Source organism: Amycolatopsis sp. CA-161197, from assembly GCF_050942255.1.
Taxonomy (GTDB): domain Bacteria; phylum Actinomycetota; class Actinomycetes; order Mycobacteriales; family Pseudonocardiaceae; genus Amycolatopsis.
In genome coordinates this window covers 1,181,611-1,236,591 of record NZ_CP192059.1, presented here as the reverse complement: position 1 = coordinate 1,236,591, position 54,981 = coordinate 1,181,611, and the positions used below count along the sequence as shown (strand labels likewise).

The 54,981-nt window shown below is 70.3% G+C and carries 59 protein-coding genes (2 of these 59 cut by a window edge); 23 read left to right on the top strand and 36 right to left on the bottom strand.

Going from position 1 to position 54,981, the window contains the following annotated elements:
• The 8 genes from nirB to ACQPXB_RS06160 all read right to left on the bottom strand — a co-directional run.
• Positions 1–1,703: the 5' portion of a nitrite reductase large subunit NirB gene (gene nirB, locus ACQPXB_RS06195; protein WP_432850023.1), read on the bottom strand. It extends 817 nt beyond the left edge of the window; the window shows 1,703 of its 2,520 coding nt (coding positions 1–1,703); it begins with the start codon at positions 1,701–1,703; its stop codon lies beyond the left edge, outside the window.
• Complete coding sequence (locus ACQPXB_RS06190) at positions 1,703–3,040, bottom strand: nitrate/nitrite transporter (RefSeq protein WP_366575154.1); 1,338 nt, start codon at positions 3,038–3,040, stop codon at positions 1,703–1,705. The genes nirB and ACQPXB_RS06190 overlap by 1 nt, the downstream gene beginning before the upstream one ends.
• Before the next feature lie 32 nt (positions 3,041–3,072).
• Positions 3,073–4,488 carry an FAD-dependent oxidoreductase gene (locus ACQPXB_RS06185; protein ID WP_432850020.1) on the bottom strand — a complete coding sequence of 472 codons (1,416 nt, stop codon included), beginning with the start codon at positions 4,486–4,488 and terminating at the stop codon, positions 3,073–3,075.
• Positions 4,485–6,539 carry a molybdopterin oxidoreductase family protein gene (locus ACQPXB_RS06180; RefSeq protein WP_432850019.1) on the bottom strand — a complete coding sequence of 685 codons (2,055 nt, stop codon included), beginning with the start codon at positions 6,537–6,539 and terminating at the stop codon, positions 4,485–4,487. The genes ACQPXB_RS06185 and ACQPXB_RS06180 overlap by 4 nt, the downstream gene beginning before the upstream one ends.
• Before the next feature lie 118 nt (positions 6,540–6,657).
• Positions 6,658–7,455 carry a TIGR02569 family protein gene (locus tag ACQPXB_RS06175; protein ID WP_432850018.1) on the bottom strand — a complete coding sequence of 266 codons (798 nt, stop codon included), beginning with the start codon at positions 7,453–7,455 and terminating at the stop codon, positions 6,658–6,660.
• Between the two features lie 153 nt (positions 7,456–7,608).
• Positions 7,609–8,790: an adenylyltransferase/sulfurtransferase MoeZ gene (gene moeZ / locus ACQPXB_RS06170; protein ID WP_386946758.1), complete on the bottom strand. Its 1,182-nt coding sequence runs from the start codon at positions 8,788–8,790 to the stop codon at positions 7,609–7,611.
• A 123-nt stretch (positions 8,791–8,913) separates the two neighbouring features.
• The gene (locus tag ACQPXB_RS06165; protein ID WP_432850017.1) at positions 8,914–10,131 is read right to left on the bottom strand and encodes a DUF3152 domain-containing protein; all 1,218 of its coding nucleotides are present in this window, start codon (positions 10,129–10,131) and stop codon (positions 8,914–8,916) included.
• Between the two features lie 80 nt (positions 10,132–10,211).
• Positions 10,212–11,216 carry an alpha/beta fold hydrolase gene (locus ACQPXB_RS06160; RefSeq protein ID WP_432850016.1) on the bottom strand — a complete coding sequence of 335 codons (1,005 nt, stop codon included), beginning with the start codon at positions 11,214–11,216 and terminating at the stop codon, positions 10,212–10,214.
• A gap of 105 nt (positions 11,217–11,321) precedes the next feature.
• Here ACQPXB_RS06160 and ACQPXB_RS06155 point away from each other — a divergent pair, with 105 nt between their 5' ends.
• Both ACQPXB_RS06155 and ACQPXB_RS06150 read left to right on the top strand, forming a co-directional pair.
• Positions 11,322–11,948 carry a TetR/AcrR family transcriptional regulator gene (locus ACQPXB_RS06155; protein ID WP_364059285.1) on the top strand — a complete coding sequence of 209 codons (627 nt, stop codon included), beginning with the start codon at positions 11,322–11,324 and terminating at the stop codon, positions 11,946–11,948.
• 5 nt (positions 11,949–11,953) lie between these two features.
• Positions 11,954–12,637 (top strand): alpha/beta fold hydrolase, encoded by a 684-nt coding sequence (locus ACQPXB_RS06150; protein ID WP_432850014.1) that lies wholly within the window; start codon positions 11,954–11,956, stop codon positions 12,635–12,637.
• Here ACQPXB_RS06150 and ACQPXB_RS06145 read toward each other — a convergent pair.
• On the bottom strand, positions 12,618–13,535 hold the full coding sequence (locus tag ACQPXB_RS06145) for an alpha/beta fold hydrolase (RefSeq protein WP_432850012.1): 918 nt from the start codon (positions 13,533–13,535) through the stop codon (positions 12,618–12,620). The genes ACQPXB_RS06150 and ACQPXB_RS06145 overlap by 20 nt on opposite strands.
• Complete coding sequence (locus ACQPXB_RS06140) at positions 13,532–14,440, bottom strand: AurF N-oxygenase family protein (RefSeq protein WP_386946754.1); 909 nt, start codon at positions 14,438–14,440, stop codon at positions 13,532–13,534. The genes ACQPXB_RS06145 and ACQPXB_RS06140 overlap by 4 nt, the downstream gene beginning before the upstream one ends.
• Positions 14,441–14,494: 54 nt before the next feature.
• On the opposite strand from ACQPXB_RS06140, the gene ACQPXB_RS06135 reads away from it, so the two are divergent.
• Together ACQPXB_RS06135 and ACQPXB_RS06130 are read left to right on the top strand one after the other, a co-directional pair.
• Positions 14,495–15,280, top strand: coding sequence for a TetR/AcrR family transcriptional regulator (locus tag ACQPXB_RS06135; protein ID WP_366575171.1), 786 nt, complete (start codon positions 14,495–14,497; stop codon positions 15,278–15,280).
• A gap of 37 nt (positions 15,281–15,317) precedes the next feature.
• Complete coding sequence (locus ACQPXB_RS06130; protein WP_366575173.1) at positions 15,318–15,638, top strand: DUF4873 domain-containing protein; 321 nt, start codon at positions 15,318–15,320, stop codon at positions 15,636–15,638.
• A 134-nt stretch (positions 15,639–15,772) separates the two neighbouring features.
• On the opposite strand, the gene ACQPXB_RS06125 is transcribed toward ACQPXB_RS06130, so the two are convergent.
• Complete coding sequence (locus ACQPXB_RS06125; protein ID WP_220246448.1) at positions 15,773–16,003, bottom strand: DUF3107 domain-containing protein; 231 nt, start codon at positions 16,001–16,003, stop codon at positions 15,773–15,775.
• Between the two features lie 97 nt (positions 16,004–16,100).
• On the bottom strand, positions 16,101–16,754 hold the full coding sequence (locus ACQPXB_RS06120; protein WP_366575175.1) for a ferritin-like fold-containing protein: 654 nt from the start codon (positions 16,752–16,754) through the stop codon (positions 16,101–16,103).
• A 292-nt stretch (positions 16,755–17,046) separates the two neighbouring features.
• Here ACQPXB_RS06120 and ACQPXB_RS06115 point away from each other — a divergent pair, with 292 nt between their 5' ends.
• Together ACQPXB_RS06115 and ACQPXB_RS06110 are read left to right on the top strand one after the other, a co-directional pair.
• The gene (locus ACQPXB_RS06115; protein WP_366575177.1) at positions 17,047–18,834 is read left to right on the top strand and encodes a DEAD/DEAH box helicase; all 1,788 of its coding nucleotides are present in this window, start codon (positions 17,047–17,049) and stop codon (positions 18,832–18,834) included.
• A gap of 35 nt (positions 18,835–18,869) precedes the next feature.
• Positions 18,870–20,249 carry an Rv3212 family protein gene (locus ACQPXB_RS06110; protein ID WP_432850008.1) on the top strand — a complete coding sequence of 460 codons (1,380 nt, stop codon included), beginning with the start codon at positions 18,870–18,872 and terminating at the stop codon, positions 20,247–20,249.
• On the opposite strand, the gene ACQPXB_RS06105 is transcribed toward ACQPXB_RS06110, so the two are convergent.
• The 4 genes from ACQPXB_RS06105 to ACQPXB_RS06090 all read right to left on the bottom strand — a co-directional run bounded on the left by ACQPXB_RS06105 (position 20,188) and on the right by ACQPXB_RS06090 (position 23,478).
• A complete protein-coding gene (locus ACQPXB_RS06105; RefSeq protein ID WP_432850006.1) occupies positions 20,188–20,973 on the bottom strand; it encodes a class I SAM-dependent methyltransferase in 786 nt (261 codons plus the stop codon). The genes ACQPXB_RS06110 and ACQPXB_RS06105 overlap by 62 nt on opposite strands.
• A complete protein-coding gene (locus ACQPXB_RS06100) occupies positions 20,964–21,665 on the bottom strand; it encodes a hypothetical protein (RefSeq protein ID WP_432850004.1) in 702 nt (233 codons plus the stop codon). The genes ACQPXB_RS06105 and ACQPXB_RS06100 overlap by 10 nt, the downstream gene beginning before the upstream one ends.
• 41 nt (positions 21,666–21,706) lie before the next feature.
• A complete protein-coding gene (locus tag ACQPXB_RS06095; protein WP_386946742.1) occupies positions 21,707–22,567 on the bottom strand; it encodes a RecB family exonuclease in 861 nt (286 codons plus the stop codon).
• A gap of 71 nt (positions 22,568–22,638) precedes the next feature.
• Positions 22,639–23,478, bottom strand: coding sequence for an NAD(P)H-binding protein (locus ACQPXB_RS06090; RefSeq protein WP_432850002.1), 840 nt, complete (start codon positions 23,476–23,478; stop codon positions 22,639–22,641).
• Between the two features lie 86 nt (positions 23,479–23,564).
• Between ACQPXB_RS06090 and ACQPXB_RS06085 the strand changes: the two genes are divergently transcribed.
• Positions 23,565–24,005, top strand: coding sequence for a MarR family winged helix-turn-helix transcriptional regulator (locus ACQPXB_RS06085; RefSeq protein WP_366575189.1), 441 nt, complete (start codon positions 23,565–23,567; stop codon positions 24,003–24,005).
• On the opposite strand, the gene ACQPXB_RS06080 is transcribed toward ACQPXB_RS06085, so the two are convergent.
• Genes ACQPXB_RS06080 through ACQPXB_RS06065 form a run of 4 tightly spaced genes read right to left on the bottom strand, consistent with a single transcriptional unit; the run spans position 24,006 to position 26,309 of the window.
• Entirely contained in the window at positions 24,006–24,635 is a 630-nt protein-coding gene (locus ACQPXB_RS06080) for a MarC family protein (protein ID WP_364059240.1), read from the bottom strand. It lies immediately after the preceding gene.
• A gap of 1 nt (position 24,636) precedes the next feature.
• Positions 24,637–25,509 (bottom strand): PHP domain-containing protein, encoded by an 873-nt coding sequence (locus tag ACQPXB_RS06075; RefSeq protein WP_432850000.1) that lies wholly within the window; start codon positions 25,507–25,509, stop codon positions 24,637–24,639.
• A gap of 55 nt (positions 25,510–25,564) precedes the next feature.
• Complete coding sequence (locus ACQPXB_RS06070) at positions 25,565–26,125, bottom strand: PH domain-containing protein (RefSeq protein ID WP_220246440.1); 561 nt, start codon at positions 26,123–26,125, stop codon at positions 25,565–25,567.
• A 19-nt stretch (positions 26,126–26,144) separates the two neighbouring features.
• Positions 26,145–26,309 carry a hypothetical protein gene (locus ACQPXB_RS06065; protein ID WP_285970301.1) on the bottom strand — a complete coding sequence of 55 codons (165 nt, stop codon included), beginning with the start codon at positions 26,307–26,309 and terminating at the stop codon, positions 26,145–26,147.
• 169 nt (positions 26,310–26,478) lie between these two features.
• Between ACQPXB_RS06065 and ACQPXB_RS06060 the strand changes: the two genes are divergently transcribed.
• Positions 26,479–26,880, top strand: a complete 402-nt coding sequence (locus ACQPXB_RS06060; protein WP_366575193.1) for an NUDIX hydrolase — start codon at positions 26,479–26,481, stop codon at positions 26,878–26,880.
• A 243-nt stretch (positions 26,881–27,123) separates the two neighbouring features.
• Here ACQPXB_RS06060 and ACQPXB_RS06055 read toward each other — a convergent pair whose 3' ends face one another.
• A complete protein-coding gene (locus ACQPXB_RS06055; RefSeq protein ID WP_366575195.1) occupies positions 27,124–28,239 on the bottom strand; it encodes a DUF2332 domain-containing protein in 1,116 nt (371 codons plus the stop codon).
• Positions 28,240–28,585: 346 nt separating this feature from the next.
• On the opposite strand from ACQPXB_RS06055, the gene corA reads away from it, so the two are divergent.
• From corA to ACQPXB_RS06020, 7 genes are all read left to right on the top strand, one after another.
• Positions 28,586–29,674 carry a magnesium/cobalt transporter CorA gene (corA, locus tag ACQPXB_RS06050; RefSeq protein ID WP_366575197.1) on the top strand — a complete coding sequence of 363 codons (1,089 nt, stop codon included), beginning with the start codon at positions 28,586–28,588 and terminating at the stop codon, positions 29,672–29,674.
• A 194-nt stretch (positions 29,675–29,868) separates the two neighbouring features.
• Entirely contained in the window at positions 29,869–30,522 is a 654-nt protein-coding gene (locus ACQPXB_RS06045) for a metallophosphoesterase family protein (protein WP_366575199.1), read from the top strand.
• Positions 30,519–31,361 carry a chromosome partitioning protein ParB gene (locus tag ACQPXB_RS06040; RefSeq protein WP_366575201.1) on the top strand — a complete coding sequence of 281 codons (843 nt, stop codon included), beginning with the start codon at positions 30,519–30,521 and terminating at the stop codon, positions 31,359–31,361. Before ACQPXB_RS06045 ends, ACQPXB_RS06040 begins: the two co-directional genes overlap by 4 nt.
• Positions 31,362–31,432: 71 nt before the next feature.
• On the top strand, positions 31,433–31,783 hold the full coding sequence (locus ACQPXB_RS06035; protein ID WP_386946730.1) for a ClpX C4-type zinc finger protein: 351 nt from the start codon (positions 31,433–31,435) through the stop codon (positions 31,781–31,783).
• A 110-nt stretch (positions 31,784–31,893) separates the two neighbouring features.
• Positions 31,894–32,295 (top strand): ArsR/SmtB family transcription factor, encoded by a 402-nt coding sequence (locus ACQPXB_RS06030; RefSeq protein WP_366575203.1) that lies wholly within the window; start codon positions 31,894–31,896, stop codon positions 32,293–32,295.
• Positions 32,295–32,786 carry an SRPBCC family protein gene (locus tag ACQPXB_RS06025; RefSeq protein ID WP_366575205.1) on the top strand — a complete coding sequence of 164 codons (492 nt, stop codon included), beginning with the start codon at positions 32,295–32,297 and terminating at the stop codon, positions 32,784–32,786. Before ACQPXB_RS06030 ends, ACQPXB_RS06025 begins: the two co-directional genes overlap by 1 nt.
• 1 nt (position 32,787) lies before the next feature.
• Positions 32,788–33,348, top strand: a complete 561-nt coding sequence (locus tag ACQPXB_RS06020) for a dihydrofolate reductase family protein (RefSeq protein WP_432849994.1) — start codon at positions 32,788–32,790, stop codon at positions 33,346–33,348.
• Between the two features lie 37 nt (positions 33,349–33,385).
• On the opposite strand, the gene ACQPXB_RS06015 is transcribed toward ACQPXB_RS06020, so the two are convergent.
• Entirely contained in the window at positions 33,386–34,555 is a 1,170-nt protein-coding gene (locus tag ACQPXB_RS06015) for an alpha/beta hydrolase family protein (RefSeq protein ID WP_366575209.1), read from the bottom strand.
• 103 nt (positions 34,556–34,658) lie between these two features.
• Positions 34,659–36,164 carry an MFS transporter gene (locus ACQPXB_RS06010; RefSeq protein WP_366575211.1) on the bottom strand — a complete coding sequence of 502 codons (1,506 nt, stop codon included), beginning with the start codon at positions 36,162–36,164 and terminating at the stop codon, positions 34,659–34,661.
• Positions 36,165–36,285: 121 nt separating this feature from the next.
• On the opposite strand from ACQPXB_RS06010, the gene ACQPXB_RS06005 reads away from it, so the two are divergent.
• Positions 36,286–36,999 (top strand): TetR/AcrR family transcriptional regulator, encoded by a 714-nt coding sequence (locus ACQPXB_RS06005; RefSeq protein ID WP_366575213.1) that lies wholly within the window; start codon positions 36,286–36,288, stop codon positions 36,997–36,999.
• An 86-nt stretch (positions 37,000–37,085) separates the two neighbouring features.
• On the opposite strand, the gene ACQPXB_RS06000 is transcribed toward ACQPXB_RS06005, so the two are convergent.
• A complete protein-coding gene (locus ACQPXB_RS06000) occupies positions 37,086–37,280 on the bottom strand; it encodes a PspC domain-containing protein (protein WP_360583287.1) in 195 nt (64 codons plus the stop codon).
• A 225-nt stretch (positions 37,281–37,505) separates the two neighbouring features.
• Between ACQPXB_RS06000 and ACQPXB_RS05995 the strand changes: the two genes are divergently transcribed.
• Positions 37,506–38,420, top strand: coding sequence for a hypothetical protein (locus ACQPXB_RS05995; RefSeq protein WP_432849990.1), 915 nt, complete (start codon positions 37,506–37,508; stop codon positions 38,418–38,420).
• Between the two features lie 55 nt (positions 38,421–38,475).
• Here the strand turns inward: ACQPXB_RS05995 and ACQPXB_RS05990 are convergent, their stop codons facing one another.
• From ACQPXB_RS05990 to ACQPXB_RS05955, 8 genes are all read right to left on the bottom strand, one after another.
• Entirely contained in the window at positions 38,476–39,657 is a 1,182-nt protein-coding gene (locus tag ACQPXB_RS05990; RefSeq protein ID WP_366575217.1) for an ABC transporter ATP-binding protein, read from the bottom strand.
• Between the two features lie 3 nt (positions 39,658–39,660).
• The gene (locus ACQPXB_RS05985) at positions 39,661–40,503 is read right to left on the bottom strand and encodes a carbohydrate ABC transporter permease (RefSeq protein ID WP_366575219.1); all 843 of its coding nucleotides are present in this window, start codon (positions 40,501–40,503) and stop codon (positions 39,661–39,663) included.
• Positions 40,503–41,414 (bottom strand): carbohydrate ABC transporter permease, encoded by a 912-nt coding sequence (locus ACQPXB_RS05980; RefSeq protein ID WP_386946894.1) that lies wholly within the window; start codon positions 41,412–41,414, stop codon positions 40,503–40,505. Before ACQPXB_RS05980 ends, ACQPXB_RS05985 begins: the two co-directional genes overlap by 1 nt.
• A 74-nt stretch (positions 41,415–41,488) precedes the next feature.
• Positions 41,489–42,805, bottom strand: a complete 1,317-nt coding sequence (locus tag ACQPXB_RS05975; protein ID WP_366575222.1) for an ABC transporter substrate-binding protein — start codon at positions 42,803–42,805, stop codon at positions 41,489–41,491.
• A gap of 386 nt (positions 42,806–43,191) precedes the next feature.
• The gene (locus tag ACQPXB_RS05970; protein WP_366575924.1) at positions 43,192–43,713 is read right to left on the bottom strand and encodes a general stress protein; all 522 of its coding nucleotides are present in this window, start codon (positions 43,711–43,713) and stop codon (positions 43,192–43,194) included.
• A 96-nt stretch (positions 43,714–43,809) separates the two neighbouring features.
• On the bottom strand, positions 43,810–44,709 hold the full coding sequence (locus ACQPXB_RS05965) for an alpha/beta fold hydrolase (RefSeq protein WP_432849987.1): 900 nt from the start codon (positions 44,707–44,709) through the stop codon (positions 43,810–43,812).
• A gap of 58 nt (positions 44,710–44,767) precedes the next feature.
• Positions 44,768–45,712, bottom strand: coding sequence for an RNA polymerase sigma factor (locus tag ACQPXB_RS05960; protein ID WP_432849985.1), 945 nt, complete (start codon positions 45,710–45,712; stop codon positions 44,768–44,770).
• 84 nt (positions 45,713–45,796) lie between these two features.
• The gene (locus tag ACQPXB_RS05955; protein WP_386946717.1) at positions 45,797–46,993 is read right to left on the bottom strand and encodes an acyl-CoA dehydrogenase family protein; all 1,197 of its coding nucleotides are present in this window, start codon (positions 46,991–46,993) and stop codon (positions 45,797–45,799) included.
• A 239-nt stretch (positions 46,994–47,232) separates the two neighbouring features.
• Between ACQPXB_RS05955 and ACQPXB_RS05950 the strand changes: the two genes are divergently transcribed.
• Complete coding sequence (locus tag ACQPXB_RS05950) at positions 47,233–47,541, top strand: DUF4190 domain-containing protein (protein ID WP_285970319.1); 309 nt, start codon at positions 47,233–47,235, stop codon at positions 47,539–47,541.
• Positions 47,542–47,584: 43 nt separating this feature from the next.
• The gene (locus ACQPXB_RS05945; RefSeq protein WP_432849982.1) at positions 47,585–48,391 is read left to right on the top strand and encodes a DUF4190 domain-containing protein; all 807 of its coding nucleotides are present in this window, start codon (positions 47,585–47,587) and stop codon (positions 48,389–48,391) included.
• 6 nt (positions 48,392–48,397) lie between these two features.
• Here the strand turns inward: ACQPXB_RS05945 and ACQPXB_RS05940 are convergent, their stop codons facing one another.
• A complete protein-coding gene (locus tag ACQPXB_RS05940) occupies positions 48,398–49,309 on the bottom strand; it encodes a slipin family protein (RefSeq protein WP_432849979.1) in 912 nt (303 codons plus the stop codon).
• Between the two features lie 64 nt (positions 49,310–49,373).
• Between ACQPXB_RS05940 and ACQPXB_RS05935 the strand changes: the two genes are divergently transcribed.
• From ACQPXB_RS05935 to ACQPXB_RS05920, 4 genes are all read left to right on the top strand, one after another.
• Positions 49,374–50,303 carry an aminoglycoside phosphotransferase family protein gene (locus tag ACQPXB_RS05935; RefSeq protein WP_432849977.1) on the top strand — a complete coding sequence of 310 codons (930 nt, stop codon included), beginning with the start codon at positions 49,374–49,376 and terminating at the stop codon, positions 50,301–50,303.
• A 72-nt stretch (positions 50,304–50,375) separates the two neighbouring features.
• Entirely contained in the window at positions 50,376–51,707 is a 1,332-nt protein-coding gene (locus tag ACQPXB_RS05930) for a magnesium transporter MgtE N-terminal domain-containing protein (RefSeq protein WP_366575234.1), read from the top strand.
• Positions 51,700–52,224, top strand: coding sequence for a DUF1003 domain-containing protein (locus ACQPXB_RS05925; RefSeq protein ID WP_432849975.1), 525 nt, complete (start codon positions 51,700–51,702; stop codon positions 52,222–52,224). The genes ACQPXB_RS05930 and ACQPXB_RS05925 overlap by 8 nt, the downstream gene beginning before the upstream one ends.
• A 10-nt stretch (positions 52,225–52,234) precedes the next feature.
• Complete coding sequence (locus ACQPXB_RS05920; protein ID WP_386946711.1) at positions 52,235–53,380, top strand: Mrp/NBP35 family ATP-binding protein; 1,146 nt, start codon at positions 52,235–52,237, stop codon at positions 53,378–53,380.
• A gap of 45 nt (positions 53,381–53,425) precedes the next feature.
• Here the strand turns inward: ACQPXB_RS05920 and ACQPXB_RS05915 are convergent, their stop codons facing one another.
• The 3 genes from ACQPXB_RS05915 to ACQPXB_RS05905 all read right to left on the bottom strand — a co-directional run.
• Complete coding sequence (locus tag ACQPXB_RS05915) at positions 53,426–53,926, bottom strand: hypothetical protein (RefSeq protein ID WP_366575240.1); 501 nt, start codon at positions 53,924–53,926, stop codon at positions 53,426–53,428.
• Between the two features lie 220 nt (positions 53,927–54,146).
• A complete protein-coding gene (tatB, locus tag ACQPXB_RS05910) occupies positions 54,147–54,572 on the bottom strand; it encodes a Sec-independent protein translocase protein TatB (protein WP_366575242.1) in 426 nt (141 codons plus the stop codon).
• A gap of 103 nt (positions 54,573–54,675) precedes the next feature.
• Positions 54,676–54,981, bottom strand: partial view of a S1C family serine protease gene (locus ACQPXB_RS05905; protein WP_386946706.1) — the 3' portion only. 1,218 nt of this gene lie beyond the right edge of the window; only the last 306 of its 1,524 coding nucleotides appear in the window; its start codon lies off the right edge, out of view; it ends in the stop codon at positions 54,676–54,678.

Sequence of the window (54,981 nt, the reverse complement as noted above, 5' to 3'; positions counted from 1 at the left end):
ATCTCACCGCCGGGGATGCGCGGGACCACGGAGTAGCTGCCGTTGCGCTGCAGGTTGGCGAGGAACTTGTCGTTCGTGTCCTGAAGCGTCGCTTGTTCACCGCCGAGGATGTGGCCGTTGCCGAGCGTCGCCAGGATCGACGCGACGGCCGGCTTGCACACCGCGCAGCCCGAGCCCGTGCCGTAGCGGCTGACCAGCTCGCTGAACGTGGTGATGCGCGTGGCCCGCACGATCTCGAACAGCTCCGCCCGCGACTGGCTGAAGTGTTCGCAAAGCGCCGTCGACTGTTCGACTCCGCACGCGTTGAGCAACTTTCCCAACATCGGCACACACGAGCCGCACGACGTGCCCGCTCGCGTGCACGCCTTGAGCTTGCCGACCGAGTCACAGCCGTCCTCGTGGATCGCCCGCGTCAGCGCACCCTTGGAAACGCCGTTGCACGAGCAGATCTGCGCCTCGTCCGGCAACGCCTCGACCCCGACCGCCGCGCCGCCGCCGGCCGGGGCGAGCAGCGCACCCGGCTCCGCGGGCAGCGGACGGCCGACCAGCGCCCGCAGCGTGTGGTACTCGGCCGCGTCGCCCACGAGCACGCCGCCCAGCAGCGTCCGGCCGTCGTCGGTGACCACGAGCTTCTTGTACGTGCCGGTCACGGCGTCGTTCACCGCGACTTCGAGCGCACCCTCGGTCGCCGCGTGTGCGTCGCCGAAGCTGGCGACGTCCACTCCCATCAGCTTCAGCTTGGTGGCCGTGTCCGGCTCCGGGAACGACGCCGCTCCCCCGGTGAGCCGCGCCGCGACGACCTCCGCCATCGCGTACCCCGGCGCGACGATCCCGTACACCCGCCCCTCGACGGCCGCGCACTCGCCGATCGCGAACACCGCCGGATCGCTGGTGCGGCACTCGGCGTCCACGAGCACCCCACCACGTTCGCCTACGGCCAGGCCACACTCCCGCGCCAGATCGTCCCGCGGCCGGACTCCCGCGGAGAACACCACGAGGTCGACGTCCAGCTCGGTGCCGTTGCCGAGCTTGGCCAGCAGCCGGGACCCGTCGGCTTCGAGAGAGTCCGTCGAGGTTCCCGTGTGGACGGTCACGTCGAGCTGCTGGATGAGCCGCCGCAGCAGCGCGCCACCGCCCTCGTCGACCTGCAACGGCATCAGCCGCGGCGCCATCTCCACCACGTGCGGGGACAAGCCCAGATCCCGCAACGCCTTCGCGGCCTCCAGCCCGAGCAGCCCGCCCCCGATCACCACCGCGGACCGGCGCCCACGGCCCGGCTTCGAGGCGGCCACCCGGATGGCATCGAGGTCTTCGATCGTCCGGTACACGAACACACCCGGCAGGTCGCGACCCGGCACCGGCGGCACGAACGGCCGCGACCCCGTGGCCAGCACCAGAGCGTCGTACTCTTGCACGCGGCCGGACGCGGTGGTCACCGTGCGAGCTCCGCGGTCCACCGCTGCCACAGCGTCACCCAGCCGGAGCTCCACGAGGGGATCTTCCGCATAGTCCGAGCCGGGCAGGGCCAAGGCCGCCGGGTCCCAGGTGTCCACATAAGACGTCAGCGCCACCCGGTCGTACGCCGGCCGGTTCTCCTCGGCCAGCACCACGACGCGCCACTCGCCCGCCGGATCCGCCGCGCGCAGCGCCTCCACGAGCCGGTGCGCGACCATGCCGTGCCCGGCCACCACGAGTGTCCTCATCAGACCTCCGCTCCGGCCAGCGCCACCTGCGCCCGCACCGCGGGTTTGCGCAGGTACACCAGCCACGTCACGCCCACGCACACCGCGTAGAAGACCAGAAACCCGATGAACGCGGGGATCCCGCTGTGCGCGTCGGCGAACGACTGCCGGAAGGCGAGGTTGATGAACAACCCGCCCAACGCGCCGATCGCCCCCGCCAGCCCGATCAACGCGCCGGACAGGCGGCGGGCCTTGAGCAGTTCCGCGGCCTCGTCACCGCCGAGGTCGATGGCGGCGCGCGCCTTCACCTGGAAGATCGCCGGGATCATCTTGTACGTCGAGCCGTTGCCGACGCCCGTCAGGACGAAGAGGACGATGAATGCGATCGTGAACAACACCAGCGAGTTCGCCGACGACGCCAGCACCAGCACCACCGTGGCCAGTGCCATCAGGCCGAACGTGGCGAACGTGACCCGGCCGCCGCCGAGCCGGTCGGACAGCCGGCCACCCAGCGGCCGCGCCAGTGAGCCGAGCAGCGGCCCCAGGAACGTCACCGCGGCGGCCTGCAACGGCGTGCGGCCGAACTGGTTCTGCAGCACCAGCCCGAACGCGAAGCTGTAGCCGATGAACGAGCCGAACGTGCCGACGTACAGCAGCGACATCACCCACGTGTGTCCATATCGGACGACCTCGCGCATGGCCCTGGTGTCACCGCGGACGGTGGCGAGGTTGTCCATGAACAGCGCGGCGCACAGGGCCGCGATCACGATCAGCGGCAGGTAGATGAACAGCACCAGCCGCGGCGCGGTCGCCCCGGCCGTGCCGATCACCAGCAGCCCGACCAGCTGGATCACGGCGACACCCAGGTTGCCGCCGCCCGCGTTGAGACCGAGCGCCCAGCCCTTGTACCGCTCGGGATAGAACGTGTTGATGTTCGTCATCGACGACGCGAAGTTCCCGCCGCCGACGCCGCCCAGCGCGGCCATGAGCACGAAGGTGCCCAACGACGTTCCCGGGTGCAGCACGATCGCCGTCAGTACCGTTGGCACCAGCAGCAGCGCCGCGCTGAAGATCGTCCAATTGCGACCGCCGAACTTCGCCACCGCGAACGTGTAGGGCAGCCGCATGATCGCGCCCACAAGCGTCGGTGTGGACACCAGCAGGAACTTGTCCGCCGCCGAGAACCCGTAGGCGGGCCCCATGAACAGCACGATGACCGACCACAGTGTCCAGATCGAGAAGCCGATGTGCTCGGCGAACACGGAGAACCACAGGTTGCGGCGGGCGATCCGCTTTCCGGTCGTCTCCCAGAAGGTCTCGTCCTCGGGTGCCCAGTGCTCGATCCAGCGGTTCTTCACGGCGTCCTCCTTGGCAAGAGAGAGTCGGATGGTCACTGCGCGGCCAGCCAGCCCGCCACGGCCGACACGGTGTCGTGGCAGCCGCCGCAGCCGGTGGTGGCGCGGGTGGTACGGGCGAGCGCGGCGACGTCGGTCGCGCCACCGCGCCACGCGTCGACGAGCCGGCCCTTGGTCACGGCGTTGCACCGGCAGATCAACGCCGACGCCGGCAGGTCGGCCGGACTCGCGGCGGCCGGCGTGCCCGCGGGCAGCGCGCGGCCGAGCAGCACGGCGAGCCGGTCTTCGGGCAGCGGGATGCCGCGGTCGTGGAACTGCGTGACGGTCGCGGCGGCGTCGGGCAAGCCGAGCAGGATCGCGCCGGTCACTCGGTTGTCGCGGACCACGAGCTTGCCGTAGCGGCCGCCGGACGGGTCGTCGATCGTGAGCACGTCGGCGTCGTCGCTCGCGTGCGTCTCGCCGAGCGCGGTCAGGTCGACACCGCGAGCCTTCAGCCGCGTGACGACGGTCGTGCCGCGGTAGCGCGCTGCGGTGTCGGTGCCCGTGAGGAGATCCGCGAGGACCGCCGCCTGCTCCCACGCGGGTTGCACGAGCCCGGCCGGCGCGTGCGCGTGGCGCGCGCAGTCGCCGAGGGCGTGGACGCGGCCGTCGCTCGTGCGGAGCAGGTCGTCGACGAGCACGCCGCGGTCCACTTCGAGCCCCGCTGCCTCGGCGAGCGCGGTCTCCGGCCGGACGCCTGCGGCGACCACGACCAGATCAGCCGGGATGAAGCTGCCGTCGTCGAGCTTCACGCCGTCGCCGGGCAGGTGGCGCGCGGCCGTCGCGTCGAAGCGGAAGGTCACGCCCAGCTCGGCGAGCCGCCGAGCGAGCACGCGGCCGGCACCGGCGTCGAGCTGGCGTTCCATCGGGTGGCCGTGCGGGTGCACCACGGTCACGTTCGCGCCGCGCCCGGCCAGGCCGCGCGCGGCTTCGAGGCCGAGCAGCCCACCACCGAGCACCACGACGGGTGCGCCGGGCCGGGCGGCGTCGAGGATGCGGGTGCAGTCGTCGAGGGTCCGGAACGTCGCGACGCCCGGCCCCGGCTCGAGCCCTTCCACCGGCGGCAGCCACGGCGTGGCGCCGGTCGCGAGCACGAGCGCGTCGTAGTCCAGCGGTCCGTCGGTGGTCTCCACGCGGCGGTTCACGCGGTCGAGACCCGTGACGGACGTCCCCAGCCGCAGGTCGACGTGCGCGCGAGCCGCCCAGTCCTCGTCGTGCAGCCGCACCGTCGCCGCACTCAGCCCGCCGGAGAGCACGGACGACAGCAGCACCCGGTTGTACGCGGGATGCGGCTCGGCTCCGACGATCGTCAGCCGCGCCCGCCCCGCCGACGGGTCCCGGCGGCGGATCTCGTCGGCCAGCCGCGCCCCGGCCATGCCGTAGCCTGCCACGACCACATGCCGGGCGCTCATGCGTCCACTCCAGCATCCACTCTGGACAGTGCGACCGCGCACACCTTGAACTCCGGCATACGGCTCACCGGGTCCAGCGCCGGGTTCGTCAGCAGGTTCGCGCGCCCCTCACCGGGAAAGTGGAACGGCAGGAACACCAGGTCGGGCCGCAGCGAGGCGACGCACCGCACCCGCGCGACCGTCTCGCCGCGCCGCGAACGGACCAGCGCCCGTTCCCCCTCGGCGAGACCGGCGCGGTCGGCGGTGTCGGGATGGACCTCCACGAACATCTCGGGCACGACGTCCACCAGCTCCGGGATCCGGCGTGTCTGGGCACCGGACTGGTAATGCTGCAAGACGCGACCCGTGGTGGCCTGCAAGGGAAACTCTGCGTCGGGCAGCTCAGCGGGCCCGGTGTGGTCGACGGCGACGAACCTCGCCCGGCCGTCCGGGTGGGCGAAACGGTCGAGGAACATCCGCGGGGTTCCGGGATGCTCCGCGGAAGGCACCGGCCAGTGCAGCGCGTCACCGGTGCGCAGCCGGTCGTAGGTGACGCCCGAGTAGTCGGCCGTGCCACCCTTCGACGCCGCGCGCAGCTCCTCGAAGACGGTTTCCGCGTGGACCGGGAACCGCTCGGCCGGCTGGCCGAGCCGGATCGCGAGCTCCCGCAGCACGTCGAGGTCGGACCGGACGCCCGCCGGCGCGTCGACGGCCTTGCGGCGCAGCAGGATCCGGCCTTCGAGATTGGTGAGCGTGCCGTCTTCCTCGGCCCACTGCGTCACGGGCAGCACGACGTCGGCGCGCTCGGCCGTCTCCGACAGCACGAAGTCGGCGACCACGAGGAAGTCCAAAGCGGACAGTCGATCTTGGACCCGCCGCGAGCGCGGCGCCGACACCACGACGTTGCTGCCGAACACCAGCAAGGCCTTCGGCCCGCCCTCCTGCCCCAGCGCGTCGAGCAGCTCCGTCGCCGAACGCCCCGGCCCCGGCAGGCTCTCCGGCGCGACGCCCCAGACTCCGGCGACGTGCTCGCGCGCGGCCGGGTCGTCGATCTTCCGGTATCCCGGTAGCTGGTCGGCCTTCTGCCCGTGCTCGCGCCCGCCCTGGCCGTTGCCCTGACCGGTGAGACAGCCGAACCCGGAGCCGACACGACCGGGCAGCCCCAATGCGAGCGCCAGGTTGATCCACCCGCTGACGTTCGCCGTCCCCGTCGCGTGCTGCTCGGTGCCCCGCGCAGTGAGGACATACGCGTTGTGCGCCTCACCCAACATCGCGGCGGCCCGTCGTTGGTCCGCCGCGGCAACACCCGTCACGCGCTCGGCCCGCTCCGGCCACCACGCAGCGGCCAGGCGCCACGCTTCGTCGAACCCGGCCGTCCGGAGATCCACATAGGACTTGTCGAGGTGTCCCTCGGCGACCACCGCGTGCAGGATTCCCAACGCCAGAGCCAGGTCCGTCCCCGGCGCCGGCGCGAGGTGCAGGCTCGCGAGCTCGGCGGTCGGCGTGCGCCGCGGGTCGATGACGATCAGCTCGGCACCTCGCAGGTGCTGCACGAACGGCGGCATCGTCTCCGCCGGGTTCGCCCCGGCGAGCAGCACGACGTCCGCGTCCGCGAGATCCGTGACGGGGAACGGCAGTCCGCGATCCGCGCCGAACGCCTTCAGCCCCGCCGCCGCGGCCGACGACATGCAGAACCGGCCGTTGTAGTCGATCTGCGAGGTCCCGAGCGCGACCCGCGCGAACTTCCCCAGCAGGTAAGCCTTTTCGTTGGTCAGCCCGCCGCCGCCGAACACCGCGACGGAGTCGGGCCCGTGCGACGAACGCAGCTCACGCAGCTTCGCCGCCACGAGATCCAGCGCCTCGGCCCAGCTCGCCGGCTGCAGCTCACCGTCGCGCCGGATCAGCGGCGTGGTCAGCCGATCGCCGGACCGCAGGAGCTCCCCGGACGTCCAGCCCTTCTGGCACAGACCGCCAGCGTTGACCGGGAAGTCGCGCGGCGTGACGCGCGTGCCGGCCAAGCGCATCCCGCATTGCAACGCGCAGTAGGGGCAATGCGTGTCGACGTGCGGCACGGGCGCTCCTCGGGGTCGGCGATGGCCCCGACGCTAAGCACGCCGTGTTACCTGAAGATGCCTGATTGTTTCAGGCAGTTGACATCACTCGCCACTTCCCGCGCGCCCGCGGTGAGAACTACAGGATCGCGCTGACCTCGCGCGCCGCGGCGCGCAGACCGTCGAGCGCCGCGCCCGTCGAGCGCGGGTTCAACGCGTTGGCCGCCAAGCGGAACAGCACTGCGCGCAGCAGCAGCTGCGGCCATTCCGGCAGGTGCGCCCAGCGGTCGAGCAGCTCGCCGGTGGCACCGCCCCACGCCAGGGCGTCGACGGCCACGATCGCCGCGCCCCACTCGCCCGGCCGGTAGTACGGCACGAAGTCGACGATGCCGGGCGCCGCGTCACCGTCGAAGAGCACGCCCGCGAGCAGCTCACCGTGCGCGACCTGCAACGGCAGCTTGATCGGCCGGCGCGAAGGCGCGAGCACCTCGAACCAGCGGCCGCCCTTGGCCTCGTCGAGCGGGCGGTCGAGCTCTTCCCACGCGATGCGGTCGGCCACCGCGTCGAGGTCGTCGCGTGCGGACAGGAAATCGGGCCGCGGCAGGTCGGCCGTGGCGCGGTGCAGCTTCACCGCGGCGAGCATGGCGCCGTCGACGTGGTTCTCGGCCGTGCCCGAGACGTAGCGCCAGGCCGACCAGTCACCGACGATCCAGCGGCCGTCGCTCGCGCGCACCGGTTTCGCGATCCGCAGGCCCGGATCCTCGGCGTGCTCCAGCGCGCGGGCGGTCCACAGCGTGCGCGACCGGTCCGAAACCGGCTTCAGCACGAGGTCGCCGCAGCGCCAGGCCGTCGAGTCCGGCAACGCCGAAACGAGGCCGATGTCGCCGCCGAAGGCCGCGCACACCCGCTCGGATGGCCGTTCGAGAGTGGACCGCACGAGAACCGAAGGTACCCGCCCGCACGCGCCACGAACGAGAAGACGCGCTGGTCACGGACCGCTTTCATATTTCAGACACAGCCGCCGCCACCGGCCCAAAACGCCAGGAAGGCCTCCCCGGCGAACCGGGAAGGCCTTCCTGGGCGGAAACCGTCAGTAGGTGGGCAGGCTCGGGTCGATCTGCTTGGCCCAGGACAGGATGCCGCCACCGAGGTGCGTGGCGTCCTTGAACCCGGCCGCGTGCAGCGCGGCCAGCGCCTCCGCCGAACGCGCACCCGACTTGCAGTGCAGCACGATCGGCTTGTCCTGCGGCAGCTCGGCCAACGCCTCGCCCGAGAGGATGCGGTCCTTCGGGATCAGCGTGGCGCCCTTGATGTTCACGATCTCGTACTCGCCGGGCTCGCGGACGTCGATGAGGGCGAAGTCGTCGCCGTTGTCGAACTTGGCCTTGAGCTCCGCCGGCGTGATCGTGCTGCCCGAAGCGGCCTGCGCGGCCTCGTCGGACACGACACCGCAGAAGGCTTCGTAGTCGATCAGCTCGGTGATCTTCGGGGTCTCCGGGTCCTTGCGGATCTTGACCTCGCGGTACTTCATCTCCAGCGCGTCGTAGCTGATGAGCCGCCCGAGCAGGGGCTCACCGATGCCGGTGATGAGCTTGATCGCCTCGGTCACCATGATCGAGCCGATGGACGCGCACAGCACGCCCAGCACGCCACCCTCGGCGCACGAGGGGACCATGCCGGGAGGCGGCGGCTCCGGGTAGAGGTCGCGGTAGTTCAGGCCCTTGCCGTTGGGCGCGTCTTCCCAGAAGACGCTGACCTGGCCTTCGAAGCGGAAGATCGAGCCCCACACGTACGGCTTGCCCAGCAGCACGGCGGCGTCGTTCACCAGGTAACGCGTGGCGAAGTTGTCGGTGCCGTCGAGGATCAGGTCGTACTGGCTGAAGATCTCCAGCGCGTTCGACGACTCCAGCCGCTCCACGTGCAGATGCACCTTGACGAGCGGGTTGATCTCGGCGATCGACTCCTGCGCCGACGCGGCCTTGAGCTTGCCGACGTCGGACACGCCGTGGATGACCTGGCGCTGCAGGTTGGACTCGTCGACCACGTCGAAGTCGATGATGCCGAGCGTGCCGACCCCCGCCGCGGCGAGGTACAGCAGCGCGGGGCTGCCGAGGCCGCCGGCACCGATGACCAGGACCTTCGCGTTCTTCAGCCGCTTCTGCCCGGTCACCCCGACGTCCGGGATGATGAGGTGGCGGCTGTACCGGGCCACCTCTTCCTTCGTGAGCTCCGCAGCCGGCTCAACGAGCGGCGGCAGTGCCGTGTCTGACATCGGGTCCTCCATACTCGCGTGGATCGCGTAGTCAATCCCAGTATCCACAACGCTCGCAGGCAAGGTGGGCTTCCCGGCGTCCGGATCGTGGGACGAGGGTTGCTTTGTACCGCGAGACCGTGATTACGCCTGCGGCGTCGGGTTCGGCCAGGCGTTGGGCACGCAGACGTGGTGGTCGGCCGCGACCTTCCCCTTGTCGCCGCCGGGGATGTTGTTGAGCATCGCCACGTAGTCGTCGGCCACACCGAACGACTGCTGCATCATCACGGGCGCCGGGTCGCCGTTGGCGGGGCAGCCCACGTGGTTGTTGCCGAGCGCGTGGCCCACCTCGTGGTTGATGGCGTACTGCCGGTAGCCCGTCATGTCGGCGCCGTAGGCCTTCGCGCCGCGCACCCAGCGGGCGAGGTTGATGAGCACGCGGCCCATGCTGCGGCGGTAGCACGAGGCTTCGAACTTGATCTGGAACCCGCACGCGTCGGCGCGGTGCGTCGTGTTCGGCGTGGTGAGACTCACGCGGAAGCTCGGGTCGGGGTAGCTCGCGTCGACGCGCTGCAGCCGGATCTTGCCGTTCCACGTCCAGCTGCGCGGGTCGGACAGGATGCCCTGCACGGCCGTGGCGAAGCTGTCGTCGCCGGCGTAGCTCGACGGGTCGATGCCGTCTTCGACCTCGACGGTGTAGGTGTACAGCTTGCCGCTCTTGCCGACCGTGGGGCCCGAGCCCGGCACGACGTGCCAGGTGCCCTTGCCGCTCTCGGTGTAGTTGCCGCCCGTGGGCAGCTCGGCCGTCGGCACGTTCACGTCCGCCGGTTTGGCGGGGTTCTCGGGGATGGCCTGGCCGCCGTCGATCGCGCCGGCCGCCGCGTCGCCCACCGCCGACTCGCCGGTGCCCGCGGTGGTGGTCGACCCGGGCTCGGCCGGGCTCGTGGCCGTGTTCACCACGACGAGCGCGGTGATGACGACCAGGATCGGCAGCGCGTACACGCGCCAGCCGTAGGTCTTCACGAACCCGCCGACACCGCGCTTCTTCGCAGCCGGCCTGCGGGCGGTGGGCTTCTCCTCGTCGCCCTTCGGCTGCCACGACGCCTTCAGCGGCTCCGCGCTGGTGCGCCGGGAGCCGGGCCGGTAGCGGTCTTCGCCGACGCGCTGGGCGGGCGGCTTCGACGGCCGGAACTGGCCGACGCGCGGCGAGCCCGTGTCCGTGAGGGGTGAGTTGCGAGAGCTCCTCGAGCTGGTCGACGAACTGCTCGACGAATTCTTTGCCGAGGCCGACGTCGCACGCCTGGCTGAACCGGCGTACGAGGCTCGCCGGTCGTCTCCTCGTGCGTCCTTGGGCCGGTCCACCGCCCCAGGGTGCCATATCCGAACCGTGATGCTCTCGGCGACCGGCTGATGACCGAGAGATGATCTGTCACCCGTTCGGACTACCAGGTGCCCTTCTCAGCGGCCTCCCACAGCCCCAGGACGGCCCGCGCTACGACATTCGGGCGTTCCATCTGAGCCACGTGCCCGGTTCGGGGAAGGACCAGCAGCCGGGCGTGTCGGAGCAGCCGGGCGGTGCGCGGGGCGCGTCGCACGGAGATCACCCGGTCGTGAAGACCCCAGACGACGAGTGTGGGGATGCTCACCCGCGCCGCCACGGACCACAGCGACGCGTCGCCGACCGCGGTCCACCGCCGGAAGATGCCGAACGTGCTGCGCGCCATGGCGGGCGCGGCCCAGGCCAGCGCGGCGCGGGCGCCGTGTTCCTCGGTCAGCTCGTCGAGCCGCTGCTCGGGGAACTTCGCCAGGTCGTAGAAGCACAGCTTGATGACCTGGGCCGCGCGTTCGCGGGCCGTCGCCGAAGCCAGCCGGCGGCGCACGCGCGCGCCGATCACCGGCAGGTACGCCAGCGCCATTATCGGGTCCGACAGCCGCCGCGGGTCCGGGCGGCGGTCGGGCATCGCCGGCGAGATCAGCGTGAGCGTGCGGACCAGCTCGGGGCGCGCGGCGGCCACGAGCAGCACGATCGCGCCGCCCATGGAGTTGCCGACCAGGTGCACCGGCCCCGCGTCGAGGCCCTCGATGTAGCGCGCGACGACCTCGGCGTGCTCGTCGAGGCTGAAATCGAAGCCAGGGGCCGGCTCGGAAAAGCCGAAGCCCGGCAGGTCGATCGCGCGGCCGCTCGCGGTGGGTGCGAGCAGCGCGGCGAGGTCGGTCCAATTGCTGGACGACCCGCCGAGCCCGTGGACGTAGACGGCGACGGTACCGTCGGGTCCGGGGGTGCGGCGTACGTTCAGCGAAACTCCGCCCACGTCCTCGACGACACCGGGCCACGGCGGCAGCACCGGCTCGAGCGCGGGCAACGGCGCCGTGGACAGCGGCACGTGGGTCACGGCCGGGCGCACCGCCGTCGCGGTCGCCGGGCGCGTCGTGGATGTGGTCACCACCCCAGGATGCCCGACACTTGGCGTTTCAGGCGTACCCGCGAGTAATCTCAAACCCGCTTCACGCGGTGGTGCTACTGCCCGGCGAAGCCGTGGACGGGAGGAAGAATGACGGAAATGGCGCGACTGCAGCAACGAGGCGTCCGGCTGCCCAGGACCGAACGCCGCGCCCAGCTGCTGACGGCCGCGCAACGCGTCTTCGCCGAAAACGGCTACCACGCCGCGGCCATGGACGAGATCGCCGAGGAGGCGGGCGTCAGCAAGCCCGTGCTGTACCAGCACTTCCCCGGCAAGCTCGACCTCTACATCGCGCTGCTCGAAAGCCACGTCGACGACCTGGTGAGCCGCGTGAAGGGGGCGCTCGACTCGACGAGCGACAACCGCCAGCGCGTGCCGGCCACGGTTGGTGCCTTCTTCGACTTCGTGAGTGAAGACGCCGGCGCGTTCCGGATGGTCTTCGAAAGCGACCTGCGCGGCGAGCCGGCCGTGCAGGAGGCGGTGGACCGCGCGACTTCGGCCAGTGTCGAGGCCATCACCGAGACCATCACCGCGGACGCCGGGCTCGACGACCACAAGGCCCGGCTGCTGGCCGTCGGCCTCGTGGGCATGTCGCAGGTCTCGGCGCGCTACTGGCTGCAGCACAACCAGGCGATGTCGCAGGAGGAAGCCGTGGCGCTCACGGCCAACCTCGCGTGGCGCGGCATCGGCGGTGGCTTCCCGCTCAAGGACGGCTGACGCGCTTGACCCCGCTCGTGGTGGCCGTCCCCGGCACGCTCTGCAGCCCGGCGGTCTTCGGTCCGCTCGCGCGGGCGTGGCCGGGCGTGGTGCACGCCGTGGACTGGATGACGGCGCCCGGGCCGTGGCGGATCGACGACGTGGCCTCGCGGATCGCGGCCCGGATCGACCGGCCGGTGCTGCTCGTGGGGCATTCGACGGGTGGCTGCATCGCGTTGCGGCTGGCAGCTGATCACCCTGAGCTGGTGGCCGGGCTGCTGCTCGCGAACACCGGCGCGCACATGCGGGGCCACGGTGACGTCGACGGGATCCTGACGACGATCTCGCAGGCGTGGGGGCCGGAGCTGCACGCGGCGGTGCTGGACCGGTCGTTCGCTTCACCGTTGCCGGTGGAGCTGCGCGACGACCTGCTCGCGTACGCCGCGCGCGTGCCGCAGGAGGCCGCGCTGGAGGTGCTGACGAGCCAGCGCGATCTCGATCTGACGCCGGAGCTCGCGTCGATCCGGTGCCCGGTCGAGGTGTTGCACGGCGTCCGCGACCGGGCCCGGTCCGTGGCGGACGCGCGGTACCTGGTCGAACACCTGCCCGCGGCGGAACTGACCACAGTGGACACTGGACACACGCCGGTGTTCGAGGATGTGCCCGCGACCGTTGCCGCGTTGAAGTCTCTTATGGGGCAAGGGTCCTAGCGGCGTTCAGCAGGGTCTTGACGCGCGTGGCGACTTCGGCCGCGCGTTCCTGCGGCAGCATGTGCCCGGCGCCCGGGTAGCGGACGAACTCGGCGTCGGGCAGCTCGTCGGCGATCACCTTCGCGTGCGGCAGCGGGCACAACCGGTCCTTCTCCCCCGCCAGGACCACCGCCGGCACGGTCCGCAGCGCGCGCAACGCCACGCGGCAGTCGTGCACGGAGATCGCGTCCTGGAATTCCCCCAATGACGCTGGATGCGCGCACAGCAGCTGGTCGACGACGCTGTCCACGTCGCCGCGCTTCGGCTTGTCGCCGAACACCAGGAACCGCGCGCCGGACCGCACCATCGCCGGGCTCAGCGGCAGCCGGTCGCCCTTGCGGTGGGCCAGCGCCTTGGCCAGCCGGCGCTCGAACCGCGCCGATATCGACCCGGCCGGCCCCGGCAGCCCGAGCGTGATGCGGTCCATCTGGCCCGACGACGTGGCCACGAACGCCACGCCGGCGACGCGCGCCTTCACCAGGTCCGGATGACGTTCGGCGAGCGCCATGATCGTCATGCCGCCCATGGAATGGCCGGCGAGCACGAGCGGGCCGTTCGGGACGCGTTCGGCGATCAGCTCGGCGAGGTCGTCCGCGAGTCGTGGGATCGTCGCCGCCCCCCGTCGAGCCGGCGACGATCCCCCGTGGCCACGCAGGTCGTAGCGCACCACCCGCGTGGCCGGTCCGAGGTGCCCGACGACGCCGTCCCACGTGCGGTGGTCCTGCGTCCAGCCGTGCACCGGCACGAGCGTGACCGGCGCGTCGGCGGGACCGGAGGTTTCTACGTGCAGCGCGGCCCCGTCACCGGTCACGAACCGGTGCTCCCGCGAAGGGTTGCGGAGCCGTTCGAGGGTGGTCACTTGCCCTCCGGCAGCAGGAAGGACTTCTTCCAGAAGTAGCGCCCCGGCAAGCCGACCAGGCCGGACTCCTGCAGGAACGGCATGATCTTCTCCCCGGCCCACGCGATCGTCCCCCGCCAGTGCGGGTTGTTCAGCGCCGCTTCGACGCCGTCGCGCGGGCGGATGCCGACGGCCTTGTAGACGTTGGGGTTGATGAACGCGCGCGTGACGAAGTACGAGATCAACGCGATGATGAACTGCTGGTAGGCGATCTCGTGCTTGCCCAGCTTGGCCATCCCGCGCGTGACCTCTTCGCGTGCGAAGGTCACGTGGCGCGCTTCTTCGAGCACGTGGATGCGGTTGACCATGCGCACCAGCGGCTGCACGTCCTCGTTCACCATCTGCTCGCGCTGCAGGCGGTCGAGCACCTCTTCGGCCACGAGGATGGCGCCGTAGCGGGCGGGGCCGTAGGAGATCGTGGGCATCAGCTTCGCGAACTGGCGCAGCGCCGGCACCGGGCCGTAGGCGGGGCAGCCGATGCGCGCGGCCATGCGGGCGAACATCGTGGAGTGGCGGCACTCGTCGGCGATCTCGGTGAGGGCGAACTGCGCGTGGGAGCTCGTGGGGTCCTCGTCGTAGACCTCCTTGAGCAGCATCTGCATCAGGAGGATCTCGAACCACAGGCCGGTGGTGGCGACGCTCGCGACCTCGTGCTTGCCGAGCTCGATGCGCTGCTCGGGGGTGAGGGTGTCCCACAGTTTCGTGCCGTAGAGCGACGAGCGCTCGGGGAGGATGTAGTTCTTGCCGTCGACGAGCGGTGCGTCCCAGTCGATGTCGACGTCGGGGTCGTAGAACTTGTTCGCCGAAGACTTCAGCAGCCGGTCGGCGGTCTTCTCCCGGTCGGTCTCCTTGAGCGTCCGCGTCATCGCTCGCCCTCTCTCTTGTAGCTGTAACTTGAGGTAACAGTTACCTCTGGTAGCATGACCCGGGTGATCGAACGTGTCAAGCGCGCCAGCAAGCAGTCCGGCAAGCACCCGGCTCCGGGGGAGGCCGCGACCGGCGACGCCCGGCGGGACCGGTGGCGCAAGCACCGCATCGCGCGGCGGGCGGAGTTCGTGGAGGCCGCGCTGCGGGCGCTCGACAGCCACGGTCCGGACCTGGGGATGGAGGACGTCGCAGCGGAGGCCGGCGTCACGAAACCCGTGCTGTACCGGCATTTCGAGGACAAGGCCGACCTGTACGTGGCCCTCGGGCAGCGCGGCACGGAGATCTTGTTCGAGCGCCTGATCCCGGCGATCAACGCGGAGCTCGCGCCCGTGCCGCGCATCCGCATGGCGCTGGACGCGTTCTTCTCCGTGATCGAGGAGCACCCGAACCTCTACCGCCTCCTGGCCCGCGGCGGCCTGCAGGAGAAAACGGTGACCGACGCCGACGTCGTCGCGGAGGACAAGGAGGTCATCGCCACCGCCCTGACCGCCCTGCTCGGCGACTACATGCGCATGTTCTCCATGGACTCCGGCGCGGCCGAACCGTGGGCGCACGGCATCGTCGGCATGGTCCAGAGCACGGGCGAATGGTGGCTCGACCGCCGTTCCATGAGCCGCGACTCCGTGGTCGAATACCTCACGCAGATCATCTGGGCGGCCATCGACGGGCTCACCCGCCAGCACGGCGTGGTGATCGACCCGAACCTGCCGCTGGAAGAGAACAAGGTCGTCCAGCTCGGCCGCAAAACCGAGTCCCCCGCGGACAGCGACGCGGGCTGAGCCGCTTTCTCTCGGTTTCTCTCGTTGGGAGGCTTTTATGAGCGACGAAGACGGTTACGCCGGCACTGCGACCCTTGTTGTCGACGGCGTGGAAATGGCTGTGCAGATCGACCTGCGCGGCTATTTCCAGCCGATCGACGGGTATTACCACTGGTACGGACGGGTTTCCACCTCCCCCGAGCTCTCCGCTGCGGTGGGCGGCCGGAAGACGGCTTGCACGGTGGTGGTGGGTGATCGTTCGGCTGCCGGCGAGCTTTCGGACCCGGACCCGTGGGGCCGCTACCGGATCATGGGGACGTCCACTCCGCCGTTCTCGGTGCCGACGAGCCTGGAAGAAGTGGAAGCGGCGACCGCCTAGGTCCAGCTGGCAACCGCCGGACCTTCAGAGCACGACCGCCCAGGCCCGACCAAGGGCAAGAAAAAGCCGCCCCAGGCCAAAGCCCAGGGCGGCTTTCCGGTAAAGCCTCAAGAACCGCCAGAACCGGCGAGACCTCAGTCGCCGACGCCGAAGCCGACCTTGCGGACGTCCGAGGGGGCGATCTCGACGTACGCGATGCGGTCGGACGGGACGATGTACTTGCGGCCCTTCTCGTCGTTGAGGCGGAAGAGCCCGTCACCGGCCGTCAGGGCCTCGGCGACCAGCTTCTCCACCTCGTCGGCGGTCTGGCCACTGGACACCACCAGCTCGCGCGGCGTGTCCTTGATGCCGATCTTGACCTCCACGTGGGACCTCCGCTGGAAATTCGTTGTCGTTACGCCTGGCAAGGCTAGCCCAACCGCAGCGCTGCGGTGTCGCGCCACCGCGTGGTGAACCGGCACTTCAGCCCAGACCGAGCGCCTGCATGCGCTTCGTGTGCCCCTGCTGCAACCGCCGGAACAACCCGGCGATTCCCGACAGGTCGCCGGAGCCGGAGACGATGAGTTCGGCCAGGCCATCGCGTTCGGCGACCACGTACTGGGCCTGCGTGAGGGCCTCGCCGAGCAGCCTGCGACCCCACAGCGCGAGCTTGTCGCGCGCCTTCGGGTCGGCCTTGATGCCGGCGGCGACTTCGCGCTCGGCGAACGCGGAATGACCCGTGTCGGCGAGGACGGTGAGCACCAGGTCCTTCGTCTCCGGGTCGAGCCAGCTGGCGATCTCGCGATACAAGTCCGCCGCGAGGCCGTCGCCGACGTAGGCCTTGACCAGCGATTCCAGCCACGACTTGGGCCGCGTCGACGCGTGCCAGGCGTCGACCTGGGCCACGAAGGGGCGCATGGCGTCGTCGACGGACACGCCGTGGGCGGCGAGGTGGGCCGAAAGCATGTCGAAGTGACCGATCTCGGCCGCGGCCATGGAGGCGAGCGCGGCGCGGCCGGCGAGCGTCGGCGCGGTGCGGGCGTCCTCGGCCATCCGGTCGAACGCGGACAGCTCGAGATAGGCGATCACGCCGAGCAGGTCGACGACGCCTTCGCTGATCTCTTTCGGGTCGGTCACGGCGACGAGGGTATCGCCGAACCCGTGGTCGACGCCGTGAAGAGACCGATCCCACGCCGCGCCGTCGCGCCCGGTACTGTTGAAAAACTCCTGACCAGGTACACTGCGGAAAGATAAACAAGGCTTCCGCACGTCTCATGGCTGCGGGAAACAGGCGGGCGACCGGCGCCACCAGGGCTGCCGGGGTTCGCCGAAATTTGTGCGTGCACGCCTCCAGCGGCATTCCCGGGAGGGCGGCTGCGGCGCCGAGCGTAACTCTCCGGTGCCCGTCAGACCCCCGGTCGAGTGTCGAGTGACAACCGGCCTGTGCGCGCTGGTCACGAGAGAGGCGATCACCCTGACCGCAGAACAGTCCACAACCGAAGAAACCACCACCCCCGCGGTCGCGCTGGAGCACAGCGAGTCCGGCCCGGCCGCGCTCGACACCTCGCACCCGCTGCAAGCGGGCGTCGAGGTCGAGCCCGAGGCGCCCACGTTCGCTTCGTTCGGCGTGAAGCCGGAGATCGTGAAGGCGCTGAGCGAGGCCGGCATCGAGCGCACGTTCGCCATCCAGGCGCTCACGCTCCCGCTGGCCATGGCGGGCGACGACCTCATCGGCCAGGCCCGCACCGGCATGGGCAAGACGCTGGGCTTCGGCGTCCCGCTGCTGCACCGCGTGCAGGTGCCCGGCGACGGCACCCCGCAGGTGCTCGTCGTGGTCCCGACCCGCGAGCTGTGCATCCAGGTCGCCAACGACCTCAAGGGCGCCGGCAAGCACCTCGGCATCCGCACGCTGGCCATCTACGGCGGCCGTCCGTACGAGCCGCAGATCGAGGCCCTGCGCAAGGGCGTCGACGTCGTGATCGGCACCCCGGGCCGCCTGCTCGACCTGGCCGAGCAGCAGCACCTGGTGCTGGGCAAGGTCCGCGGGCTCGTGCTCGACGAGGCCGACGAGATGCTCGACCTGGGCTTCCTGCCCGACATCGAGCGCATCCTGCGCATGGTGCCGGACGAGCGGCAGACGATGCTGTTCTCCGCCACGATGCCGGGCCCAATCATCACGCTGGCGCGCACGTTCCTGCGCCAGCCCACGCACATCCGCGCCGAAGAGAACGACGCGAGCGCGATCCACGAGCGCACCACCCAGTTCGTCTACCGGGCGCACTCGATGGACAAGCCCGAGGTCATCGCACGCATCCTGCAGGCCGAGGGCCGCGGGCTCACCATGATCTTCAGCCGCACCAAGCGCACCGCGCAGAAGGTGGCCGACGACCTGGTGGAGCGCGGGTTCGCCGCGGCCGCCGTCCACGGCGACCTGGGCCAGGGCGCCCGCGAGCAGGCGCTGCGCGCGTTCCGCTCGGGCAAGGTCGACGTGCTGGTGGCCACCGACGTCGCCGCGCGCGGCATCGACATCGACGACGTCACCCACGTCATCAACTACCAGTGCCCCGAGGACGAGAAGACCTACGTCCACCGCATCGGCCGCACCGGCCGCGCGGGGCGCACGGGTGTCGCGGTCACGCTCGTCGACTGGGACGAGATCCCCCGCTGGAAGCTGATCTCCGACACGCTGGGTCTGGACAAGCCGGAGCCGGTGGAGACGTACTCGTCGTCGCCGCACCTGTTCAGCGACCTCGGCATCCCGGAGGGCACCACCGGCCGGCTCCCGCTCGCGAAGCGGACCCGCGCCGGGCTGGCCGCCGAGGAGGAAGAGGACCTGGGCGGCAAGCGCCGCGGCCGTGGTGGCCGGGGCGCCGGTGCCGGCTCGGAAGACGCGCCGCGCAAGCGCACGCGGGCGCCGCGCAAGCGCACCCGCGGTGGTGCGAAGGCCGCTGAGGCGGTCGAGAAGGCGGACGCCGCTGCTGCTTCGTCCTCCGAGGCCGCTGCGACGGGCTCGGCTTCGGCCTCGGGTGAGGAGCGCACGCGCTCGCGTCGCCGCACCCGCAGCGGCGGCGGTGGTGAGTCGACCGGTCCCGCCGGTGCGGCCACCGCGTCGGCCTCGGTTTCGGGAGAAACCGGAGAAACGGGTGAGCGTCCGGCACGTCGGCGCCGTCGTCGCCGCCCCTCCGCGACGTCTGATACACCTGCGTCGGCAGACTGAGGGGAACAGCGGAGCCGACGGCGGGAGTCAGGTACGTGAGCGACCACGAGGACGGCGCACCGGACCAGTCTGAACCGGACGTTCCGGCTTTTGTCCCGCCTTCGGACTCCGGGGTGGTTTCGCACCGCCCGCTCGGCACCGAAGATGTTCTGCCCCCGTCGCAGGGCTTTCCGAGCCCGGTGACGGGGCCTCCCGTCCGCGTGCGGCGTTCGCCGTGGAACCGCGGGCGGGATCGGGTGATCGCGGCGTTGATCGCCGTGGTCGTGGTGGTCGTGGCGCTGGTTGTCGCATTGAACAGCGACAACCTGCACACCAGCCGCGCGCTCGCTTCGACGCCGCCGACCTTGCCGCCGGCGCCCGCGGCCGTGCCGGGTTCGATGGCTCAGCTGTGGCAGGCGCCCAGCTCGGCCACGCCCGTGCCGATCGGCGAGGGCGACACCGTGACCACCGCCGACGGCGGCGAGGTCGCGGGCCGCGACCCGCTCACCGGCAAGATCCGCTGGCACTACACGCGCGAGAACCTGCAACTGTGCACTGTGGACACTGCGTGGGGCCGCGTGAACGCGGTGTACCACAAGGCAATGGGCTGCAGCGAGGTCACGCAGCTCGACCCCACCACGGGCCAGATCACGGCCCAGCGCAACGGCGACGCAGAGCTCGGCACCCAGCTCGTCAGCGACGGCAGCCACGTGACCACCACCGGCAAGCACCTGCTCGACACCTGGCGCGACGACCTCGTGAAGAGCATGGAGTACGGCCAGGTCCCGTTCCTGGTCAACCCGAACAAGCAGCCGCGTACGGGCTGCACGTACGGCACGGTCGCCGCGGCCGCCGACAAGGTCGGCGTGATCGAGCGTTGCCCCGGCGACCCCCACGACCGCCTCACCGTCTACAAGGCGACGGCCGAACACGAGGACGAGCCGCAGGTCGTCTTCAGCTCCGTCCTGGCCGGCTCGCGCGCCCGCGTGATCGCCATGTCGGGCGACTTCACGGCCGTGCTGCTGCCCGACCAGAAGCTGCTGGTCATCTACGGCCCGGACGGCAACGAGCGCTCCGCCTACCCCATGGACCTCCCTGCGAGTGATCTCGCGGGCGACCCCGCGGGCGGCGTCGAACAGACCACCCGCACCGACAGCGGCGTGTACTGGTTCACGGGCACCAAAACCGTCGCCCTGTCCCGCGACGACCTCACCCCCCGCTGGACCCTCGACAGCACCCGCGGCCCCGGCATCACCTTCGCGCGCCAGCTCGTCGTGCCCATCAACGGCGGCCTGGCCGTGCTCAACGAATCCAACGGCTCCACCATCCGCACGGTCGGCGTCGACCGCGGCGGCTACAACGGCGTCGTCCGGCTCACGGCTTTGGGCCCGGTGCTGCTTGAGCAGCGCGGCCCTGTGGTTGCCGCACTGCGCTAGCGATCGTGACGATCTCGCGGCTCTGCTCGGTCAGGGGGCCGCGCTCCCAGTCGCCGAACCGCTCCTCGACGGCGAATCCGGCTGCCGCGACGAACGCGTCCAGCTCTTCGGGGCCGAGGAACCTCAGCGCCGCGCGGTCGACGCGCAGCACGGCGCCTTCGGGGTCGGCCGACGTCTCGGTGAACGTGATGACGTCGCCGACGACCGACTCGACCTCGTGCCACAGGCGGAGCGGGCGTGGCCGCGAGACCGTGACCTGGTTCGCGGGAGTCCAGTCCTCCCAAGCCTTTGCCTGCGGGTGGCGCGTCTCGAACGCGAACCTCCCGCCAGGCCGTAATGCGCGGCGGATGGCGCTGAGGGAGCAGCGCAGGTCTTCATCGGTGGTCAGGCACTGGAACGCGTGGCCGGTCATCGTGACGAGGTCGAACTCGGCCTCCGACCTGAGTGCGGCGGCCGTTCCTTCCCACCACTCGACGTCCGTGCACCGCCTCGCGCGGGCGAGCGCCGCACGATCGGGGTCGAGGCCGACCAGTCGACCTCGGTGGCCACGTTCGCGGGCGTGGTGCAACATGCCGCCGGTGCCGCAGCCGACGTCGAGGACGTCCTGCGCGCTCTCGACGAGGCCGTCGTAGAAGCGGTCCGCGGGGAAGTCGCCCCAGGTGTTGAGGACGTCGTACAGCTCGGCGGCTTCGTCGTCGGAGAGCGCCCGGGGCGTCAGGCCCACCAGAACACCGTGAGCGCCACGAAAGCGACCACCAGCACGCCGAGGCCCGCCAGGCCGGCCGTGCGGCCGTAGCGCCGGTCGGCGACCCGCTGCAGCACCAACGCGGCCACCGCGGCGACGGGGTGGCCCACCAGCAACAGCACGCTCGGCCCCGGCGCCCCGGTGGCGAGGCAGACCGCGCCGACGCCCAGCACGCCCACCGCCAGCACGGCCAGCCCCGCGGCGATCGACCCGGTGAAACCGCGCCACCAACGCCCGCGCGGCTTTCCCGTACTGACGGCCTCGATCCGCTGCGGCGGCGCGACAGGCACGTACTCAGCCGCCGCCTCGCCGGTCTGGGCCGCGGAGGCGGGGACGTACTCAGCTGCGGCCTCGCCGGTCTGGGCCGCGGAGGCAGGGGCGTCCTCAGCTACCTCGCCGCGCTCCGAGGCGGCGGCAGCTCCGGAATCGGTTCGGGGCATCTCGTTGGCGGGCGGCGGGGCGTCCACGGGTTGTGGCAAGACGCTGCTGCCCTGCGAGGCGTCGGTCGTGGTCTGCGCCGGGGCGGCAGAAGCGCGCTCAGCCGGTGCCACGGCCTCGGCCGAAGGCGCCGTCGCGTTGTCCGACACGTCGGCGCCGCCCGCCGCAGGAGCGGCCACGTCCGCCGCGGCCAAGGGGGCGGCGGTCAGTTCCTCGGTGTCGGGTGAGGCCACGGTGGGGGGTCCGTCCAATCATCGACTCGGAGGGAGGGTGGTCAGGGCGCCAGGAGGTCCCAGGGTTGGGACGCGGGGCCCGCCTGCTGGCCTTCCGCGCAGCTCGGGCGGAAGTCGCACCAGGAGCAGCGGCGGTCGGGGCGGGCGGGGAAGAGGGCGTCGCCGTCGGCGCCTGCGTCGAGGGTATCGGTGGCCAACCGCAAGTCGCCCGCGGTTTCTTCGGCGCGTTGGAGGTGGCGGTTCAGCGACTCGGGCGTGTGTTCGGCCGCGGCGATCGTGCCGGTGGGCAGGTGGTGGAGCTCGACTTTGGTGCAGGGCAAGCGAAGCGTGCGCGACGAAGCCACCGCGTACATGGCCAACGCCTGCGAAGCGCGGGCCTCGTACTCGTCGGGAGCGCGGCGACCGGTCTTGTAGTCCACGATCACCAGCTCGCCGCCGCGCTGGTCGATGCGGTCGGCGCGGCCCTCGATGATCATCGTGGGCCGTCCGCCAGTGGTGCTCACCGGCGCGGACACCCAGCGCTCGAGGCCGATCGGATCCTCGGTGACGTCGTGGTCCTCCACGTACTCCCCGACCCAGCCCTTGGCCCGCGCCCGGTAACGCGCGGCCTGCTCGGCGTCCTCGAACCCCGCGTCTTTCCAGTACTCGCCGACCAGCGCCATCGCGCGCTGCGCCGTGCGCTTGGCGACGGGCAGGTCGAACAACGCCCGCAACGCGTTGTGCACCACCGCACCCAGCGTGCTGTGCGCCCACGGGCCGGTGCGTTGCGGCGTGGGGCGCTCCAGGTAGCTCAGGCGGTAGCGGCGCGGGCAGTCCTCGAACGTGCTCAACCGCGCCGGCGACACCTTCGTGAGCCGCTGCGGCTGCTCGACGCCGAAATCGAACCCCAGCTGTTCCTTCACTCGACCCCCGTTCGGTTCCGGCGCCCACGCTACGCACCACCACCGACACTTTCCGGCGCGGGGGCGGCCTCTCAACCGAACGCCGCCGCATTGCGCTCACACCACGCGGCGAACGTCCGCGGCTCACGCCCCAGCAGCCGCGAAACCGTGTCGGTGCGCGAACCTTCGACGTCGGCGCGCATCAGCGCGGCGGTCTCCAGCAAGGCCTCGGCGAGTGCCGGCGGCGCCCCCGCCGGGAAGCGCGACCGCACGATCTCGTCGGGCGAGCTCGGCTCCCGCACCTCGATCTCCCGCCCCAACACGACGGACAGGATCGCCACCTGGTCCGCGACCGTCAGCAGTTCGCCTCCGGCCAGCACGTACTCCGCGCCCTCGTGCCCGTCCGACGTCAGCACCAACGCCGCGACGGCCGCGATGTCGGCGGTGTCGATCGGCGCCTGCCGGCCGGGTCCGAGGGCGTCCAGCACGTACCCGGCCCGCACGGATTCTCGCCACTCCAACGCATTCAGCATGAAACCGCCCGGCCGCAGGATCGTGAACGGGATTCCCGACGCCCGCACGAGCTCCTCGCGCTCGTGGTGCCAGCGGCCCATCATCGGCATCGGGTCGCCGAGCACGTTGCTGGACGACAGGTGCACGACGTGACGCACGCCGGCTTCGCGTGCCGCCACAACGGCGTTGGCCACGCCGGTGGTGCCCAGCCCCGGTGTCAGCAGGAAAAACCGCTCCACCCCCGCGAACGCCGCCGGCAGCGTCGACGGCTCCTCCACATCGCCGACAACGACCTGCGCGGGCAGGTCCGCCGCGCGGGCGGGATCGCGGGTCAGCACGCGGACGTCCGCACCCACGTCCGCCAGCTCGCGGACGAGATCACGGCCGATGTTCCCGGTGGCTCCGATGACCAGTAGCATGAACTCCCCAGATCGTTTGCCGTCTATTGACTTCAAGAAAACGTTAGCCGGGAAATGATTAGCCGTCAATCGATTGGGGAGGCGTGGTGCCCGAGTTCCTCGACCTGTTCAGCAAGACGCACAAGGCGGTCCGCGCGCTCTCCGATTCGGCGATGCGCGACCACGGCCTGCACGAGGGCCAGAACGTGCTCCTCGCCGCGCTCTGGGCCACCGACGGAGCCACCCCCGGCGAGATCGCCGCCCAGGTGCACGTCACCACGCCCACCGTGGTCAAGATGGCCACCCGCATGACCGCCGCAGGCCTGCTCACGCGCCGCCGCGACGACAAGGACAACCGCCTCGTCCGGCTGTGGCTCACCGACGCCGGGCGCGCGCTCCAGGAGCCGGTGGAGGCCGAGCGGCGCGAGCTGGAAGCCAAGCTCACGGCGAACCTCACCGAACCCGAGCGAGACCGACTTCTGGGCCTCCTGGCCCAGGTGCACACTTCGGCGAGTGAACTGCTGACGGAGCCCAGGAAGCTCCGCTGATCAGAAGTTCCCGGCGATGAAGCCCTTCACCGAGTTCGCCACCAGCTCCACGGCGATCGCCGCCAGCAGCAGACCCGCGATCTTCGCGACGAGCGTGATGCCGCTTTCCTTGATCAGCCGGATGACCACACCCGAGAAGCGCATGCACGTGTAGATCACGAAGTGCACGGCGACGATCGCGCAGCCCAGCGCGATGTACGCGCCGAGGTGACCGTCGGCCTGGCGCACGAACACGATCGTCGCCGCGATGGCGCCCGGGCCGGCGAGCAGCGGCGTGCCGAGGGGCACGAGGGCGACGTTGACGTCGTCGGCCGCCTCGGGTTCGGTGCCGCCCTTGCCCGTGAGCAGCTGCAGCGCGATGAGCAGGAGCAGCAGGCCGCCGGCGCCCTGCAGCGCGGGGATGCCGATGCCGAGGTACGCGAGGATCGCCTGCCCGGCCACCGCGAACAGCGTGATGACCAGCAGCGACACCAGCACGGCCTGGCGCGCCGCCTTCACGCGCGTGGCCATCGGCTTGCGGCCGACCAGGCTCAGGAACACCGGCACGGTGCCCGGCGGGTCCATGATCACGATGAGCGTGATGGTGGCGCTGATGAACAGCTTCGCGTCGAAGAACTGCGCGACGCCCATCTCAGCCCTTCACGATCTGCGACCCGGTGGCGCGCGCGACGAGCTGCTCGAACTGACCGGGGTCGGTCGTCTCCTGGCCGAGGCCGATCGTCTTGTTCGTGCCGTGGTAGTCGCTCGACCCGGTGCGGATGAGCCCCAGCTCGTCGGCGAGTTCACGCGTGCGGACGCGCGTGGCCGGCTCGTGGTTGGGGTGGTCGACCTCGACGCCGGTCAGGCCGCGACGGGCCAGATCACGCAGGGTGTCCTCGCTGATCGTCGCGCCGCGGCTGTACGCGAACGGGTGCGCGATCACCGTGACGCCGCCCGCGGCGACGATCATGTCGATCGCCTCCTCGACGGGGGTGTCGTGGCGCGGCACGTAGTAACCGCGGCGGCTGCCGAGGTACTCCGCGAAGGCCTCGTCGACGCTCGACACCAGCCCGGCGCGCACGAGCGCCTGCGCGAGGTGCGGGCGACCCGCCGGCGAGTCGGCGGGCAGCAGGCCCATGATCTCGTCGGCGTCGATCGGGAGCCCGTCGGCGGCCATGCGGTCCGCCATCGCGCGCAGCCGCGTGCGGCGTTCGGCCCGCAGGCGCGTCTGCTCGGCGACGAGCGCGGGCGCGGTCGGGTCGAAGAGGTACGCGAGCAGGTGCACGCTGATCCGCCAGCCCGTTTCCGGGTCGACGGACACGGTGGACAGCTCGGCGCCGGGAACGAGAGTCAGCCCGGGCGGGACGGCCTCCGCCGCCGGCGCCCAGCCGGCGGTCGTGTCGTGGTCGGTGATCGCGACCACGTCGAGGCCGACCCGGACGGCAGCTTCGACGAGCCCGGAAGGGCTGTCGGTGCCGTCTGAGGCCGTGGAGTGGGCGTGCAGGTCGATGCGCATCGTGACCATTCTCGACGATGCGCTGCGTCACAGCGACGCCGGTACCTGGGACAACGCCCGCAGGTCAGCCGACGGGCTTCTTGCCCCTCGCGGCACGCTGCGCCTTGATCATGGAGAAGCGCTCGGCCTGCTTCTGCTTGTCGCCGAACACGAGCTCCGAGATCGTGTCGTAGAACTCCTCGGGCCGCGGCAGGTAGTCGATGCGGTTCAGCGCCTGGATCTGACCGGCGGACTCGACGACCATCGTCCCGTACCCGAGCACCCGGCCCCAGCCGGGCCGCTCGTAGGTGAGGTCGGTGACCTTCGTGATGGGCATCATCAGCACCTTCGTGGTGATGACGCCCTTGGTCAGCACGAACCGCTTGTCCGTGACGACGAGGCGCTCCACCCACCACTGGACCACCGCGTAGGCGAACCGCAGCACGACCAGCAGCGCGACGTACCAGAGGATGTTCTGCACCACCCACAACGACGGTGGCAGCAGGTAGGAGACCAGCACGCAGACGGCGAGCAGGGCCGCCGCCTCGAACGTGTCCCAGAGCAGCACTGCCCAGTGGCGGCGGATGCGGATGACCCGCCGCTCGGTGTCGAGCAGGTACTCGTCGGGGTCGCGTGGCGCGAACATGTCTCGAGGTTATCCCCCGTCAGCCGTTGAAGACGTTGCTGACGAACGAGACCACCGATTCGGCCGAGCTACGGAGGAAGTCGACGATGTTGCCGACGAGACCTGCCGCCTGGTTCGGCTGAGCGATCACGAAGAACAGCACCAACGCGATACCCACGAGACCCGCAAGCTTCTTCGCGTTCACAGCGATCAATCCCGTCTCTAAACGTGGCACCGGAAAACTGACTTTCTACGTTGTACCGCACCAACCACCCACGCGGCAGGAAAGTCCCGCGCATGGGTCAGCAGGCCGTCCGAAGTGTACCGTATGGCTACTCTCCGTGTACAGCGTGACGAATCTATGGTTGACACCCATGGACACCCGAGTGCCCTGCGTGGGCGGCATCGTGTTCGACGACCAGGGCAGACTGCTGCTCATCCAGCGTGGCCACGATCCGGGCAAAGGCCTCTGGTCACTGCCCGGCGGCCGCGTGGAACAGGGCGAAACGGACGCCGAAGCCGTCGTCCGCGAGCTGCGGGAAGAGACCGGACTCGACGTGAGCCCGCACACATTCGTGGGCATGGTCGCCCGGGGCCCCTACGACATCCGGGACTACGAGTGCGTCGTCACGGCCGGAACCCTCACCGCCGGCGACGACGCCGACGATGCCCGCTGGGTCGACTCGGCCGAACTGGTGGATTTGGACACGTCGGGCCGGCTCGTGGACTTGCTTTTCATCACGCTGCGTGACTGGGGTGCGTTGCCGCGAGCCTGATTCCATCGGTGCAATTGCGCGACACGGCGATTGCTTGCGCGAATGTTCGTGGTTTTCGCACGCCGGTGAATGGTGTTATCTCCGCACAGACCGCCGGATGAGCACGGGAAATGCGGAGTTGAGCAATTCCGTATCAATGCCCGTGCATATGAAGACGCAAGCGCGCACGGTCCACGGGTGTGACTGATGGGGTGAATGTGACACAGGTGACACAGCGTGCAGCCGGTGCACCTGCGCCGGCGGTCAGGCCGGCAGCCAGGTCATGCGCTGGCCGTGCGGCGACGTCCGGGCCAACGTGCGGACGACCGGCTTCCCGTCCGACCACGTGACCAGGCCGAGTACGCCGGCGTCCGACGGGTCCGGTGCCAGGGCGTCCAGGTCGGTGCGGTCGGGCAGCAGCAGCTTGAGGCCCGCTTCGTAGAAGCCCTGCGTGACCCACCACAGGGGGCGCGTGGCCGCGAGCGCGGCCAGCTCGGCCACGAAGTCGGCCCGGCGGTCACCGAAATAGGCCAGCGCGTGGCTGGTCAGGACCACCAAGGGCAGCTCGGCCGGCAGCGTCGCCGCGGCCGCGGCCAGGTCGTCCACGCCGTCGCCGGCGATCAGGGGCGGGACGTGCTTGCGCTGTTCCGCGGCGGCCGTCCGCAGCAGGCGGATGCGGTCCGGCTGGTCGGCCCAGACACAGGCCTCCAGCCAGGCCAGCTCGTCCTCGTCGGCGAGGTCGACCGGCGCGCGGTCCAGACCGGCGCGCGCGGCGACGGCGACCTTCTTCGGCAGCTTCGGCAGCACGGCGCCGGGCGCGAGGTCCAGGGCGCAGTGCAGGCCGACGGCGGCCTTGGCCGGCCCGGCGACGAGCTGCTCGCCGCCGTCGCACTGGTAGCGGTAGGAGAAGCGGTCCAGGCCGAGCAGCAGACCCGCGCTGCACCCCACCTCGAGCAGGGCGATCTTGCCGCCCGCTTCCTTGGCCGCCGCCGCGACCGCGGGGTACACCAGCGACGCGCGGCGGACCTCGTTGGTCTGGGTGTAGCGCGTCGAAATCAGTTCGCGGGCCTTGTCCGCGCGCTCCAGCAGGAAGGTGCGGAACAGCGGCCACGTCTCGTTGTCCACGCCGTCGAACCCGCCCAGTGACGGGTAGTAGCGCGACAGCGGGTGGATCGGGTCGGCCTGGATGAGGCGGTGGGCGGCGGCCAGCAGCAGGGTGCCGCGAGCCTCGCCGCCGCGGGCGTCGGTGAGCAGGCCGGCGACGTCGTCGTCCTCGGCCGCCTGCGTGGCGAGGTGGTCGTACAGCGGCGAGACCCCGCGCGCCTCGACCTCGGCGAACGTTCGCAACCGCCGCTTGATCTCTTCCAGGGCGATGGCCACCCGCGCTCCTCCTCGAACAGCTCCGTACCGGGGTAACGCCGCCTGAGCCACTTGCGACACTCACCGGTGGTGAGGAGTACCCTCGACCATTGGTGTTCGTGCGTCAACGCGAGCCCCACCACTCTCCGCGTCTCACGATCGCGCCGGCCCGAAGGAGGTGAGGAACGCCCCATGAGTAGTGGCGATAGTCCGCTCCCTAGTAGTCCCAGCGTTCCCGCCCAGCCGGCCGGCCGATTTTTCTCCTGGTAGTCCGGCGAACAGGGAACGCCGGTGATGCCGGACGGACGCTGAAGTCCGCCTGGCCGTCGTCTTCGGGTTCCACCACGACGCCAGCCCAGGAGATCCCATGCCTGCCATCCCCTCCCTCGGAGGCCTTCGCGGCCGCGGCGGCAGCCGCACCAAGCCGATGCTCGAGCGGCCCATCCCCGTGCCCTTGTCGGCGTACGTCGTCGACTGCGCGGTGTACGTCGACGGCGCTCGCTTGCCCGGCCGCTGGACGCATTCCGAGGCCATCAAAGAGGTGCGCAAGCGGCACGCGGGGTTCGTCTGGATCGGACTGCACGAACCGGACGGAGAGCAGATCCAGGGCATCGCCGACACGTTCGGGCTCCACGAGCTGGCCGTCGAAGACGCGCTCGAAGCCCACCAGCGCCCGAAGCTCGAGCGCTACGACGACACGCTCTTCCTGGTGCTCAAGACCGTCCGCTACGTGGAGCACGAGTCGCCGACCACAGCCAACGAGATCGTCGAGACCGGCGAGCTCATGGTGTTCCTCGGCCGCGACTTCGTGATCACCGTGCGCCACGGCAACCACTCCGGTCTCGCCCGGCTGCGCCGCGACATGGACGACGACCACGAGCGCCTGAGCCTCGGCCCGGCCGCGGTGGTCCACGCCATCGCCGACCACGTGGTCGACCACTACCTCGAGGTCTCCAGCCGCATCGAGTCCGACATCGACGAGATCGAGGCGCAGGTCTTCGCACCGCGTTCGCTGGTGAGCGCCGAGCAGATCTACCTGATGAAGCGGGAAGTGCTGGAGCTGCGCCGCGCCGTGCTGCCGCTCGCCACGCCCGTCTCGCGTCTGGCCGAGGGCTACACGCGGCTGGTGCCCGACGAGGTGCGTTCGTACTTCCGCGACGTCGCCGACCACCTCGTGACGGTGTCCGAGCGCGTGGCCGCGTTCGACGAGCTGCTGAGCACCCTGGTCGACGCCACCGTCGCGAAGATTTCGCTGCAGCAGAACACCGACATGCGCAAGATCACCGCGTGGGCGGCGATCATCACCGTGCCCACGATGGGCGCGGGGATCTACGGCATGAACTTCGACTACATGCCCGAGCTGCACTGGAAGTTCGGCTACCCGATCGCGGTCACGGTGATCTTCGCGATCTGCCTGCTCCTGTACCGAATATTCCGGAAGAACGGCTGGCTCTAGGCCGCCACGCGGTCCCCGTTCCTTCACCCGGTAGCGCTACAGGAGCACCCCCATGCCTCGTTTGCTGACCAACCTCAAGTTCTGGGCCCTGGCCCTCGGGATCGTCTGGATCCTCGGCATCGTCACCGTGATCAGCCTCAACCCGGGGTTCTCGCACGGCATGAAGTGACGCCACCAGGCCTTACCCTGGGCGCATGCCCAAGGCACTGGTGGTGGCCGACGAGGTCGACGAGCGGTTGTGGACCGGTGCGGTCCGCTCGCTCGACGTCGACCTCGTCGTCGCCGCCGGTGACCTGCCCTACGACTACCTCGAATTCCTCGCCGGCGCGCTCGACGTGCCGTGTGTGTTCGTGCCGGGCAACCACGATCCCGACCTGAGCGGCTACACCCGGTACGGCGGACTGTCCATGAAGGACGGTTTCCCGACCGAGTGGCCCGGCCCCGCGGGCGGGATCAACGCCGACGGACGCGTGGTCGACGTCGCCGGCCTCCGGTTCGCCGGGCTCGGCGGCTCGATCCGCTACAACGACGGCCCGAACCAGTGGACGCAGCGCCAGCAGTCGCGCCGGGCCCGCGGGCTGGAGCGGCGCGCGAAGTGGCGGCGCCGCCGTGACGGGCGCGAGGTCGACGTGCTGCTCACCCACTCCCCTCCGCTGCACCTCGGGGACCGCGAAGACCCACCACACCGCGGTTTCGCCTGCCTGCACCGCACGATCGCCACGCTGCGGCCGAGCTGGCTGCTGCACGGCCACATCCACCCGCACGGCGAACCGGTGCCCGACCGCGTGGTCGGCACCACCCGCGTGCGCAACGTGGTGGGCCACCGGATCATGGAGTTCCCGCGATGACCAGACCCACGGGTTTCCCTCGCGCCGACGCCGAACACGACTTCCTGCGTGCCCGTCGCGGCCAGGTCCTTTCGCGACTGTCCACCTGGCTGCGCCGCGAGCCCGACGACGTGAACATCATGCTGCCGTTCCACGAAGTCGTCGACGCGCTGGGTTACGCGGGCGAGTCGCGCATCGGGCTGCGAGTGATCACTTTGGATTCGATCGTGGGCACGGTGGACCGCAGCCGCGACTTCGACCGCCGCTTCCGCCCGACGTCCGGGCGCGTGCGCGAACGCTGGGAACGGCTCGCGCTCGCGGCCCGCCGCGGGGAGGCGATCCCGCCGATCGAGGTGTACCGCGTGGGCGAGCTGCACTTCATCATCGACGGCCACCACCGCGTGTCCGTCGCCCACGCGCAGGGTGTGTCCACAATAGAGGCCCAGGTCACGGTGGTGCGCACGAAGCTCAACCCCACCGGCATCCGCTACCGCGGCGACCTGATCGTGAAGGACTACCGGCGGCTGTTCCTCGAACGCGTGCCGCTGACCGGCCACGCGCGGGCGTCGGTGATCATGTCGGACCCGTGGGACTACGCGCAGCTCGGCGAACACGTGGAAGCCTGGGGCTTCCGGCTCATGCAGGACGAGGGCCGCTTCACCGACCGCGCCAAGCTCGCACAGCGCTGGTTCGACGAGGAGTTCACGCCCGTCACCGGCATGCTGCGCCAGGCCGACCTGGTCGGCGACCGCACCGACGCCGAGGCCTACCTGTGGGTCGCCGCCGAGCGGTACCGGCTCATCCGCACCCACCGCTGGGACGACGACGTGATCGAGGCACTGCGCTCGCGTCGCCACTGAGCTCTTGTCAGGATCGCCCTGACGTCGCTAGCGTCAGGGCAGTCCTGACACGCTCCTGGGGAGGTCCCGCGATGACCGACGACAGCTACTGCTCCTTCTGCCTCAAGCCCGCCAACGAGGTCGGCAAACTCATCTCCGGCTCCGGTGTGTACATCTGCGACGGCTGCGTGGGCCTGTGCGGCGAGATCCTCGCCGGGCAGCACGAGCCGGCCACACCGGAAGTCACGCTGTGGGAACGGAAGTCCGACGACGAGATCCTGCAGAGCATCCCGCGCATGGCCATGGTGAGCGCCCAGGCCGACGCACGCATCCAGGCGCAGGTGGATCTGCTGCGCTCGCGCGGCGTCGCCTGGGCGCGCATCGGTGAAGCGCTGGGCGTGACGCGGCAGTCGGCGTGGGAACGGTTCTCAGCCGACAAGTGAGCCATGAGTCGATCGTCGGCCTCAGGCCCATCGGCGCACTCAGCTGCCTTGACGGACCTCGCTCCCCTCCCATACGTTTAACGTGTTGGTTAAATGTATGGGAGGTGGGAGTGGCCGGCACCGATCAGCTCAGCGCCGTCTTCTCGGCACTCGCGGACCCGACTCGGCGGGCGATCCTCGCCGAACTGGCCGAGCGCGATGCCACGGTCACCGAGCTCACCGCGCCTCTCGCCATCTCGATGCCGGCGGTATCGCGACATCTGAAGGTGCTCGAACGCGCCACGCTCATCTCGCGGACGCGTTCCGGCAAGTGGCGCGCGAGCCACCTCGAAGCTGCCCCGCTGCGCGAGGCGGCCGACTGGATCGAGCGCTACCGGAAGTTCTGGGACACGTCGCTCACCCGCCTCGATGCCCACCTCGCCGCTGTGCAGGCCGCTGAACGCGCAACGGACTCGACGGAGGGCGACCCCACAACGCCCACCGACACGGCCTCGGACCACAAGGAGCCCTGATGCAGGCAGAACCCCCGCAGATCGACATCTCGCGCGTGCTCGACGCGCCGCGGGAGCTCGTCTACCGAGCCTTCACCGAGCCGGACCACTTCGTGGCCTGGTGGGGCCCGATCGGCAATTCGTTGCCGCGCAAGGAGATCGACTTCGACGTGCGCCCGGGCGGCCACCAGCGATGGACGGAGGTCTCCCCAGCCGATCCCGGCATTCGGGTCCACGTCTACGTCGAGCTCACAGACGTCACCGACGGCGAGCTCCTCGACGGCCGCATGCACGTCACCGGTCAGCTCCCGGACGGCATCGAGCCGTTCGAGACGAGACTCCGGGTCGAGTTCTCCGACGAGGCCGACGGGCGGACGCGACTCGAGATCCGCCAGTGGCTCCCCCGGCACCAGACCGGCAATGCCGAGCAGGGTTGGCGCGAGGCGTTGACCAAGCTGGACGCCGCACTGATCGGTACCCGCACCTCGCCGTCGAGCGTCGAGGTGTTGTGACATGGCCAAGCTGATCTACGTGACGAACATGTCTCTCGACGGGTACATCGAGGACAAACACGGCGCCTTCAACCTGTACCCGCACAACGACGACGTGTTCGCGGCCACCACCGACCTCATCCGTGCCGTGGGCACGTTCCTCTATGGACGCCGGCTGTACGAAACGATGGCCCCTTGGGAAACCGACGCCGCCCTCGCCGCGCAGTCCGGCCTCACCGCCGACTTCGCGACCGCCTGGCAAGCGGCGGACAAAGTCTTCTACTCCACGACACTGGCCGCGGCGTCAACCGCCAAGACCCGGCTCGAAAAACGCTTCGATGCTGATTCGGTGCGCGCGATGAAGGCCTCAGCCACCAGCGATCTCACCGTGGGGGGCGCACACCTGGCGGCGCAGGCGTTCACGGCCGGGTTGGTCGACGAGTGCCGGCTGTTCGTCTGGCCCAGCATCATCGGCGGCGGAAAGCCGGCGATGCCCAGTGACGTTCGCGCCGATCTGGAACTCCTCGATGAGCGCCGATTCGACAACGGCGTCGTGCATCTCCGGTATCGCGTCGTGACCTGAGCCTCCAGGACATGGCCGGACCCGTCCAATGGCTCGATCAAGCGGCCAGCGTCTTTCGCAGCCACGGGTAGACGGTGCCCGTCCACACCTGCTGGCCGAGGCCGGCGCAGTGGCCGTCGGCGCCTTCGGCCGCGGTGAGCTGCACGACCTGGGCATTTGTGGTCAACGCGTCGCGCAGCTGCGGTCCGCCGCCGGCCGTGAAGTCGTGTTCCGACTCCACGAGCAGGGCCGGGCAGGTGATGTTCGCCGCGTCGGCCAGCATCGTGAAGCGGCGCAGCTCGGCGAAGTACTCGCGGACGGAGTCGAGGCCGTGCGCCGCCATCCGGGCGCGGAAGAACTCCGCGCGGTCGGCGTTGCGGCGCATCTGCACGCGCACCACGGGTGCGGCCGCCAGCGCCGCGGCACCGGACGGCACCCGCGCGCCCAGGTCCGGCTGCGCCGGGTCGCACACGAGAGCGGCGATCCGGTGCTCGGCGGTCGCGGCGCGCGGGGCCAGGTAGCCGGCGAACGACCGGCCCACGAGCACCACCTTCGCCGGGTCGGCCTCGGGCCGGTCGAGCAGCCAGTCGAGGACGGGGGTGAGCACGTGTTCGAAGTCGTGGCGCAGGTACCGGTGCTGGACGTAGAGCGTCTCGCCTTGCCCGGGGCCGTCGAAGACGAGCACGTTGTAACCGCGGTCGACGGCGGCGGGCACGTCGAGCCAGCCGGACTCGGCCGTAGAGTCGTAGCCGCACGGCAGCACGACGGTGGGCCGCGGTGTATCGGAGGCGTGCGGCGCGAAGAAGTAGCCGTGCAGAGTCGTGTCCTCGTACGGGATCCGCACCGCCTCGGCCGGGTGTTCGAGGAGCTTCACGGCGTCGGCGAACGCCTCGACGTGACCACGGTAGGCCGTTTGCAGCCGCGGATCGTCCACATCGGACCGGATGAAGAAGTACGCCTGGCGGAAGTACTCGCTCGCGCGCAGGAACGCGTGCCGCGCGCTCACGCGGTCACCCGCCGCCAGCGCCGAGTCCGCCGCCACCCGGGCCCGATCCGCCGGGGCCGACCACGCGTCGTACCAGCCGCCGCCGGAAAGCTTGCCGACGCCGCGCGCCGTCGCGAACGCCTCGCCGAGGTCGGCCGCGTGCACCACCGCGGCGTTGAGCGTGCGCGTGAACTGGCCGTCGTAGCCGGGATCGCTGAAGAACACCTTCGCCGGATCCGTCATGCCCGGTCAGTCGGGCACGCCACGACACGGGTTACCGGCATTGAAAAACGAACGGTCCCTCCCCGGCCGGGCCGGGAAGGGACCGTTCACCCCCGATCAGTGATCACACGTGAACCGCCGGCACCACGGCCGCGCCGCGAGGCGCGCCTGGGCGCAGCAGCAGGCCGGTGATCACGGCGCCGGCCGCGAAGATGACCGCGGCCCAGGTGAACGCCGTGGTGTAGCTGTGCACGGCGGCCGCCGCGGCGAGCTGCGGGGTGGGCGTGCGCCCGGCCAGGAAGGACGTCGCCGCGTTGCCCGCGAGGGTGCTCAGCAGCGCGGTGCCGATCGAGCCGCCGACCTGCTGCATCGTGTTGACCGTGGCCGACGCGACGCCCGCGTCGTGCAGCTCGACCCCGAACGTCGCGACGCTCATCGCCGGCGCCATCGACAGCCCGATGCCCACACCGAGCACCATGAGCGGCCCCAGCACTCCCCCGACGTACGTGCTGTCGACGTCGATCGCGCTCAGCCACAGCAGGCCGCCGGCGGCGATCAGCATGCCCGTGGGCACCAGCGGTTTGGGCCCGAAGCGCGGCAGCAGCACGCTTGTCGCGGTGGTGGCGGCAGCCATCAGCGTGGCGACCATCGGCAGGAACCCGAAGCCACTCTCGATGGGCGTGAACTTCAGGTTCTGCTGCACGTAGAACGTGAGGAACAGGAAGATCGAGAACATCCCGATGGCGATGAGGAACATCGCGATGTACGAGCCGCCGCGGTCGCGGTCGAGCAGGACGCGCATCGGCAGCAACGGGTGCTTCACGCGCTGCTGCAGCACGACGAACGTCGCCAGCAGCGCCAGCCCCGCCGCGAGGAAGCCCCACACGGAGACCGAGCCCCACGAGTCGTGCTCGGCGTTGGAGAAGCCGTAGACGAGGGCGAACAGACCGGCCGACGCGCTGATCGTGCCCGGCAGGTCGAGCTTCGGGCGCGGGCCGTCGGACTCCTGGCGGCGCAGCAGCAGGGCGCCGCCGATGAAGGCGATGACCGCGAACACGATGTTCACGAACATGCACCAGCGCCAGTCGAGGTACTCGGTGAGCACACCGCCGAGCAGCAGGCCGACGGCGGCACCGCCACCGCCGATCGCGCCGAACACGCCGAAGGCGCGGCCGCGTTCCTTCGGGTCGGTGAACGTGGTGGTGAGCAAGGAAAGCGCGGCCGGCGCGAGCAGCGCGCCGAACACCCCCTGCGCCGCGCGGGCGATGAGCAGCATCTCAATGCTGCTCGCCGCGCCGCCGATCGCGGACACCGCGGCGAAGCCGGCGAGGCCCACGAGCAACGCGTTCTTGCGGCCGAACAGGTCCGCGAGCCGGCCGCCGAGCAGCAGCAGGCTGCCGAACGCGAGCGCGTACGCGGTGACGACCCACTGGCGGGCGTCGTTGGAGAAGCCGAGGTCGACCTGCGCCGAAGGCAGCGCGATGTTCACGACGGTGGCGTCGAGCACCACCATCAGCTGGGCCAGGCCGATCACCACGAGGATGGCCCAGCGTCTGGAATGGTGCGGGTTCTGGGCGTGGCTCGGCGCGTCCTCCCCCGGACGCTCGAGCGTGGCCGTCGAGTCAGGCATGCGGATTTCCCTCACGGATAGTGATCACAGCGCTATGTGGAGTAGATACCTCCCCTTACTCGACCCAAGGTACACAAAAACCGGAGACAGTGTCTCGACTTCTTTTGGTAACCTGGGCGTCATGACACGGGACGCTGCTCCCGCCGCACCGGCGCGGCCGCTGCGGCGTGACGCCGAGCTCAACCGCCGGCGCATCCTCGAAGCCGCTCGCGCCGTCTTCGGCAAGCGCGGGCTGGAGGCGACGCTCGACGACGTCGCGCACCACGCCGGCCTGGGTGTCGGCACCGTCTACCGGCGATTCCCCAGCAAGGAACACCTGGTCGAGGCGATGTTCGTCGAGCGGCTGCAGGAAATCGCCGACCTCGCGGAGCAGGCGCTGGGCGCCGAAGACCCGTGGGACGGCTTCGTCGACTTCGTGTGGCGCACGGTCGAGCTGCACTCCGCGGACCGCGGGCTGCGGGAGATCATGCTGTCCAAGGCGTTCGGCCACGAGCACGTGGCCGAGGTGAAGGCGCACATGGTGCCGCTCATCACGCGGGTGATGGAGCGCGCGCAGGAGTCCGGCCAGCTGCGGGCGGACCTCGTGCCCACCGACCTGCCGCTCATCCACCAGATGGTCGGCGCGGCGATCGAGTACACCAGCGCCGTCGAGCCGCACCTGTGGCGCCGCTGCCTCGCCCTGATCCTCGACGGCCTGCGCGCCGAGCCGGGCCGCGCGACGGCGCTGCCGCACCCCGGACTCGACCAGGATGAGATCGACCAGGCGATGTGCGCGTGGCGCCAGCCCCGCCACCCCCACCCGGCGACGCCGCCCATCCCTCGCCCGAAGCAGTAAGTCCCGCTCGCGGCACCGAACGCCCCAACGCGGCGTTCGGTGCGCTCAACGCACCGAACGCCGCATTGGGGCGCGCAAAGGCAGGGTCACTCGCTGGGCATGATGGCCCACAGAATCAGGTACGCGACGAACTGCGGGCCGGGCAGCAGGCAGGACAGCAGCGCGAGCACACGGACCTTGCCCGGCGTCGTGCCGAAGCGGCGGGCGAGCCCGGCGCACACGCCGCCGATCATGCGGTCGTTGCGCGGGCGGCTCAGCCTCTGCGTGACAGGTGCGGTCATCGTGGTCCCTCCCGTTGGGTCAGTGACTCCAGGACACCAGGACCGCGCCGCGGGCACATCGCTCCCCGGGACGATTCGGACCCCTAAGGGCCCGGGCCCGTCTTCTCGCCACGCTCGCACCGGCGTTCGATTTCACGACGCTGACCTGCGCGAACACCACCGCGCGGTGTGGGATTTCCCTGTCAGGGCTGATTTTTCGCGCGATTCGTGGTGATACTGCACCCCGTGCGCTCCCCCTTCGGACCCATTGTCGTCGCGCTCGGTGGCGCGCTGCTGCTCGCCGGCTGTTCCTCGGCGGCCGCCCCCGCGCCCGTTTCGCAAGCCCCCTCGCCGATGACGGCCGTGGCGGCGCTCGGCGACTTCACCACGCTCGACTACTGCAGCCTGCTCGACGTCTCCCGCCTGCGCGGCGCGACGGCCGACGACCCCGACTCGTCGTTCACCGACTGCCGCACCGATTACGTGCGCAGCGGGCGCCAGCACACGGTGAGCGTGGGCCCGCTGGCGGCCGACGCCGACCCGAACGTGAAGCCGTACGAGTACTCGGGCCCGCTCCCCGACGGCGTCGCCGTGCAGCAGGCCGGTTTCACGCCCGACAAGACGTGCTCGCGCGTGGTGACGTTCGCCGACGGCATCCGCCTCAACGTCGCCGTGACCGACGGCGAAGGCGCCGGCGCGTCGGCCGACCGCTGTTCCGACGCCGACGCCGTGGTGGGCGGGGTCCTCGCCGCCGCGAGCGGCGGCAAGGTGCGCCACCACCAGTTCCCCGACCGTTCGTGGGGCCGCGTGGACCCGTGCGCGCTGCTCAACGTCCACGAGCTCGACGCGATCGCCGGAGCCGGAACACAGCCGTCGGCCGGGTTGTCGGGCCACTCCTGCATCCGCGGCACGGTGAGCGTCGCGTTCTCCGTGCAGAAACAAGCCCCCACCGGCGCGACCGAAACCCTCGGCGGCCGCACGGCGCGCCAGAGCACCGACGGCGCGTTCTGCCACCTGACGACCACGCAGCCGTCGCCGGACACCCCGGGGCGCGGCGAGCAGGCGGTGGTGAGCGTGGTGGACACGAGCGGTTCGAGTGGCGCGGCCGCGTGCCCCACCGCGAGCCAGGTCGCGGCGCTGGTGTTCGCGAAGATCCCCTGAGCACGACGAAGGCCCCTTCCCGCGCTGAGCGTGAAGGGGCCTCCGGGTCGGGAACCTAGTCCTGGTAGGTCAGGTTCCGGCCGTTGCTCGGGTCGAACAGCTTGACCTTGTCCGCGTCGAACCAGATCTCCAGGTCCGCGTTCTCCGCGGCCTGCGACTCGGCCGACAGCCGGGCCACGATGAGCGACGCGGCGCCTGGCACGTCGGCGGAACCACTGTCGGCGGCCAGCTCGGCGAGCTCGGCCGACGTGGCCACCTCGCCTTCCACCGTGAAGTGCGCGAACTTCTCCGAGCCCATCGACTCCAGCACGTCGATGTGCGCGGTGAACGTGGAACCCGCACCGCGCTGGGCGGCGTCGACGAGCGACGCGTCCTCGAAGTTCTCCGGCCGGATGCCGGCGATCACCTCGCGCGGGGCGTTGGCGGCCTCGGCCATGCGGCGGACGCGGTCGGTGAGCGGCGTGGTGCCCAGCGGGCTGTGCAGCTCGCCGTTCTCCAGCGTCGCCGGGACGAAGTTCATCGACGGCGAGCCGATGAAGCCGGCCACGAACAGGTTCGCCGGGTTGTCGTAGAGGAACTGCGGCGAACCGATCTGCTGCACGTACCCGGCCCGCAGCACCACCACGCGGTCGCCCAGCGTCATGGCCTCGGTCTGGTCGTGGGTCACGTACAGCGTGGTCGTGCCCAGCTGCTTCTGGATCTTCGACACCGACGTGCGCATCTGCCCGCGCAGCTTGGCGTCCAGGTTGGACAGTGGTTCGTCCATCAGGAACGCCTTGGGATTGCGCACGATCGCGCGCCCCATCGCCACGCGCTGGCGCTGGCCACCGGAGAGGTTCGACGGCTTGCGGTCCAGGTGCGCGGTGAGGTCGAGGATCTTCGCCGCCTCCTCCACCTTCGCGCGCACCGTCGCGTCGTCCACTTTGGCCAGTCGCAGCGGGAACGCCATGTTCTCGCGCACGCTCATGTGCGGGTAGAGCGCGTAGGACTGGAACACCATCGCGATGTCGCGGTCCTTCGGCGCCCGCTCGTTCACGCGCTTGCCGTCGATGCGCAGCTCGCCGGACGAGATGTCCTCCAGCCCGGCCACCATGTTGAGCGTGGTCGACTTCCCGCAGCCGGACGGGCCGACGAGGATGATGAACTCGCCGTCCGCGATCGTGATGTCCACTTCGGACACCGCGAGCGCACCGTCGGGGTAACGCTTCGAAACTTTGTCGAGGACGATTTCAGCCATGGCTCAGCCCTTCACCGCACCGGACGTCAGCCCCGCCACGATGCGACGCTGGAAGAACAACACGAACAGGATGATCGGGATGGTGATCACGACCGCGGCCGCGCTCACCTGACCCGTCGGGTCCTCGAACTGCGAAGACCCGGTGAAGAACGACAACGCGGCCGGCACCGTGCGCGACGCCGTGGTGGACGTCAGCGAGATGGCGAACAGGAAGTCGTTCCAGCAGAAGATGAACACCAGGATCGCCGTGGTGAACACGCCCGGCGCGGCCAGCGGCGCGATCACCTTCCGGAAGGCCTGGGCCGGCGTCGCGCCGTCCATCTTCGCCGCCTTTTCGAGCTCCCACGGGATCTCCCGGAAGAACGCCGAGAGCGTGTAGATCGAAAGCGGCAGGGCGAACGTGATGTAGGGCAGGATCAGCCCCATCCACGTGTCGAACAGGCCCAGGTTGCGCTCGATGTTGAACAGCGGCGTGACGAGCGAGACCTGCGGGAACATCGCGATCAGCAGGGAAAGCCCCACGAGCAGCTGCTTTCCGGGGAACTCGAGGCGCGCGATGGCGTAGGCCGCCATCGTGCCCAGCACCACCGCGATCACCGTGGAGATCACCGCGATGCCGATCGAGTTCACCAAGGCCCGCAGGAACTCCGACGTCTGGAAGATGTCGGCGTAGTTCTTCAGCGTCCACTGCTGGGGCCAGAAGCTGCCGTCGTTGAGCGTGTCCTTCGTCTTGAAGGACAGGGAGATGATCCACAGCACGGGGATCAGCGCGAAGGCCACGACGAGGATGTCGACGAGGCCCCACCTCACTTTGCGGCCGGTCGTGACCGCACCACCGATGGCCATCAGCGTTTACCCCCGTCGTCCGTGCCGGGTGCGGCGGTGCCGAACACCTTGATGAAGAGGAACGCGATGATCGCCACCGTGATGAAGATCAGCACGGCCATCGTGGACCCGATGCCGAGGTTGAGACCCTTGACCAGGTTGTCGTAGGTCATCATCGACACCGACCCCGTATCCTGCGCTCCGTTCGTGAGCACGTAGATGTTGTCGAAGATGCGGAACGCGTCGAGCGTGCGGAACAGCAGCGCCACGAGGATCGCGGGCTTCATCACCGGCAGCATCACCTTGGTGAACCGCTGCCACGCGCTCGCGCCGTCCATCGCCGCGGCCTTGAGCAGGTCCTCCGGCACCAGCGCGAGGCCGGCCATCAGCAGCAGCGCCATGAACGGCGTGGTCTTCCACACCTCGGCGAGGATGATGATGAACAGCGACGGCCACTGCTCGGTGAGCGGCGCCGCGCCTTCACCGAGGGCGTTCGCGAGGTAACCGGTCTCCGGCGTCCACGCGAAGTACCACGAGAACGCCGCCACGACCGTGACGATGCCGTACGGGATCAAGGCGACGGTGCGCACGAGCCCGCGGCCCACGAGCGTGCGGTGCATGATCAGCGCGAGCGCCATGCCGAGCGCGAACTCGATCGCCACCGACACCACGGTCAGGAACATCGTGGTGCCGAACGCCGTCCACCAGTAGGAGCTGGTGAGCACGGCGCCGTAGTTCGCGAACCCGATGAACTCCTGCTGCGCCGGGAACCTCAGGTCGTAGCGCTGCAGCGAAAGCCAGATCGAGTAGACGATCGGGTAGCCCGTCACCGCGATCATCACGAGGAACGCCGGCGCGCAGAGCCACAGGCCCAGCCGTCGTTCGGCCTTCTTCCCCTCGCTGAGAACGGGTTTTCCCTTGCGGTGGCTCACGGCCTCGTGCGCGGCCGGTGGTGCGCCGGCGGGTTCGGCGGGGTCGGCGGTGCCGGTTGAGGGGTCCTGGACGGTCACGGGATCACTCCCTTCGACTGGAGCGCGTCACTGAGTTGTTCCCGCAGCTGCTGCGCCGTCACGGGCGGGTCGATCTCCGAAGGCGGCGACAGGATCTTCGACATGACCGTGGACGCGTTCTGGTACGCCGGGGAAAGCGGGCGCACCGCGGCGGTCTTCAACGCGTCGAGGATGGTGTCGCGCATCGGGTACTTGATGGCCATGTTGGGGTTGTCGTTCGACGCCGGCTTCGACGGGTCGAGCGGAACGTCGTTGTGGTACACCGATTCGATGGTCGGCGGCACACCGTCGTTGATGGCCGAGAACTTCTGGTTCTCCGCGCTGCGCAAGCACAACGCGGCTTCGAACGCCTCGGGCTTGTGCTGCGAATACGTGCTCACCGCGAGGTCGTAACCACCGATGGTCGTCTTCGCCGGCATGCCGGCCTTCGCCTCCGGGTAGACCGCCCACTTGAAGTGCGACAGGTCCTGCGGCTTCTCCTCCGCGTAGGAGGCGTAGACGAACGGCCAGTTCAGCTCGAACGCGGCGTTGCCGCGCTGGAACGTCTGGCGGACGTCGTCCTCCTTCTGGTTGGTCAGCGACGGGTCCGTGATGCCCGACGACGTGACCTGCTTGAGCAGCGCCAGCGCGTCCACCGCGCCCTGGTCCATCACCACGGACTTGCCGTCGTCGGACAGGATGTGGCCGCCGAGCGATTCGACGAGCGTGTTGTAGATGACGACCAGGCCTTCGTACTGCGCACCGGTGAAGACGATGCTGTACGGCTTCTTCTCCTGCTTGAGCTGCTGCGACATCTGCATCATCTCGTCCCACGTCTTCGGCGGGTTCGGGGTGATGCGGTCGTCGTACCAGAGCAGCTGCACGTTGGTGTTCTTCGGTGCGGCGTAGAGCTTTCCCTCGTAGGTGGCCGTCTCGAGCGGGCCCTGCAGCACACCGTCGGACGCCGCGGCCTTGTTCTGGCCCGTCCACTCCTCGGCCCAGCCCGCCTCGGCGAACTCCGACACCCACGTCACGTCGAGCCCGAGGATGTCCATCGAGGTGTCACCGGCGGCGAGCCGGCGCGCCATCTGGATTCGCTGGTCGTCGGCACCGCGCTGGAGTTTGTTGTAGACGATTTCGTAGCGCCCGTTCGCGGCTTTGTTGCAGTTGTCGACAACGGTCTGGAAATTGTCCTCAGGCGCGTAGTACACGTTGATCTTCATCGGTCCCCCGCCCGTGCCACACGCGGCGAGCAGACCCGTGGTCATCAATCCGGCGGCCAGCAGCGCGCCCGTTCGGGCGGGCGAGCGACCCCGTAGCCTCTTCTTCCCCATCGAACAAAAGCCTCCTCACCCGCGCACGCCGGTTACCGTGACGCCCCCAGGCATCACGACGCGATGAGGCGAGTCGCGCCAGCACCCCGACGTGCTAGTGCTCGGTCGGTCGCGCTGGAGGACGCGGCCGCCCGACTGGTGTCGGACAACCTATGCCCGGCGATCACACCCCGCAAGCAGTATCCGTAACGATTCAGGCTTGTGCAGCGCGAAACGCCGGAATTATTGGGGTGAACTGTGGACCGGGAGTGCTTCCATTCGGGTGACTCAGCACGAATTCGCCATCGGCACAACCCGAATTCGGCCTAGGAAGGCCCCTAATCGGCCCCCTCTTCTTCACTGCCCGGCACCACGGGGATGCGGCGCCGGGCAGTGGAGAACGGGCGTCAGGCGGTGGCGGGTGGCGGCTTCAACGCGAGCTTCGAGAGCAGTTCCCGCCCCTGTTCGGCCGAACGCGGCTGGCACAGCACGTCGTAACGGCCGGCCACCAATTGGCTCGCCGACGAGAAGTCACGGCGCCCGCGGGCCGCGCGGTAGCCGATACCCGCGAACAACAGACCCGAAAGGACACCGAGCACGAGCCCGGTCAGCAATTGCAAGGCGAAGCCCTGGTTCACGAACAGGCCCAGCAGCAGCCCGGCGAACAAGCCGAACCACGCGCCGGACATCGCGCCCGCGCCCAGGACCCGGCCCCACGTGAGCCTGCCGATCACGCGCTCCACGAGCATCAGGTCCACGCCGACGATCGTCACGTCGGTGACCGCGAACTCGCTCTCCGCCAGGAAGTCCACCGCGCGCTGGGCTTCCTCGTAGGTACCGTACGACCCGATCGGCCAGCCGGTGGGCGGCGTCGGGAGCCGCGGCGGCCCGGCCGGCCGTCCACCACCAAAGGGACTGCTCACCATCATCACCTGCGTACTCGTCCGGTCCGAGGGGTCCATCTTGTCAAGAACCGGCGAACCGTGCGAACCGCGTACTGGTGAATGCCGTTCACCCGCGATGGCTCAGTGGTCCAGCCCCTTCGCGAAACCGGCCACCGCGTCGGCGAACGGCCTGGGCTCCTCCAGGTGGCCGAAGTGCCCGCTGTGCTCCAGGACCACGAGCTGCGATCCCGGGATCCCGTCGTGCAGCTCGCGGCCCCAGCGCACGCCGCAGATCACGTCGTAGCGGCCGACGACCACGAGCGCCGGCACCCCGATCGTGGTCAGCACCGGACGGTCGTCGAACAGGTCGGGGGTGCCGTCGGCGTCGCGGCCGGAGATGTAGACGCCGCCGACCTGATCCTGCAGCGGGCCGAACTCGGCGAAGCGGCCGCGGAAGTCGGCGAAGTACGCGGGCAGGACCCCGCGTACGGCCCGGGTCATGTCCTCGTCGGACGAGATCGAGCCGATCGACTGGAACGCTGCGAGCACGTCCGGCAGCCCGCGGTCGCCTTCGGAGCGGGCCGCGTACGCCTCCAGCTGACGCATCAGCTCCTCGCCGTGCTCCGCCCCGACGACGGGCGCGCTGTCGTAGAGCACGATCCCGGAGACGCGCTCGGGGTGTGTCAGCGCGAGGCGCTGGGCGACGAACCCGCCGTGGGAGTGGCCGAGGAAGAGCGTCTTCTCGAGCCCGAGGTGGTCGAGCAGCGCGACGACCGCACGGACGTAGCGGTCGCGGGTGTAGCCGTCCGGGTGCGTGGCCAGCCGGCTCGAACCGCCGGTGCCGATCGGCTCCGGGTAGACGACGGTGAACTGCTCCTCCACGACCGGCATGCGCAGGTACTCCCAGTCGATGCCGGGACCACCGGAGTGCGCGAGCAGGACGGGCCCGGAACCGTGCACGTGGTAGCGCTGGGCGAGGCCGTCGAGCTCGACGGTGTGGGTGCCGGGGGAAAGGTGGTCGGTCACAGCTGGGTCGGTCACGGGGTGCTCCGTCTCGTACGGGTGTTCTGGACACCCGCACGATGCGCAGCGGCGGCGGTTAGTTCGATCCGTTCGCTGTGACGGCGACCATAGGCGCGTGGTGGAGCCGCAGCTCCGCCACGCGGCCGCCGTCCAGCGTCATCAGCCAGGCGACGCCGGGCGGGCAGTGCGTCGGGTTGTCGGGCGGGTTGACCAGGTCCATCTCCCACACCACGACGTCACGGCTCGCGACGACGTGCACCGGCCGCTGGCGCACGCCCGCAGCGAGATCGCCCTCCATGCCGCGCAGCAGGAAGTCGTGGCCCACGCCGCGGACGTCACCCGCGGTGAGCACGACGTCCTCGGCCCACCGGTCGGCGAGCACCCGGGTGAACTCGCCGCGCTCGGCCGCGGCCAGGGTGTCCAGCGCGTCGAGCTTGCTGCCGGCGACGAGCGCGCCGGCGTCGTCGTGGGCCGAAGCCGCGGTGGCGCGCAGTGCTTCGGCGAGCTTGGCGCGGCCGTGGTTCAGCCGGCTGCGCACGGTGCCGACGGGGACGCCGAGCGCTCGCGCGATCTGCTCGTACGACGTGACGCCGAGCGAGAAGTGCCGCAGGATCATCACCATCCGCACGGGCGGCGAAAGCTGTTCGACGGCCTGCCAGACCCAGTCGCGCAAGGCGTGGTCGTCGAGCAGCTGCTCGGGAGTGGCGAGCGTCGACGCGGTGAGGTCCCAGCCGTCGGCGACGGGAATGTCGCGTGTGGACCGAAGCCGCGCGCGGCAGGCGTTGCGCACCACCATCCGCAGCCACGCGCCGGCCGCGGCCGGGTCGCGGACGTCGCCGATTCGCCGCAGTGCCACCACGGCCGCGTCCTGCACGGCGTCGTCGGCCTCGGCGGTGTAGCCGAGGAGCGCGATCGCGACGCCGCGCATGCCGGCTTCGTGGCGCGCGAGGAGCACACCGAGCGCCGTCACGTCACCGGACTGCGCGGCGCGTGTCAGCTCGGCGTCCGAAAGCTCGCTCACCACTCCAATGTACGAGCGGTCCGGTGCAGTTCCGCGTGAACTCGGGCACTCCGGGCAGCGAAGAGGGTGTGGTCAGGCAGGTGTTCAGGATTTCGACTTGTACTCGCGCAGCAGGCCGCGGCTGATGATCGTCTTCTGGATCTCGCTGGTGCCCTCGCCGATCAGCAGGAACGGCGCCTCGCGCATGAGCCGCTCGATCTCGTACTCCTTCGAGTAGCCGTAGCCGCCGTGGATGCGGAAGGCGTCCTGCGTGACCTCGGCGCAGTACTCGGACGCGAGCAGCTTCGCCATGCCGGCCTCGACGTCGTTGCGGGCGCCGGAATCCTTGAGCCGCGCGGCGTTGACCATCATCAGGTGCGCGGCCTCGACCTTCGTCGCCATCTCCGCGAGCTTGAACGCGATGGCCTGGTGCTCGGCGATGGGCTTGCCGAACGTCTTGCGCTGTTGCGCGTACTCCACCGCCAGCTCGAACGCGCGGATCGCGATGCCGCACGCCCGCGCGGCCACGTTCACGCGGCCGACCTCGACACCGTCCATCATGTACGCGAAGCCCTCGCCCGGCGCGCCGCCGAGCACCTGGCCGGCGTCGATGCGGAAGCCGTCGAACACCGCCTCGGTGGTGTCGACGCCCTTGTACCCCATCTTCTCGATCTTCCCCGGGATGGTGAGGCCCGGCAGCACCTCGCCGTAGCCCTCGGGCTTCTCGACGAGGAACGTCGTGAGGTTGCGGTGGGCCTTCTGCGCACCTTCGTCGGTCTTCACCAGCAACGCGATGAGGTTCGAGGTGCCGCCGTTGGTGAGCCACATCTTGGCGCCGTCGATCACGTAGCCGTCGCCGTCGCGGCGGGCGCGGGTCTTGATCGCGGCGACGTCGGAACCCAGGTCCGGCTCCGACATCGAGAACGCGCCGCGCACCTCACCCGTGGCCATTCGCGGCAGGTAGTGCTGCTTCTGCTCTTCGGTGCCGTGACGGGAAATCATGTGGGCGACGATGAAGTGCGTGTTGATCACGCCCGAGACGCTCATCCAGCCGCGCGCGATCTCCTCCACCACGAGCGCGTAGGTGAGCAGCGACTCGCCGAGGCCGCCGTACTCCTCGGGGATGGTGAGGCCGAACAGGCCCAGTGCCTTCATGCCCTCGACGATCTCCGCCGGGTAGGCGTCCGCGTGCTCCAGCTCCTGCGCGCGCGGGATGACCTCCTTGTCCACGAACGAACGCACGGTCGCGAGGATCTCGGACTGCACGTCGGTCAGGCCGGCGGTCTGGGCGAGGCGGGCCATCACGGGCTCCTTCCGCGGGGTTACCGCGGAGTATGGACGGCCGGGCGGGTACCCGCCTATGAGGGTGCTCACGCCCAGGCCGCGTTTGCCCCGTTACTGTACCGATCGTTACTGATCCGACCACAGTCACGGCCGAATGGCTTCGTAGCAACGGTTACGTGCCGCGTGGGGGGTCGGCCTACTTTTGGCCGGATCAGTAAAGTGCGGTTCCAGGCAACCTGTGGCTGGGAAGGAGCGTGATGAACGAGAGCTACGAACACCCGTCGTTCGAGCACCAGCCGTACCCGCCGCAGGGTCCGCCGCCCGGCGCGGGTCTGGCGATCGGGTCGCTGGTGTGCTCGATCGCGGGCTTCATCGTGTGCGCGCCCGCCGCGATCGCCGGGGTCGTGATGGGCCACATCGCCTACTACCGCTCGCGCCACGGGCGGGCGACCGGCGGCGCGCTGGCGATCGCCGGCTTCGTGATCGGTTACCTGGCGCTGGCCGTGTGGGGGATCATGATCCCGCTCGTGCTGCACGAGCTGGACAAGTACGGCGCCTTCGGCTGAGAAGGCTCGCGGTGGGCGACCACCAGAACCGAGGGGGAACCCGATGACCAACCCGTCCGAGCCGCAGGACCGGCCGAACCAGACCACGGCGTACGAGCCGCCGGCGACCGCCGAACCCGGCTCGTACGACCCGCCGGCCACCGCGGACCCGGCGCCGTACGACCCGCCGGCTTCCGACGCGACGGGGTTCGGCTCGCCCGACAGCGTCAGCACGGCGAGCGACCAGCCGATGAGCTTCGCAGCGCCGGACAGCACCGGGTCTTCGAGCGAGACCGCGTTCGCCGCGCCGGGCTCGACCGAGGCCGCATCGCCGTACGCGGCGCCGGGCAGCGGTGAGCAGCCGTCCCCGTACGCCGCGCCCGGAAGCCAGCCCTCCGGCGGCTTCGCGGCGCCCGGCCAGCCCGAGGCCGCCGCGTACCCCGGTGTCCAGCCGTCCAGTGCGTACGCGGCTCCGGCCTACCCCGGCCAGCCGTACCCGGGCCCGACCGCCTCGTACCCGGGTGCGCCGGGAGGTCCCGGTGTTCCGGGCGTGCCGGCCGCCGCGCCGTACGGCCAGCCCTACCCGCAGCAGCCCTACGGTCAGCCGTACTCGCCGTACGGCCCGCAGCAGTCCAACGGCCTCGCCATCGGCGCGCTCGTCTGCTCGCTCCTGGGCCTGCTCACGTGCCTGATCGCGATCCCCGGCATCGTCATGGGCCACATCGCGCTCGCGAAGGCCAACCGCGGCGAAGCGGGCGGCCGCGGCATGGCGCTCTCGGCCGTGGTGATCGGCTACGTGATCGTGGCGCTGTACGTGGGCTTCTTCGTCACGATCGTGATCCTCGGAACCAACGGGTACCTCGACAACTAGCAGCCGTCACTCAGCCAGCGCATCACCCTCCTGGCGCGGCTGCGGCGGGCCGGCGTGCCCGTTGGGCACCGGCGCGGTCACCTGCGGCACGGGTCGCTCCAGCGAGGGCGGCTCGGGCTCGGGTGTCTCGGGGGTGGCCGGCTCCTGGGCCGGCTGCTTCTTGCCCTGCGGGGTGTTCGCGTCGAGGAAGCGCAGCAGCTCCACCGGGAACGGCAGCACCAGCGTCGAGTTCTTCTCTGCCGAAACCTGCACCACCGTCTCCAGCAGGCGCAGCTGCAACGCACCCGGGTGGTCGCTCATGGCCGCCGCGGCCTGCGCGAGCTTTTCCGACGCCTGCAGCTCACCGTCGGCGGAGATCACGCGCGCACGGCGTTCGCGTTCGGCCTCGGCCTGGCGCGACATCGAGCGCTTCATCGACTCCGGCAGGGCCACGTCCTTGATCTCGACGCGGTCGATGTGGATGCCCCAGTCGATCGCGGGGCTGTCGATCATGATCTCGAGGCCCTGGTTGAGCCGTTCCCGGTTCGACAGCAGGTCGTCGAGGTCGCTCTTGCCGATGATGGACCGCAGCGACGTCTGGGCCACCTGGCCGACAGCCGCGCGGTAGTCCTGCACGTTGACCGCGGCCAGCACCGGGTCGACCACGTTGAAGTACACAACGGCGTCGACGCGGACCGTCACGTTGTCACGCGTGATGCCGTCCTGGCCCGGCACGGGCATCGTGACGATCTGCATGTTCACCTTGTGCATGCGGTCCGCAACCGGTACCAGCAGCGTCAGGCCGGGCCCGCGCACCTCCGGGCGAACCCGCCCGAAGCGGAACACCAGGCCACGTTCGAACTGCTTCACCACGCGCACACCGGAGGCGAGCCAGACTCCGCCCACGACGACCACCGCGCTGAGAATTTCAACGATCATGGCAGCTCCCCGGGATCGCAGAACCCCTGGATTTTTACTGTACGCGCGCTTGGTGCCCAGGGAAATGACTCGACGTGACTGCCACGATGGTCGAGTGCCCCGACTCGTGATCCCGCCGTCGTTCGCCACCCGCGCGCCCCGGCTCCTCGGACCGGAGTCCCAGCCGTGGCTGGCGGCGCTGCCCGGCCTGGCCGATCGCTTCGCCCGCGAATGGGGCCTGGAGTTCGAAGGCGAGGCGATGCACGGGTTCGTCGGCGTCGTGCAGCCCGCGCGCCGGATCGATGGCACGCCGGTCGTGCTCAAACTCGGCTGGCCGCACGAGGAATCCCGGGACGAGCCGCTGGCACTGTCCACATGGGCCGGTCGCGGTGCCGTGCTGCTGCTGGAGTCCGCGCCGGAAGAAGGCGTGCAGCTGCTGGAGCGCCTCGACCACACGCGGACCCTGCACACCGAGCCGGTGCTCGAAGCCGTGGAGATCATGAGCGAGCTCGCGCGCCGGCTGGCCGTGCCGGCGCCACCGGAGTTGTCGCGGACGTTGACCGGCGAAGCCGAACGCTTCCTGGAGGAGCTGCCGAAGAGCTGGCACGACCTCGGCGGCCCGTTCCCCCGCCGCGAGCTCGACGCGGCCCTCGCCGTGTGCCGCGACCTCGGCCCCACCGCGGGCGCGCTGCTCGTGAACGAGGACCTGCACTACGAGAACGTGCTGGCCGCCCGGCGCGAACCGTGGCTCGTGATCGACCCCAAACCGATCGCCGGCGACCTCGAGTACGGCGTGTTCTCCTTGCTGTGGAACCGGTTCGACGAATCCACAGTGGACGCCAAGCTGGCCGCCACGGGACTCGACCCCGATCGCGCCCGTGCGTGGACGCTCGTGCGCGCGGTGCAGAACCGGCTGTGGTTCGAGTCGGATCTGCGCGACTTCACCGATCTCGGCGACGAGCAGCCCTCCTCTGCGGCTCTGCCCGCTTTGACCGCCAGGGCCTGCGAGTCCTAGCTGAGAGGACGCTGGCAAGACACGGTCGCGCGACGCGGGCGCCGGGGCCTGCTTGCGGATAGTGTCTGCCTCATGGCTGCCGTGAACAGGGTTTTCGTGGCTCGGCTGGCGGGTCTGCCGGTGTTCGGGCCCGACGGCGAGTCGATCGGCAAGGTCCGCGACGTCGTCGCGGGCCTCCGGCTCGACCAGCAGCCGCCCCGCATCCTCGGCCTGGTGGTCGAGCTCGCGACGCGGCGGCGCGTTTTCGTGCCGATGCTGCGCGTCACCACGATCGAGCCGACGGCTGTGACGCTGGCCACCGGATCGGTGAACATGCGGCACTTCACCCAGCGCCCCAACGAAGTCCTCGTCTGCGGGCAGCTGCTCGACGCGCACGCGTCGCTCGCCGGTACGGACACGCGCGTGGCGGTCGTCGACGCCGCGATGGAACCCACCCGCACGCGCGACTGGGTGCTCGCGAAGCTCGCCATCCGCGAACGCCAGACCCGGCTCGGGATCGCCCGCCGCCGCACCGCCATGCACGTCGTGCCGTGGAACGAGGTCGCCGGGCTGGGCCTCACCGATCTGTCGGCGCGGGAACCCCAAGGCGCGGGCCAGCTGCTGATGCTCTTCGACACCATGCGGGCCGTCGACATCGCCGCCACCGTGCGCGACCTGCCACTGAAGCGCCGGCACGAGGTCGCCGACGCGATGGACGACGAACGCCTCGCCGACGTCCTCGAAGAGCTGCCCGACGACGACCAGAAAGAGCTGCTGGCCTACCTGTCGGAGGAGCGCGCGGCCGACATCCTCGAGGCGATGAGCCCAGACGACGCCGCCGACCTGCTGGCCGAGCTGGCGCCGGCGGACCAGAGCCGGCTGCTGGCGTTGATGGAGCCCGAGGAGTCGGAGCCGGTCCGGCGGCTGCTGGCCTACTCGTCCGACACCGCCGGCGGTCTGATGACCCCGGAACCGGTGGTGCTCACACCCGACGCGACCGTGGCCGAGGCGCTCGCGCACATCCGCAACGCCGACCTGCCCGCCGCGCTGGCCACGATGGCGTTCGTGTGCCGCCCGCCGACGGCGACGCCGACCGGCCGGTTCGTGGGCGTGGTGCACTTCCAGCGCCTGCTGCGCGAGCCGCCCGCGGAGCTCGTGGCGAGCGCCGTGGACACCGACCTCACCGCGCTGCGGCCCGAGGCCTCACTGGCTGAGGTCACCCGTTACTTCGCCGCGTACAACCTCGCGTGCGGCCCCGTGGTCGACGCCGAGGAGCACCTGCTGGGCGCCGTCACCGTCGACGACGTGCTCGACCACCTGCTGCCCGACGACTGGCGCGAAACCGGCCTGCACGACGTTGCCGACGTGCCCGCCGAAGTCCACGACCAGGCCGAAGCCCACATCCAGGAGGCCGACCGTGCCTGAACTCACCTCGGGCCGCCGGCTCGACCAGCCGCGCAGCCAGGCGCGGTTTCGCCTCAACATCGATCCGGACACCTTCGGCCGCTTCACCGAGCGCATCGCGCGGTTCCTCGGCACCGGCAAGTACCTGTTCTGGCAGACGCTCATCGTCATCGTCTGGATCGTGCTGAACCTGGCCGCGGTGTCGCTGCGCTGGGACCCGTACCCGTTCATCCTGCTCAACCTGGCCTTCTCCACGCAGGCCGCGTACGCCGCGCCCCTCATCCTGCTGGCGCAGAACCGGCAGGACGACCGTGACCGCGTCTCCCTCGAAGAGGACCGCACGCGCGCCGCGCAGACGAAGGCCGACACCGAGTACCTGGCACGCGAGCTGGCGGCGCTGCGGCTCGCGGTCGGCGAGGTCGCCACCCGCGACTACCTGCGCAGCGAGCTCGAACGGCTGCGCGACGACCTCGCGATGAGCCCGAAGTCACGCAAGGCGAAGCAGGCGGCGAAATCGGACGTGCCGACCGGTACGTAACATGGGTCTGGTGACGAGTACACAGCAACTCCCCAGCGTCGAAGACGTCCGCACCGCGCTGAAGGACGTGTACGACCCCGAAATCAAAAAGCCGATCACCGACCTCGGCATGGTCAAGGATGTCGCGGTCGGCGAAGACGGCGTGGTCGCCGTCGGCATCTACCTCACCGTGGCGGGCTGCCCGCTCAAGGCGACGCTGACCGAGGACACCACCAAGGCCGTCAAGAAGCTCCCCGGCGTCGCCGACGTGCGGGTCGAGCTCGACGTGATGAGCGATGAGCAGCGCACGGAGCTGCGCAAGTCGCTGCGCGGCGACGCCGCCGAGCCGGTGATCCCGTTCTCGCAGCCGGGTTCGATGACCCGCGTGTACTGCGTGGCTTCGGGCAAGGGCGGGGTCGGCAAGTCTTCGGTCACCGTGAACCTGGCCGTCGCGATGGCCGAGCGCGGCCTGTCCGTCGGTGTCGTCGACGCGGACATCTACGGCCACTCGATCCCCCGCATGCTGGGCGCGCGCGAGAAGCCGACCAAGGTCGAGACGATGATCATGCCGCCGCAGTCGCACGGCGTGAAGGTGATCTCGATCGGCATGTTCACGCCGGGCAACGCGCCGGTGGTGTGGCGCGGCCCGATGCTGCACCGCGCGTTGCAGCAGTTCCTCGCCGACGTGTTCTGGGGCGACCTCGACATCCTGCTGCTGGACCTGCCGCCGGGCACCGGCGACATCGCGATCTCGGTGGCGCAGCTGATCCCCAACGCGGAGATCCTCGTGGTCACCACGCCGCAGCAGGCTGCCGCCGAGGTGGCCGAGCGCGCGGGCGCGATCGCGATGCAGACGCGGCAGCGCGTGGCCGGCGTGATCGAGAACATGTCGTGGCTGGAGACGCCCTCGGGCGAGCGCATGGAGATCTTCGGCTCCGGTGGCGGCCAGGCCGTGGCCGACTCGCTGTCGAAGTCCGTGGGCTCGCAGGTGCCGCTGCTGGGCCAGGTGCCGCTCGACCCGCGCCTGCGTGAGCAGGGCGACGAGGGCACGCCGATCGTGCTGGCGGAGCCGGACGCGCCGGCGTCGCTCGTGCTCAAGGAAGCGGCGAAGAAGCTCACCGTCCGGGCCCGCGGCCTGGCGGGGATGATGCTGAACGTCAGCCCCGCCGGCCGCTGAGCCCGGCCGTTCGAACCGCTGGGTCCGCCGGGTCCGCGCCTGAGGTCAGGAGGCGCGGACCGTCGTCAGCAGCGTCTTGTCGGCGCCCAGCGTCACCGCGGTGGCGCCGGGCTGCGTGACGGCCCAGTCGATGTTCGCGGAGTCGCCGGGGCCGACGGCGGTGGCGGCTTCGGGGTGGCCGTCGACGTTCACGTCGACCTGCTGGTCCGAGGTGAGCACGACCCGGACGCGGTTGCCGACCTGCACGTCGACGGTGCCGGCCGGCGGGCTGATCTTGCCCTTGGCCCAGTCGAGCGTGATCAGGACGTCGACGTCGGGCACGCCGGTCTGGGCGCCGCGCTTCACGAAGGCCTGGTCGCCGGCGGGGGCGTTCAGCGTGCTGCTCGGGGACGGCGAGCCGGACGGGCCGCCGGTCGTCGCGGGGGCGGGCACCGACGTGTAGGTGGCCGGTGGCTGGGTGCTGGGCTCGTCGTCCGCGGTGCACGCGGCGGCCAGGACACCCGCGGCGGCGATGATGGCGGCCAGAGCGCCCGCACGGCGTGACATGTCAGAGACCTCCAGGGTCGTTATGGGCGGTTTGCCCGAGGCTACCCAGGAAGTTCGTCTGGTCGTGCGAGAGGTCGGGTCACGCCGGGCCGGCCGCCACATCGGCAACCCGGCACAGCCAACTCGCCCGTTCCCGGCGCCGCAAGTCGGCGCGCACCCGACGTCGCGAGGTCCGGCCGAGGTCACACCCGGACGGGTCGCAAGGGGACGGACCCGGCGCTCAGGTGGCGTCGGGGTCGACCGGGGGCCGCTCGCCCGGCTTGAGCGGTTCGGCCTGCGGCGGGGCGCTCTGCGGCTTCACGGCGGCGGAACCGTTGGAGCCGTTCGTCCCGTTCGAACCGTTCGTGGAGTTGAAACCGTTGAGCCCCAACGGATCCGCGTCGCCGTCGAACAGGTGCTGGGTCACGACCCGCTTGGGGTCGAAGTTGCGCAGCCCGCGCAGGTCCTCCAGCGGCTTGCGGAGCTGGTCGAACTCCGGCCCCATCTCCTCGCGCAGCTGCGCGCGCGCACCGTTGGCGAACTCGCGGACCTTTTTCACGCTCTTCGCCAGCCACGACGCGGCTTCCGGAAGTCGCTCCGGGCCGAGGATGAAGAGCCCCGCGACGATGAGCACGAGGATCTCGCCCCATCCGACACTGTCGAACACCCGTGAACCTCCGCTCGGTACTTCCCCGGTCAGAGTACCCGGGCCGCCCCGCGTTCCGGCAGGCCCGAAGGACGAAGCGGGGCTTAAGACGATGTGACGTCGATCAGTCGGATCCGAGAGTCACGTCGACAACCAGCACCGCGCCGGCGCGCGCCAGCTGCACGGGCACGACCTCACCGACGTCGTGGTTGCGGACGGCCACGGTCAGCTCCGCGGAGTCGCGCACCAGGCGGTCGCCGATCTTCGTGATCACGTCGCCCTCCTTGATGCCGGCCGCGGCCGCGGGACCGTTGGGCTCCACGTTCTTCACCTGCGCGCCCATCGTCGACGAGCCGGCGACCGTGGACGAGGCGTTGATGCCGATGTCCGCGTGGACGACCTTGCCGTTCTTGATCAGCGCCTTGGCGAT

Excerpts from the sequence above, each read along its gene's own strand:
- ACQPXB_RS05950 (WP_285970319.1), top strand. The coding sequence starts at position 47,233 with ATGAACGAGAGCTACGAACACCCGTCGTTCGAGCACCAGCCGTACCCG.
- ACQPXB_RS06155 (WP_364059285.1), top strand. The coding sequence starts at position 11,322 with ATGACGGAAATGGCGCGACTGCAGCAACGAGGCGTCCGGCTGCCCAGG.
- ACQPXB_RS06130 (WP_366575173.1), top strand. The coding sequence starts at position 15,318 with ATGAGCGACGAAGACGGTTACGCCGGCACTGCGACCCTTGTTGTCGAC.
- ACQPXB_RS06070 (WP_220246440.1), bottom strand. The coding sequence starts at position 26,125 with ATGTTCGCGCCACGCGACCCCGACGAGTACCTGCTCGACACCGAGCGG.
- ACQPXB_RS05990 (WP_366575217.1), bottom strand. The coding sequence starts at position 39,657 with ATGGCTGAAATCGTCCTCGACAAAGTTTCGAAGCGTTACCCCGACGGT.
- ACQPXB_RS05975 (WP_366575222.1), bottom strand. The coding sequence starts at position 42,805 with ATGGGGAAGAAGAGGCTACGGGGTCGCTCGCCCGCCCGAACGGGCGCG.
- ACQPXB_RS06010 (WP_366575211.1), bottom strand. The coding sequence starts at position 36,164 with ATGCCTGACTCGACGGCCACGCTCGAGCGTCCGGGGGAGGACGCGCCG.
- ACQPXB_RS06005 (WP_366575213.1), top strand. The coding sequence starts at position 36,286 with ATGACACGGGACGCTGCTCCCGCCGCACCGGCGCGGCCGCTGCGGCGT.
- ACQPXB_RS06015 (WP_366575209.1), bottom strand. The coding sequence starts at position 34,555 with ATGACGGATCCGGCGAAGGTGTTCTTCAGCGATCCCGGCTACGACGGC.
- ACQPXB_RS05955 (WP_386946717.1), bottom strand. The coding sequence starts at position 46,993 with ATGGCCCGCCTCGCCCAGACCGCCGGCCTGACCGACGTGCAGTCCGAG.
- ACQPXB_RS06060 (WP_366575193.1), top strand. The coding sequence starts at position 26,479 with ATGGACACCCGAGTGCCCTGCGTGGGCGGCATCGTGTTCGACGACCAG.
- ACQPXB_RS06090 (WP_432850002.1), bottom strand. The coding sequence starts at position 23,478 with ATGCTACTGGTCATCGGAGCCACCGGGAACATCGGCCGTGATCTCGTC.
- ACQPXB_RS06140 (WP_386946754.1), bottom strand. The coding sequence starts at position 14,440 with ATGACGCGGACGCTCAAGGAGACCGACCGGGAGAAGACCGCCGACCGG.
- ACQPXB_RS05935 (WP_432849977.1), top strand. The coding sequence starts at position 49,374 with ATGACTCGACGTGACTGCCACGATGGTCGAGTGCCCCGACTCGTGATC.
- ACQPXB_RS05915 (WP_366575240.1), bottom strand. The coding sequence starts at position 53,926 with ATGTCACGCCGTGCGGGCGCTCTGGCCGCCATCATCGCCGCCGCGGGT.
- ACQPXB_RS06040 (WP_366575201.1), top strand. The coding sequence starts at position 30,519 with ATGACCAGACCCACGGGTTTCCCTCGCGCCGACGCCGAACACGACTTC.
- ACQPXB_RS06020 (WP_432849994.1), top strand. The coding sequence starts at position 32,788 with ATGGCCAAGCTGATCTACGTGACGAACATGTCTCTCGACGGGTACATC.
- ACQPXB_RS06025 (WP_366575205.1), top strand. The coding sequence starts at position 32,295 with ATGCAGGCAGAACCCCCGCAGATCGACATCTCGCGCGTGCTCGACGCG.
- ACQPXB_RS05945 (WP_432849982.1), top strand. The coding sequence starts at position 47,585 with ATGACCAACCCGTCCGAGCCGCAGGACCGGCCGAACCAGACCACGGCG.
- ACQPXB_RS05940 (WP_432849979.1), bottom strand. The coding sequence starts at position 49,309 with ATGATCGTTGAAATTCTCAGCGCGGTGGTCGTCGTGGGCGGAGTCTGG.
- ACQPXB_RS06045 (WP_366575199.1), top strand. The coding sequence starts at position 29,869 with ATGCCCAAGGCACTGGTGGTGGCCGACGAGGTCGACGAGCGGTTGTGG.
- ACQPXB_RS06000 (WP_360583287.1), bottom strand. The coding sequence starts at position 37,280 with ATGACCGCACCTGTCACGCAGAGGCTGAGCCGCCCGCGCAACGACCGC.
- ACQPXB_RS05970 (WP_366575924.1), bottom strand. The coding sequence starts at position 43,713 with ATGATGGTGAGCAGTCCCTTTGGTGGTGGACGGCCGGCCGGGCCGCCG.
- ACQPXB_RS06075 (WP_432850000.1), bottom strand. The coding sequence starts at position 25,509 with ATGGTCACGATGCGCATCGACCTGCACGCCCACTCCACGGCCTCAGAC.
- ACQPXB_RS06185 (WP_432850020.1), bottom strand. The coding sequence starts at position 4,488 with ATGAGCGCCCGGCATGTGGTCGTGGCAGGCTACGGCATGGCCGGGGCG.
- ACQPXB_RS06080 (WP_364059240.1), bottom strand. The coding sequence starts at position 24,635 with ATGGGCGTCGCGCAGTTCTTCGACGCGAAGCTGTTCATCAGCGCCACC.
- moeZ (WP_386946758.1), bottom strand. The coding sequence starts at position 8,790 with ATGTCAGACACGGCACTGCCGCCGCTCGTTGAGCCGGCTGCGGAGCTC.
- ACQPXB_RS05985 (WP_366575219.1), bottom strand. The coding sequence starts at position 40,503 with ATGGCCATCGGTGGTGCGGTCACGACCGGCCGCAAAGTGAGGTGGGGC.
- ACQPXB_RS05930 (WP_366575234.1), top strand. The coding sequence starts at position 50,376 with ATGGCTGCCGTGAACAGGGTTTTCGTGGCTCGGCTGGCGGGTCTGCCG.
- ACQPXB_RS06035 (WP_386946730.1), top strand. The coding sequence starts at position 31,433 with ATGACCGACGACAGCTACTGCTCCTTCTGCCTCAAGCCCGCCAACGAG.
- ACQPXB_RS06135 (WP_366575171.1), top strand. The coding sequence starts at position 14,495 with ATGACCCGGGTGATCGAACGTGTCAAGCGCGCCAGCAAGCAGTCCGGC.
- corA (WP_366575197.1), top strand. The coding sequence starts at position 28,586 with ATGCCTGCCATCCCCTCCCTCGGAGGCCTTCGCGGCCGCGGCGGCAGC.